Annotated in this window: 58 protein-coding genes (1 of these 58 only partly in view); 32 read left to right on the plus strand and 26 right to left on the minus strand. The window is 39.3% G+C overall.

What is annotated here, in order from left to right; all coding sequences use genetic code 11:
• Positions 1-71: 71 nt before the first annotated feature.
• The 11 genes from JWQ54_RS09505 to JWQ54_RS09555 all read left to right on the plus strand — a co-directional run bounded on the left by JWQ54_RS09505 (position 72) and on the right by JWQ54_RS09555 (position 10,710).
• Complete coding sequence (locus JWQ54_RS09505; RefSeq protein ID WP_299583621.1) at positions 72-242, plus strand: hypothetical protein; 171 nt, start codon at positions 72-74, stop codon at positions 240-242.
• A 7-nt stretch (positions 243-249) separates the two neighbouring features.
• Positions 250-723 carry a hypothetical protein gene (locus JWQ54_RS09510; RefSeq protein WP_299583624.1) on the plus strand — a complete coding sequence of 158 codons (474 nt, stop codon included), beginning with the start codon at positions 250-252 and terminating at the stop codon, positions 721-723.
• A gap of 103 nt (positions 724-826) precedes the next feature.
• A complete protein-coding gene (locus JWQ54_RS09515) occupies positions 827-1,438 on the plus strand; it encodes a fumarylacetoacetate hydrolase family protein (RefSeq protein WP_299583627.1) in 612 nt (203 codons plus the stop codon).
• Positions 1,439-1,597: 159 nt separating this feature from the next.
• On the plus strand, positions 1,598-3,235 hold the full coding sequence (locus JWQ54_RS09520; RefSeq protein ID WP_299583630.1) for a M23 family metallopeptidase: 1,638 nt from the start codon (positions 1,598-1,600) through the stop codon (positions 3,233-3,235).
• Between the two features lies 1 nt (position 3,236).
• Positions 3,237-3,698: a thioredoxin-dependent thiol peroxidase gene (bcp, locus tag JWQ54_RS09525; RefSeq protein ID WP_299583633.1), complete on the plus strand. Its 462-nt coding sequence runs from the start codon at positions 3,237-3,239 to the stop codon at positions 3,696-3,698.
• A gap of 103 nt (positions 3,699-3,801) precedes the next feature.
• The gene (locus JWQ54_RS09530) at positions 3,802-4,356 is read left to right on the plus strand and encodes a sigma-70 family RNA polymerase sigma factor (RefSeq protein ID WP_299583636.1); all 555 of its coding nucleotides are present in this window, start codon (positions 3,802-3,804) and stop codon (positions 4,354-4,356) included.
• Between the two features lie 50 nt (positions 4,357-4,406).
• The gene (locus JWQ54_RS09535) at positions 4,407-5,144 is read left to right on the plus strand and encodes a hypothetical protein (protein WP_299583639.1); all 738 of its coding nucleotides are present in this window, start codon (positions 4,407-4,409) and stop codon (positions 5,142-5,144) included.
• Between the two features lie 9 nt (positions 5,145-5,153).
• Positions 5,154-5,651 (plus strand): hypothetical protein, encoded by a 498-nt coding sequence (locus tag JWQ54_RS09540; protein ID WP_299583642.1) that lies wholly within the window; start codon positions 5,154-5,156, stop codon positions 5,649-5,651.
• Positions 5,652-5,873: 222 nt separating this feature from the next.
• Entirely contained in the window at positions 5,874-7,061 is a 1,188-nt protein-coding gene (locus JWQ54_RS09545) for an aspartate aminotransferase family protein (RefSeq protein WP_299583645.1), read from the plus strand.
• A 355-nt stretch (positions 7,062-7,416) separates the two neighbouring features.
• Entirely contained in the window at positions 7,417-9,702 is a 2,286-nt protein-coding gene (locus JWQ54_RS09550) for a glycosyltransferase (RefSeq protein ID WP_299583647.1), read from the plus strand.
• The gene (locus JWQ54_RS09555; RefSeq protein ID WP_299583651.1) at positions 9,703-10,710 is read left to right on the plus strand and encodes a glycosyltransferase family 4 protein; all 1,008 of its coding nucleotides are present in this window, start codon (positions 9,703-9,705) and stop codon (positions 10,708-10,710) included.
• Positions 10,711-10,729: 19 nt separating this feature from the next.
• On the opposite strand, the gene JWQ54_RS09560 is transcribed toward JWQ54_RS09555, so the two are convergent.
• Both JWQ54_RS09560 and JWQ54_RS09565 read right to left on the minus strand, forming a co-directional pair.
• Positions 10,730-11,161: a hypothetical protein gene (locus JWQ54_RS09560; RefSeq protein ID WP_299583654.1), complete on the minus strand. Its 432-nt coding sequence runs from the start codon at positions 11,159-11,161 to the stop codon at positions 10,730-10,732.
• Between the two features lie 258 nt (positions 11,162-11,419).
• Positions 11,420-12,907 carry a glycoside hydrolase family 130 protein gene (locus JWQ54_RS09565; RefSeq protein WP_299583657.1) on the minus strand — a complete coding sequence of 496 codons (1,488 nt, stop codon included), beginning with the start codon at positions 12,905-12,907 and terminating at the stop codon, positions 11,420-11,422.
• A 188-nt stretch (positions 12,908-13,095) separates the two neighbouring features.
• Here JWQ54_RS09565 and JWQ54_RS09570 point away from each other — a divergent pair, with 188 nt between their 5' ends.
• Both JWQ54_RS09570 and JWQ54_RS09575 read left to right on the plus strand, forming a co-directional pair.
• On the plus strand, positions 13,096-13,773 hold the full coding sequence (locus tag JWQ54_RS09570; RefSeq protein ID WP_299583660.1) for a response regulator transcription factor: 678 nt from the start codon (positions 13,096-13,098) through the stop codon (positions 13,771-13,773).
• 110 nt (positions 13,774-13,883) lie between these two features.
• Entirely contained in the window at positions 13,884-15,221 is a 1,338-nt protein-coding gene (locus JWQ54_RS09575; RefSeq protein WP_299583663.1) for a HAMP domain-containing sensor histidine kinase, read from the plus strand.
• 80 nt (positions 15,222-15,301) lie between these two features.
• On the opposite strand, the gene JWQ54_RS09580 is transcribed toward JWQ54_RS09575, so the two are convergent.
• Together JWQ54_RS09580 and trxA are read right to left on the minus strand one after the other, a co-directional pair.
• On the minus strand, positions 15,302-16,216 hold the full coding sequence (locus JWQ54_RS09580; protein ID WP_299583666.1) for a DUF58 domain-containing protein: 915 nt from the start codon (positions 16,214-16,216) through the stop codon (positions 15,302-15,304).
• Between the two features lie 146 nt (positions 16,217-16,362).
• Positions 16,363-16,683, minus strand: a complete 321-nt coding sequence (trxA, locus tag JWQ54_RS09585; RefSeq protein WP_252787942.1) for a thioredoxin — start codon at positions 16,681-16,683, stop codon at positions 16,363-16,365.
• 322 nt (positions 16,684-17,005) lie between these two features.
• On the opposite strand from trxA, the gene JWQ54_RS09590 reads away from it, so the two are divergent.
• The 3 genes from JWQ54_RS09590 to JWQ54_RS09600 are packed head-to-tail and all read left to right on the plus strand — an operon-like array spanning position 17,006 to position 18,864.
• Positions 17,006-17,713, plus strand: a complete 708-nt coding sequence (locus JWQ54_RS09590; RefSeq protein WP_299583669.1) for an ATP-binding cassette domain-containing protein — start codon at positions 17,006-17,008, stop codon at positions 17,711-17,713.
• Positions 17,714-17,750: 37 nt separating this feature from the next.
• Positions 17,751-18,314, plus strand: coding sequence for an ORF6N domain-containing protein (locus JWQ54_RS09595; RefSeq protein ID WP_299583672.1), 564 nt, complete (start codon positions 17,751-17,753; stop codon positions 18,312-18,314).
• Between the two features lie 40 nt (positions 18,315-18,354).
• Positions 18,355-18,864 (plus strand): hypothetical protein, encoded by a 510-nt coding sequence (locus JWQ54_RS09600; protein ID WP_299583675.1) that lies wholly within the window; start codon positions 18,355-18,357, stop codon positions 18,862-18,864.
• 1 nt (position 18,865) lies between these two features.
• Here JWQ54_RS09600 and JWQ54_RS09605 read toward each other — a convergent pair whose 3' ends face one another.
• A complete protein-coding gene (locus JWQ54_RS09605; protein ID WP_299583678.1) occupies positions 18,866-21,076 on the minus strand; it encodes a tetratricopeptide repeat-containing sensor histidine kinase in 2,211 nt (736 codons plus the stop codon).
• Positions 21,077-21,277: 201 nt separating this feature from the next.
• Entirely contained in the window at positions 21,278-21,532 is a 255-nt protein-coding gene (rpsT, locus tag JWQ54_RS09610) for a 30S ribosomal protein S20 (RefSeq protein WP_299583681.1), read from the minus strand.
• Positions 21,533-21,818: 286 nt separating this feature from the next.
• On the opposite strand from rpsT, the gene JWQ54_RS09615 reads away from it, so the two are divergent.
• A complete protein-coding gene (locus tag JWQ54_RS09615; protein WP_299583684.1) occupies positions 21,819-22,778 on the plus strand; it encodes a zinc dependent phospholipase C family protein in 960 nt (319 codons plus the stop codon).
• Between the two features lie 110 nt (positions 22,779-22,888).
• Here the strand turns inward: JWQ54_RS09615 and JWQ54_RS09620 are convergent, their stop codons facing one another.
• From JWQ54_RS09620 to JWQ54_RS09645, 6 genes are all read right to left on the minus strand, one after another.
• Positions 22,889-23,545 (minus strand): DedA family protein, encoded by a 657-nt coding sequence (locus tag JWQ54_RS09620; RefSeq protein WP_299583687.1) that lies wholly within the window; start codon positions 23,543-23,545, stop codon positions 22,889-22,891.
• A 134-nt stretch (positions 23,546-23,679) separates the two neighbouring features.
• Positions 23,680-24,402: a DUF4397 domain-containing protein gene (locus JWQ54_RS09625; RefSeq protein ID WP_299583690.1), complete on the minus strand. Its 723-nt coding sequence runs from the start codon at positions 24,400-24,402 to the stop codon at positions 23,680-23,682.
• Between the two features lie 11 nt (positions 24,403-24,413).
• Positions 24,414-25,082, minus strand: a complete 669-nt coding sequence (locus JWQ54_RS09630) for a DUF4397 domain-containing protein (protein WP_299583693.1) — start codon at positions 25,080-25,082, stop codon at positions 24,414-24,416.
• 148 nt (positions 25,083-25,230) lie between these two features.
• Positions 25,231-26,355: a DNA polymerase III subunit beta gene (gene dnaN, locus JWQ54_RS09635; protein WP_299583695.1), complete on the minus strand. Its 1,125-nt coding sequence runs from the start codon at positions 26,353-26,355 to the stop codon at positions 25,231-25,233.
• Positions 26,356-26,388: 33 nt separating this feature from the next.
• Positions 26,389-28,794, minus strand: coding sequence for a gliding motility-associated ABC transporter substrate-binding protein GldG (gene gldG / locus JWQ54_RS09640; RefSeq protein ID WP_299583698.1), 2,406 nt, complete (start codon positions 28,792-28,794; stop codon positions 26,389-26,391).
• Between the two features lie 100 nt (positions 28,795-28,894).
• The gene (locus JWQ54_RS09645) at positions 28,895-29,467 is read right to left on the minus strand and encodes a hypothetical protein (protein ID WP_299583701.1); all 573 of its coding nucleotides are present in this window, start codon (positions 29,465-29,467) and stop codon (positions 28,895-28,897) included.
• 164 nt (positions 29,468-29,631) lie between these two features.
• On the opposite strand from JWQ54_RS09645, the gene JWQ54_RS09650 reads away from it, so the two are divergent.
• Positions 29,632-30,273 carry an START domain-containing protein gene (locus JWQ54_RS09650; RefSeq protein ID WP_299583703.1) on the plus strand — a complete coding sequence of 214 codons (642 nt, stop codon included), beginning with the start codon at positions 29,632-29,634 and terminating at the stop codon, positions 30,271-30,273.
• Positions 30,274-30,336: 63 nt separating this feature from the next.
• Here the strand turns inward: JWQ54_RS09650 and JWQ54_RS09655 are convergent, their stop codons facing one another.
• Entirely contained in the window at positions 30,337-30,858 is a 522-nt protein-coding gene (locus JWQ54_RS09655) for a hypothetical protein (RefSeq protein WP_299583706.1), read from the minus strand.
• A 241-nt stretch (positions 30,859-31,099) separates the two neighbouring features.
• Here JWQ54_RS09655 and JWQ54_RS09660 point away from each other — a divergent pair, with 241 nt between their 5' ends.
• Positions 31,100-31,963, plus strand: coding sequence for an alpha/beta hydrolase (locus JWQ54_RS09660; protein ID WP_299583709.1), 864 nt, complete (start codon positions 31,100-31,102; stop codon positions 31,961-31,963).
• A 372-nt stretch (positions 31,964-32,335) separates the two neighbouring features.
• On the opposite strand, the gene JWQ54_RS09665 is transcribed toward JWQ54_RS09660, so the two are convergent.
• The 3 genes from JWQ54_RS09665 to yihA all read right to left on the minus strand — a co-directional run bounded on the left by JWQ54_RS09665 (position 32,336) and on the right by yihA (position 34,120).
• The gene (locus tag JWQ54_RS09665) at positions 32,336-32,848 is read right to left on the minus strand and encodes a hypothetical protein (protein ID WP_299583712.1); all 513 of its coding nucleotides are present in this window, start codon (positions 32,846-32,848) and stop codon (positions 32,336-32,338) included.
• A gap of 220 nt (positions 32,849-33,068) precedes the next feature.
• The gene (locus JWQ54_RS09670) at positions 33,069-33,488 is read right to left on the minus strand and encodes an OsmC family protein (RefSeq protein ID WP_299583715.1); all 420 of its coding nucleotides are present in this window, start codon (positions 33,486-33,488) and stop codon (positions 33,069-33,071) included.
• Between the two features lie 14 nt (positions 33,489-33,502).
• Positions 33,503-34,120 (minus strand): ribosome biogenesis GTP-binding protein YihA/YsxC, encoded by a 618-nt coding sequence (gene yihA / locus JWQ54_RS09675; protein ID WP_299583718.1) that lies wholly within the window; start codon positions 34,118-34,120, stop codon positions 33,503-33,505.
• A gap of 148 nt (positions 34,121-34,268) precedes the next feature.
• Here yihA and JWQ54_RS09680 point away from each other — a divergent pair, with 148 nt between their 5' ends.
• From JWQ54_RS09680 to JWQ54_RS09695, 4 genes are all read left to right on the plus strand, one after another.
• The gene (locus JWQ54_RS09680) at positions 34,269-34,754 is read left to right on the plus strand and encodes a VOC family protein (RefSeq protein WP_299583721.1); all 486 of its coding nucleotides are present in this window, start codon (positions 34,269-34,271) and stop codon (positions 34,752-34,754) included.
• A gap of 333 nt (positions 34,755-35,087) precedes the next feature.
• On the plus strand, positions 35,088-36,614 hold the full coding sequence (locus JWQ54_RS09685; RefSeq protein ID WP_299583723.1) for an amino acid permease: 1,527 nt from the start codon (positions 35,088-35,090) through the stop codon (positions 36,612-36,614).
• Positions 36,615-36,754: 140 nt separating this feature from the next.
• Positions 36,755-37,918 carry an MFS transporter gene (locus JWQ54_RS09690; protein WP_299583726.1) on the plus strand — a complete coding sequence of 388 codons (1,164 nt, stop codon included), beginning with the start codon at positions 36,755-36,757 and terminating at the stop codon, positions 37,916-37,918.
• 12 nt (positions 37,919-37,930) lie between these two features.
• The gene (locus JWQ54_RS09695) at positions 37,931-38,500 is read left to right on the plus strand and encodes a MarC family protein (protein ID WP_299583729.1); all 570 of its coding nucleotides are present in this window, start codon (positions 37,931-37,933) and stop codon (positions 38,498-38,500) included.
• A 45-nt stretch (positions 38,501-38,545) separates the two neighbouring features.
• On the opposite strand, the gene JWQ54_RS09700 is transcribed toward JWQ54_RS09695, so the two are convergent.
• Genes JWQ54_RS09700 through guaA form a run of 4 tightly spaced genes read right to left on the minus strand, consistent with a single transcriptional unit; the run spans position 38,546 to position 42,698 of the window.
• Positions 38,546-38,770: a hypothetical protein gene (locus tag JWQ54_RS09700; RefSeq protein WP_299583731.1), complete on the minus strand. Its 225-nt coding sequence runs from the start codon at positions 38,768-38,770 to the stop codon at positions 38,546-38,548.
• A 10-nt stretch (positions 38,771-38,780) separates the two neighbouring features.
• Positions 38,781-39,968: an RsmB/NOP family class I SAM-dependent RNA methyltransferase gene (locus JWQ54_RS09705; protein ID WP_299583734.1), complete on the minus strand. Its 1,188-nt coding sequence runs from the start codon at positions 39,966-39,968 to the stop codon at positions 38,781-38,783.
• Positions 39,965-41,212 (minus strand): hypothetical protein, encoded by a 1,248-nt coding sequence (locus JWQ54_RS09710; protein WP_299583737.1) that lies wholly within the window; start codon positions 41,210-41,212, stop codon positions 39,965-39,967. The genes JWQ54_RS09705 and JWQ54_RS09710 overlap by 4 nt, the downstream gene beginning before the upstream one ends.
• A complete protein-coding gene (guaA, locus tag JWQ54_RS09715; protein WP_299583740.1) occupies positions 41,169-42,698 on the minus strand; it encodes a glutamine-hydrolyzing GMP synthase in 1,530 nt (509 codons plus the stop codon). The genes JWQ54_RS09710 and guaA overlap by 44 nt, the downstream gene beginning before the upstream one ends.
• Positions 42,699-42,825: 127 nt before the next feature.
• Here guaA and JWQ54_RS09720 point away from each other — a divergent pair, with 127 nt between their 5' ends.
• Complete coding sequence (locus JWQ54_RS09720) at positions 42,826-43,359, plus strand: GNAT family N-acetyltransferase (RefSeq protein ID WP_299583743.1); 534 nt, start codon at positions 42,826-42,828, stop codon at positions 43,357-43,359.
• On the opposite strand, the gene JWQ54_RS09725 is transcribed toward JWQ54_RS09720, so the two are convergent.
• The 4 genes from JWQ54_RS09725 to JWQ54_RS09740 form a co-directional block, all read right to left on the minus strand.
• The gene (locus JWQ54_RS09725; RefSeq protein ID WP_299583746.1) at positions 43,353-43,757 is read right to left on the minus strand and encodes a type II toxin-antitoxin system VapC family toxin; all 405 of its coding nucleotides are present in this window, start codon (positions 43,755-43,757) and stop codon (positions 43,353-43,355) included. The genes JWQ54_RS09720 and JWQ54_RS09725 overlap by 7 nt on opposite strands.
• On the minus strand, positions 43,732-43,917 hold the full coding sequence (locus JWQ54_RS09730; RefSeq protein WP_299583749.1) for a hypothetical protein: 186 nt from the start codon (positions 43,915-43,917) through the stop codon (positions 43,732-43,734). Before JWQ54_RS09730 ends, JWQ54_RS09725 begins: the two co-directional genes overlap by 26 nt.
• A 134-nt stretch (positions 43,918-44,051) precedes the next feature.
• A complete protein-coding gene (locus JWQ54_RS09735) occupies positions 44,052-44,663 on the minus strand; it encodes a porin family protein (RefSeq protein WP_299583752.1) in 612 nt (203 codons plus the stop codon).
• A gap of 101 nt (positions 44,664-44,764) precedes the next feature.
• Positions 44,765-45,157 (minus strand): VOC family protein, encoded by a 393-nt coding sequence (locus JWQ54_RS09740; protein WP_299583754.1) that lies wholly within the window; start codon positions 45,155-45,157, stop codon positions 44,765-44,767.
• 143 nt (positions 45,158-45,300) lie between these two features.
• On the opposite strand from JWQ54_RS09740, the gene JWQ54_RS09745 reads away from it, so the two are divergent.
• Positions 45,301-45,891: a hypothetical protein gene (locus JWQ54_RS09745; protein WP_299583756.1), complete on the plus strand. Its 591-nt coding sequence runs from the start codon at positions 45,301-45,303 to the stop codon at positions 45,889-45,891.
• Between the two features lie 58 nt (positions 45,892-45,949).
• On the opposite strand, the gene JWQ54_RS09750 is transcribed toward JWQ54_RS09745, so the two are convergent.
• Entirely contained in the window at positions 45,950-46,297 is a 348-nt protein-coding gene (locus JWQ54_RS09750) for an MmcQ/YjbR family DNA-binding protein (protein ID WP_299583759.1), read from the minus strand.
• Between the two features lie 174 nt (positions 46,298-46,471).
• On the opposite strand from JWQ54_RS09750, the gene JWQ54_RS09755 reads away from it, so the two are divergent.
• From JWQ54_RS09755 to JWQ54_RS09770, 4 genes are all read left to right on the plus strand, one after another.
• Positions 46,472-47,284 (plus strand): alpha/beta hydrolase, encoded by an 813-nt coding sequence (locus JWQ54_RS09755; RefSeq protein WP_299583761.1) that lies wholly within the window; start codon positions 46,472-46,474, stop codon positions 47,282-47,284.
• Positions 47,285-47,378: 94 nt separating this feature from the next.
• Entirely contained in the window at positions 47,379-48,596 is a 1,218-nt protein-coding gene (locus JWQ54_RS09760) for a BamA/TamA family outer membrane protein (RefSeq protein WP_299583764.1), read from the plus strand.
• 127 nt (positions 48,597-48,723) lie between these two features.
• Positions 48,724-49,080 (plus strand): response regulator, encoded by a 357-nt coding sequence (locus JWQ54_RS09765; protein WP_299583767.1) that lies wholly within the window; start codon positions 48,724-48,726, stop codon positions 49,078-49,080.
• Between the two features lie 982 nt (positions 49,081-50,062).
• Positions 50,063-50,428, plus strand: a complete 366-nt coding sequence (locus JWQ54_RS09770) for a response regulator (RefSeq protein WP_299583770.1) — start codon at positions 50,063-50,065, stop codon at positions 50,426-50,428.
• A gap of 90 nt (positions 50,429-50,518) precedes the next feature.
• Here the strand turns inward: JWQ54_RS09770 and JWQ54_RS09775 are convergent, their stop codons facing one another.
• Complete coding sequence (locus JWQ54_RS09775; protein ID WP_299583773.1) at positions 50,519-51,643, minus strand: hypothetical protein; 1,125 nt, start codon at positions 51,641-51,643, stop codon at positions 50,519-50,521.
• A gap of 218 nt (positions 51,644-51,861) precedes the next feature.
• Here JWQ54_RS09775 and JWQ54_RS09780 point away from each other — a divergent pair, with 218 nt between their 5' ends.
• The 3 genes in view from JWQ54_RS09780 to JWQ54_RS09790 are tightly spaced (at most 40 nt apart) and all read left to right on the plus strand, a layout consistent with a single transcriptional unit that may run on beyond the window.
• A complete protein-coding gene (locus tag JWQ54_RS09780; RefSeq protein ID WP_299583776.1) occupies positions 51,862-54,975 on the plus strand; it encodes a tetratricopeptide repeat protein in 3,114 nt (1,037 codons plus the stop codon).
• Positions 54,976-54,989: 14 nt separating this feature from the next.
• Positions 54,990-56,831 carry a hypothetical protein gene (locus JWQ54_RS09785; protein WP_299583779.1) on the plus strand — a complete coding sequence of 614 codons (1,842 nt, stop codon included), beginning with the start codon at positions 54,990-54,992 and terminating at the stop codon, positions 56,829-56,831.
• Positions 56,832-56,871: 40 nt separating this feature from the next.
• Positions 56,872-57,671 carry the 5' portion of an SPOR domain-containing protein gene (locus JWQ54_RS09790; RefSeq protein ID WP_299583782.1) on the plus strand. 256 nt of this gene lie beyond the right edge of the window, so the window shows 800 of its 1,056 coding nt (coding positions 1-800); the start codon lies at positions 56,872-56,874; its stop codon lies beyond the right edge, outside the window.

Raw genomic sequence — 57,671 nt, forward strand, 5'->3', positions numbered from 1 at the left:
TTTTTTGGATCAGAAGTGGCAGGATTTTAGAATTTCCGGAATTATTCATTTTTTGTGCGACTGATTTAATTATGGATGATGAAATTAAACCGTTGACAGGTTTACCAGAATTGGACTTTTGGAGCCAGTTACCTGCGGAAGTTGAGCAAGCTATAAACGAAGCAAAAGAGGAGCTTAAAAGAGGTGAAGGTATTCCTCACTCTGAAGTTATGGAGGAAATCAAGAGTCGCTTCACTCCCTAAAATTGATATGAAATTTAATCTCGATTTTAACACTGCGTATAATCAATTTTACGTTGTTGATAAATTTTTATACGCTGATGCAGATACCGGCTGCGCGGATTTTTGGACAGATTATGCTTTTGACAATAGATTAGCAGTTAGTTCGGGTGTTTTAGGAATAGGTATTGAGAGTTATGGACATGTTATAGGTCAACTGGAAGTATTGAGTTCAGAGAACCAATCAGTAGACTTAAATCTATATGACCATGTTGTTGAAGGATATATCGAACTTGAATCTGGAACTTTACAAGTATTAGATTGTCCCCATTCTGCAATTGAATTAGAAACATTAGTTCAACCTGGGCCCTATCGTGTTAAAGTATATTCCTCGAATTTGGCAAATACTGATATTGATGAGAATGAGGGTGACGACTATTATAAGATAGAAATTTGGCCAGGCAGCAACAAAGAATTAAAAGTTCTGAAGAAATTCATTCGCTAATAAATCACTGAAATCTTCATATTGTAAATTGTTCAGTCCTTGACCCCGGCTGAAAATTAACAATAAGTGAAAATCTTAGTTCATTTTTTCTAATTTCGGCTTTATGAAGATAATTGCCATAGGTCGCAACTATGCGGAGCATGCTAAGGAGCTTAATAACCCTGTGCCGGGCGTCCCGGTTATATTTATGAAGCCAGAAACTGCGCTGCTGAAAGATAACAAGCCTTTTTACCATCCCGATTTTTCGGAAGATATTCACCATGAGATTGAGATAGTAATAAAGATAAGTAAAGAGGGGAAGCACATCAGCGAGCAATTTGCTCAAAATTATTTTGAAGAAATTGCTTTAGGGGTCGACTTTACCGCCCGAGATATCCAGGCACGTCATAAAGAAAAAGGACTGCCCTGGGAGCTTGCCAAAGCGTTTGATAATTCTGCACCTGTAAGCGCATTTGTGCCTAAAGCGCAATTTGCCGACTTAAAAGATGTTAATTTTAAGCTTGATGTTAACGGAGAAGAAAGGCAGGCAGGTAATACCTCAAATATGCTTTTTTCGTTTGAATATATCATTGCTTTTGTGTCAAAATATATCACCCTAAAAAAAGGGGATCTTATTTTTACCGGCACACCACAAGGTGTAGCCAAAGTAAATGTTGGCGACAGGCTTGAAGGTTATTTGGAAGATGTGAAAATGCTTGATTTTTACGTTAGATAGGGGAAGTCAGTAAAGTCCGAAAGTTAGTAAGGTTCGGGAGTGTGAAAGAAAAATTAAATACCTGGTTGCGATTAAAGAATGATCAAAAAAAATATTGTTTTCCTGTTTATAATTTCCTGCTGGTGTTTTAATCTATTTGCGCAAGGGCCCGTGCAGAACATGCAATATCCGCTAAATTTTTTCCGGTACCCGCTTGATCTGCCGCCGTCAACCGCCGGTTCGTTTGGTGAACTGAGGGGGGCACACTTTCATTCAGGGCTTGATTTTAAAACCAACCAACGCATCGGCTACCCTGTGCATGCCGCTTATGATGGATATGTTTCGCGCTTGCGTGTACAGTTTGGTGGCTTTGGCCATGCTATCTATATAACCCATCCAAATGGGTATACCACCGTTTACGGGCATGTAAAATCGTTTACGCCGGCAATGGAAAAACTTATCCGCGATGAACAATACAGGCAGCAAAGCTATGAGGTTGATTTTAAGCTCGACCCATTACAATTGATGGTTTGCCAGGGTGAAGTTATTGCTATGTCCGGGAATGAAGGGGCATCTGCCGGGCCGCATTTGCATTTTGAGATAAGGGATACCCAAACAGAGGAAACCATTAATCCGCAATTATTTGGTTTAACTATTCCTGATAAGGTGCCGCCCTCTATAACGGCAATTGGCATTTACCATTTGGATGGTAATCCGTTTAGCGAAAACACAAAGCGACAGTTTTTTGCGGTGAGAGGCAGCAATGGCAACTATCATTTAACCAATCCCCAGGTAATAAATTTAAACGGGCAAATAGGCTTTGGTATCAGCACAACTGATATGACCAGCGCATCAGCCAACCACAATGGCATTTACTCGTGCGAACTGAAACTTGATGGTGTAACGGTATACACCTTCGCGGTAGAGCGTTTTGCATTTGACCAAACCCACGCCATTAATGCTTATATTGATTATCCCGAATTGATGAAAACCCACCGCTGGATGCAAAAGTGCTTTATATTGCCCGGCAGCAAGATCTCGCTTTATCCGCAATCAATAAACAGGGGAATAGTTAATTTTAATGATGGCGCCATTCATGATGTTGAATACGTTGTTAAGGATGCAGCCGGGAATACATCAACCTTAACCTTAAAAGTAAAATCGGGCCATACTGAAAGCAGCCTGTCCACAATTAAGGCTGCGGGTAATTTATTTCATTACGATCAGAAAAACGAGTTTGCCAACGATAAGGTTAAAGTGGTCATTATGCCCGGCAACCTTTATGATGATGTGAATTTTACTTACAAAATGTTGCCTAAGCGGCCTGGTGCTTTCTCGGCTACACACAGCATCCATAACCGTTTTACACCGATACATGATAATTATGAGCTTTGGATAAAGCCCGACAGCAATATTGGTAAGTATGCAGATAAAGCAGTGATTGTTAGTACTGATGGTGCCATGGCGGGCGGTACTTACCAGGACGGCTATATTAAAGGACAGCCACATGCATTTGGCGATTTTTTTATTAAGCTGGATACCATACCCCCGGTTGTTGTTCCGATAAATATTAAACCAAATGCTGATCTGTCGGCTGCGAAAAGGATATTTTTCAGGATGAGCGATAACCTGTCAGGCATAAAATCATATGCTGGTAAAATTGATGGCGAGTGGGTTTTAATGGAGTGGGATTATAAAACTAAAATTCTGAGTTATTGCTTTAATACCGATATTGCGGCCGGTAAACATATATTTGAATTAACTGTTACCGATAGTAAAAATAACAGCAAATACTTTACCGCAGCATTTAACAGATAACATGGCAACACTTAAAGAAGGCGATAAAGCCCCCGATTTTACCGCAAAAGATCAAAACGGAAAAACAGTTTCTTTATCAGATTTTAAAGGAAAGAACGTGATCCTTTATTTTTACCCGAAGGATGACACACCGGGCTGCACTGCTGAGGCTTGCAGTTTCAGGGATAATTACCAATCAATGCTTGGCCAGGGTTTTGAAGTTATAGGAGTAAGCACTGATGATGAAAAATCGCATAAAAAGTTCGAAACCAAATACAGCCTGCCATTCCCGCTGATTGCCGATACCGATAAAAGCATCAATGACGCCTACGGCGTTTGGGTTGAAAAAAACATGTATGGCAAAAAATATATGGGTACGGCCCGCAAAACATTTTTGATAAGTACGGATGGTACGATCACTAAAATAATTGATAAGGTTGATACTAAGAATTCATCGCAGCAGGTGCTTGATCTGTTGCAGTAATGGCGATAGGTTTTAAATCAACAGATATTTATATTTGAGAAAAGTATTATTATTGTTCTATAATAATAAGCAGGAAAAAAGGATTTAAGTTTAATTATTATACATGCCAATAGAGGTTGACGACGCAGAGATCTTAAGCAAATTCCAGGATGAGAGAACCAGGAACGAGGCGTTTAACATACTGCTAAAAAAATATCAGCAGAAAATATACTGGCATATCCGCCGAATGGTGATAGATCATGATGATGCCGATGACCTGGTGCAGGATGTTTTTATAAAGATCTGGAAAAACCTGGCCGGTTTTAGGAGCGATGCCCAGCTATATACCTGGATGTACCGGATAGCAACTAATGAATGCATTACTTTTTTGAATAAGAAAAAGCAAAAAAACAATGTATCGATTGATGATGTGGCTTATGAACTGGCGGATACTTTGGCTGATTCAACTTATTTTGATGGCGACAAGGCGCAGCGTAAGTTGCAGGAAGCATTGTTAACCCTGCCCGAAAAGCAAAAGCTTGTGTTTAATATGAAATATTATGACGACATGAAGTATGAAGAAATATCGCAGGTGCTGGGCACAAGTGTAGGGGCTTTAAAGGCATCATTTCACCTCGCAGTGAAAAAAATTGAGACATATTTACTTTCTAAAGATTAATTAAAATAAATTTTAAACCTTTTGACATTTATTCCATCTATAACTAAGATATGAAGAGTGAAATGGAAAATAAAGATTGGCTTAATGAATATAGGTCACTTAAACAGATTAACCCTGCTAATCCGTTTACAGTGCCTGCCGGTTATTTTGACGACCTCGGAGATCGTATTGCAGCACTCAAAAATTTAGACGAATTAAAAAGCAAAGGATCTTTTGGAGATTTTACAGTTCCGGACAATTATTTTGAGGAACTTACCGGTAATATAGAAAGCAGGATAGCGGTTGAAAGTGTATTAAACACTACCGACCCGGGGTTTACAGTGCCTGATGGTTATTTTGATAGCCTGCAGCAGCAGATCAGGAGCCGCATATTGGTTGAAGAAGCTTTGGGGGAGCCTGCTGAACTTTTCACTGTTCCGGAGGGGTATTTTGATAAACTTAATAAAAAAATATTAAATAATACCGTTAACCAAAACGCTGCTAAAAGCAGGGGGATAATAAAAAGATTATATACGTCAACCGCTTTTAAATATGCCACTGCAGCATGTTTTGCATTAGCCTTAGGCGGTGGTATCTTGTTAAGTGAGCTTACAGGTTCGGTTGTTGAACATAAAAGTACTTTTTTGCATAAGGAGTTATCAAATGTTCCGGTAGATGATATTAAAAATTATTTGCAGTTAAATCTTGATCCGTCAGATACACAGCAAACAGTAGTGTCTGAAGATGCAGCTATTGATGATGAGAGCTTAAAAAATGCATTACAGAATGACGTTAATAATGCACAGTAATTAATTTAAATGGGTAAGCTGATCAGAACTGTTTTGGGTATATTAATTATAATGGCCATAAGCTATAACAGCTTTGGCCAGCAGCGTACGCTTGTGCCTGTGCAGCGTTATAATTCTGTCCAAAGGCCCGTTATACGAAGTGCTAAACCAAAAGGTATAAGAAAGATGCAAGCCGTTAAAGAAGGCTTTATAAGTCAGCAGTTAAGCCTTACCCAACAGGAGACGAAAGCGTTTTGGCCATTGTACCGTAAATACAACGAAGAACTTACTGCTGTAAGGATCCTTAAAAGAATAAACAATTCAAGCGCCACGGCTGATGGCACCAAACAGGTTGATTTAGATTTAAAATACGAGTCGCAAATTGTAGACATAAAAAAACATTACAGGGATGAATTTTATAAAATACTGCCTCCCGAAAAAGTAAGTATCCTTTACAAAAGCGAGCGTGAATTTAACGACGAAGTACTTAAGCAACTCACCGAACGTAGTGTTAGAGCGGGGGATTAGTTTTAAGTCGATAGTCAATAGTCCATAGTGTATAGGCTGGATTGATCTGTAAATTTCTTCCTGATAGCAATAAAGACTGACTTTTGACTTAGAACTCAAGACTTGTTTTTTTAAGTCGATAATCCATAGTCGATAGCCTGGATGGCCCGTAAATTTCTTCCTGATAGCAATAAAGACTGACTTTTGACTTAGAACTCAAGACTAAAGACTTATTTTTGCACTATGCCCACTCTCCGACAACTTTTTCTTGCCAATAACGCCCAAACTACTGATTTTCCATTACTACTGGAGTTTGCGCGTGCCGAAGGTATTTATATGTACAATAAGGAAGGGAAGGCTTATATCGACCTGATATCAGGCATTGGAGTAAGCAACCTGGGCCATAGCAATCCTTATGTGGTTAATGCTATAAAAGAGCAGGTGGATAAGTACATGCACCTGATGGTATATGGCGAGTACGTACAAACCCCGCAGGTGCGCTTTGCCGAAAAGCTGGTTTCATTATTGCCGGCTCATTTGCAATCTGTTTATTTTACCAATTCAGGCGCCGAGGCTGTTGAAGGTGCGTTAAAGCTGGCCAAACGATATACCGGCAGGCACGAGGTTATTGCCTGCAATAACTCCTACCATGGCAGCACACACGGCGCATTAAGCGTAATGGGCAACGAAGAGTTTAAACAGGCTTATCGCCCTTTGCTGCCGGGAATTAGGTTTATCCGATTTAATAACCCCGAAGATCTTGAATTGATAACCGATAAAACGGCCTGTGTTATTATTGAAACAGTGCAGGGCGAGGCAGGCATCAGGGCGCCGGATGTAACTTATATGCAGGCATTGCGCAACCGTTGTGATGAAACAGGAACTTTGCTGATACTTGACGAGATCCAGGCCGCTCTTGGGCGCACCGCTAAACTATTTGCCTTTGAACATTTTGGGATAGAGCCGGATATTTTGTTGTTGGCTAAAGCACTGGGTGGGGGAATGCCTGTTGGCGCTTTTATTTCATCAAACAAAATAATGGGTGCTTTAAAGGAAAATCCAATCCTGGGGCATATAACCACTTTTGGCGGGCACCCGGTATGCTGTGCCGCAGGACTTGCAGCACTTGAAGTTTTGCTGAGCGAAAATTTAATTGCCGGCGTTGCTGAAAAAGAAACCTTATTTAAAAAACTATTGATCCATCCCGCAATAAAGGAACTACGCGGCAAGGGACTGATGCTGGCTGCCGAATTTGAAAGCTTCGATCTGAATAAAAAAATTATTGACCGGTGTATTGAAAACGGCGTAATTACCGACTGGTTTTTACATTGCAGCAACTCCATGCGCATAGCGCCGCCATTGATAATTACCAATGAAGAAATTGAAAAAGCTTGCGGGGTAATTTTGGAGGCGATAGAATTTTATTGCTAAAAAAATTTGATAAAGTATATCCTAATCAGCACAGGATTTACTGACAAAATCGTATATTGGCATATATCCTTTCAAAAACTATTGATACAATATAATCCTGGCAATAAATATCAGGATTGGAAACTCTTCCTTTTCTGTAAATGCCAATCGTAATAAGTGGCCAATGTTATTACGTTTCCTAAATTATAGTTATAGTTAAATCGGTATAGTTTATGATAACTATATAAAATAAGCGCGTAAATGGCCATTTCAAGGTCATAAACATGGATTATTGATCATTGTTGCATACTTTTTTGGTCACCGGATTGAACAATTAATTAAAATCAGGGTTATTAAATTACATTGTTAATAGAAAATGAAAATAGCATATATCTCAACTTACCCACCCCGCGAATGCGGAATAGCAACATTTAACCAAAATTTAATGTGCGCCATAAACGCAAATTTTCCCGAAATGAAATCATTGTTGAACGGCGGCTTTGTTGTAGCCTTAAATGATTCTGAAAATATACAGGAATATGAATACCCGGAGGAGGTAAAATATGTTATCAGGCAAAATCATCAAAAGGATTATATCCGCGCAGCTAATTATATAAATACCAGCAATGCTGATGTTTGTATAATGGAGCACGAGTTTGGAATTTATGGCGGCGAAAGCGGCATTTACATCCTGCCCCTGTTAAACAGGCTCGAAAAACCTTTAATATCTATTTTACATACTATTTTAAAAGATCCCAGCTACGTACAGCGCATTATTATCCGCGAAATAGCTGAACAGTCATCAAAAATAATAGTGATGAGCAAACGGGCGGTGGAGTTTTTAACCACCGTTTATGATGTGCCTGCCGATAAGATCCAGATAATTGAACATGGTGTTCCGGATGTTGAAGCATCAGAAGATAATCCTGTTAAAAACTTAACCGTGTTTAAAAACCATAGGGTACTGCTTACTTTTGGTTTAATTAGCCGCAATAAAGGCTTGGAAACTGTTGTAAGGGCATTGCCTAAAATAGTTGAAAACCATCCGGATGTAATGTATGTGGTATTGGGGAATACACACCCGGGGGTAATTAAAAGCTCAGGAGAAGAATACAGGGATCATTTAAAAACGCTGGCCGCACAACTAAATGTATCAAAGCATCTTTGCTTTATAAATAAGTTTGTATCAGAGCAAGAACTGGTAGATTACCTTTCGGCAACGGATATTTATGTGACCCCATATTTAAATGAGGCACAAATAACCAGTGGCACCTTATCATACGCAGTAGGCGCCGGCGCTGCCGTTGTTTCAACCCCTTACTGGCATGCAACCGAACTTTTAGCTAATAACCGGGGGCGTTTGTTTGATTTTAAGAATGCTGATGCACTTGCCGAAAACGTAATTGAACTGTTAGACCAGGAGCGCTTACTGAATGAATTAAAGGAAAACGCTTATGAATATGGCCTGCACTTACGCTGGCCGGTTATAGGTGCCGAATTTATAAAGGCGGCGCAGGAATCATGCACTAACCATGATTTTAGCGACAAAATATTAAAGAACAGCATTGTTGACCCTGAAATAATGCCAAAATTCAGCCTTGCGCATGTATTACGGTTAACTGACGATACCGGGATAGTTCAGCATGCAAAATATGGGATCCCTAATTTGAAAGAAGGTTATTGCCTGGATGATAATGCGCGCGCATTAATTATGGCTTTAATGGCCTATCAGCGCAGTAAAAGCAAGGAAGCATCTGAGCTTTTACCTATCTACCTAAGCTATATTCACTATATGCAAACGGAAGATGGTAACTTCCGCAATTTTTTAAGTTTTGACCGCAGGTACCTTGACGAGGTTGGTTCTGAAGATTCGTTTGGCCGCACCATTTGGGCCTTAGGTTATTTAATAGGATGTTCTTCCAGTAATTCGTACCGTGAATTTGCCAGGGAAATTTTTCACAAATCGTTCCCTCATTTTAAGGCTTTAAAATATTTAAGAGGGATGGCTAATACAATAATTGGTATCAGCCTGTATTTGAAAGTTTTCCCGGGTGATGAAGGCATGCTTAATGAGATGGTTAATTTAACCAAACCATTGATGGAAGCCTTTGAATACCACCAATCGGAAGACTGGCAGTGGTTTGAAGAAAAAATGACCTATGACAATGCTATATTACCGCTGGCGTTGCTGCACTCGTGCGAAATAACCGGGAATGAAAAAGTTAAGCAGGTTGCATTAAAAACCATGGAATTTTTAGATAAGCTTACGCTTGCAAACGGATATTTAAGCCCGGTTGGTAACGATGGCTGGTATCACAAAGAGGGCACTTTCCCTCCGTTTGACCAGCAGGCCATTGAAACCATGGCTATGGTGCTGATGCATTTCCAGGCCTATACTAATTTCCGCAAACCGCAATATATTGAAAAGATGTTTTTATGCTATAAATGGTTCCTGGGTGAAAACACTTTAAGGGCACCACTTTATGACCATGAAACCAAGGGCTGCTGCGATGGATTGCTGCCAACGGGTATAAACCGTAATCAGGGCGCCGAGAGCACGCTTGCCTACTTGATATCGCACCTTACAGTTTTAAAAGCATTTGAGCTTGAATACGAGTATAATAAAATTGGGCAGTATGCGTCGTCGTCATTGTCGTTTTAAATGAAGGTCGCAATATTATCATCCGTTGCCTGGCGCACGCCGCCAAGGCATTATGGCCCGTGGGAACAGGTAACATCAAACATTGCTGAAGGGCTGGTAAAGCTTGGAATAGAGGTTTCGCTATTTGCTACCGGCGATTCTATCACCAAAGGTAAACTCTATTCAGTTTGCTATACCGGTTATGAAGAAGACCGTAACCAGGACACAAAGGTTTTGGAGTGCCTGCACATCAGTAACCTTATGGAGCGGGCAGCAGAGTTTGATATTATCCATAATAATTTTGACTTTTTGCCGCTTACCTATTCCGGTTTAATTAAAACACCGGTTATTACTACCATACATGGCTTTTCATCGCCCAGGATAATCCCGGTTTACAAAAAATATAATTCGGCAGGGCATTATGTGTCCATCAGTAATTCTGACCGCAGCCCTGAGCTGGATTACCTGGCAACCGTTTACAATGGATTGAATGCAGATCTGTTTCAGTTTAATGATACACCCGAAGATTACCTGTTATATTTTGGCAGGATCCATCATGATAAGGGTACTGCCGAAGCAATAGAGATTGCCAAAAAAAGTAAAAGAAAATTGCTGATAGCGGGTTTAATACAGGATAAAAACTATTTTAAAGAAAGAATTGAGCCGCAATTAGGCCCCGATATTGAATATATTGGCAATGCCGAGCCTGCAAAAAGGAATACATTATTGCGAAATGCTTATGCCTTACTGCATCCCATAAATTTTAACGAGCCATTTGGAATGAGCGTGGCCGAAGCCATGCTTTGCGGTACACCGGTAATAGCATTTAATAAAGGTTCGATGCCTGAATTGATAAAACCGGAAAAGACCGGATTTTTAGTTAATAATATTGAGGAAGCTGTGGAAGCTACAAAAAAGGTGAAAAATATAAACCGCCAGAATTGCCGCGAATGGTCCGAATCGCAATTTTCTTGCGATAAGATGGTGGGGGATTATTTTGAGCTTTATAAACGGATCTTAAATAAATAAAACACTGCTGCAACTACTGTTAAGCACTTTTCGCATCCGGATCGGGCGAAACATTAGCCATGTGTGGTTCGATGTTTTCTGTTGATGTGTTTGCCAGATCAGGTTGATGATCATAATTTATTAAAGGCCGCAATTTAGTTTCTGAAGAGCCAGGATATGCATTTTCAATGATTTCTTCCTGGTGATACGGTTGAATTTCTGCTTCACGGGCATAACTATAGCCAAGTCTTTTATTTTCTTCCTCAATAAAAGTAAATAAATCACCCAGGCAAGAATGCACTGCCTGTAAAAATTTATAACTGGTTGATGTGAGACATTTTCCGGTATCATCCGGCCCTTTTCCCGGCTCACAAAAATTAAGCTTGGTAATTATACCATTAATCAGCTCAACCTCAAATTTTCCTTCATTGTGCCAGGTCAAGTTGTTTTTTATTTCCCTAAAATGATCCATTGCCTTAATAATTATTTTTTCATATAATATTTGTAACAAGCATATTATTAACTTAATAACAGCTTATTATTATGTACAATGGCTATGCCAAAATTTTCTTTTTTAATAAAAGTGGCAAATAATATCAAAAGGGCATCTGCTAGCCTGTAAAGTGTTAAAAAGCTACTAAAGGTGTATACTAAATTGGAATTTTGTGCAGTAGTTTTAATAATTGATTTTACTTTTTAGTACATATGTACAAAGGCTAATAAATCAATCTTATATCCCTGCTTTGTCAGTTTCCCTTTTGTCAGATAGCAACTTGGCAATAAGCTCAGTCAGGTCAACTTCCGCAAAGGCGGTCGATGAATCGGATACACCATAGGGTATTATAAGTTTGCCATTATGTACCAGCGCACCACATGAATATAATACGTTTGGTACGTAACCTTCGCGTTCATCACTGTTAGGGATCAGCAGAGGCTCTTTTAAGCGGCCTATTTCAACTTCAGGATCATCCAGCTTAAGCAAGCTGGCGCCAAGCACATACCTGCGCATCGGGCCCACGCCATGTGTTATTATTATCCAGCCATGTTTTGTTTCAATGGGCGAACCGCAATTGCCTATCTGGATAAATTCCCAGGTAAATTTGGGTTGCTGCAGCATTATAGGTTTTTCCCAAATGTTTATTTTATCAGAATACATGATGTAGTTATTACAACCATCTATCCTGGATATCATTGCAAACTTGCCATTTATTTTTCGCGGAAATAGTGCCAGGTTTTTGTTTTGGGCCCCGGCACCATATAATGGCATTATTTTGAAATTATAAAAATCGGTTGTTTGTAATAGTTTTGGCATTATCAGCGAGCCGTCATATGCGGTATAGGTGGCGTAATACACGGTGCTGTCGTCGTCATTTTTAAAATGCACAAATCTTGCATCTTCAATACCTTTGCGCTCATATTCAGAGATTGGGAATATAACCCGGTCAGATATATCGGTATCTAACGAAAAAACAATTTCATAATACGAATCGGCAAGCCATAATACTTTATCGTATTCCAATTTCTTCATATCGCTTTCCTGCAGCTTTTGCGAATCTGAAATTATCCGGCGCAGGTTTGCATATTCAAAATGATGGTCCAGCTTCGACTCCAGCTCATCCAATACATTAATATCAATTTGAGTTATCGCTGCTTTGTCAAAAAAAAGTTTTTTATTATAAACAGCATTTCTAACAATTTCGGCCTCGTCAATATAGCTTCCCGCAGGCAAAACGGTAATATTATTTGCCTGGTCAAGTAAGGCGCGCCTAAAGGTTATGGATGATATATGCCCTTCACCAACGGCCCTGAAACTAATGATAACACGCCTTTGCCCTTCATGCAATTCAGTTTGGTCGGGATCTTCAACTATTGATGGATTAAAAAAAGCAGCTGATTCAATAGAGTATTCATGCGTAAAATAGGAACCGATTAATAGCTTGCGGTATACTGTTAAGGCATCATAATCAATATCAAGCTCGGCAAAAAGAGGTTTTAGTTTGCTGCAATGCCGGTTTAATGCACGTGTTATGTTCCTGTGCCGTCTTGAATACTCCTGTAATAAAGGCGAAACAATGCCAAATGCAACATCTTCGCTAATGCTCATAACTCTTTGAATTACCTCTTTTGCACGATCATTTCCATTAAAAAAGAATCTGGCAATTACACGTTTCGGGTCTGGGTTTATTCTTATTGGCTTACGTTCAATGGAAAGTCTCATAAAAAAAATGGTATTTATACAGTAACGTCAATGCTATTAAATTGATTGGGGCAATTTTACAAACCTTTTATTTAATTTAGGTTATAAATGTTGTAAATGTTAAAATTATGTAAGAGATAATTTTTTTAACTTTTACGTCACTTGCAACCTTTACAACTTAATAAACCAAATTAGTATCTTGCCTGCCCATGAATGTATTAATTGTAGAAGATGAAAAAGGACTGGCGCTTGAAATTGATGAGTTTCTGAGCCATGAAGGCTTTACTATTGAACACGCCCGCACTAAAAGCATAGCGAGTGAAAAAATATTTGTTAACAACTATGATTTTATATTGCTTGACTTGAATTTGCCTGATGGCGATGGCTTCGGCCTGCTGCAAATGCTTAAAGGCTTAAAAGAGCGCGATGATGCGGTAATTATTTTAACTGCCCGCGGTGCGGTGGATGATAAAGTGCACGGCCTTGAACAGGGAGCCGACGATTACCTTGCAAAACCATTTTCATTAAATGAGCTATTAGCCCGCATGCATGCCATAACCAGGCGCAAGCATAAGCTTGAAAGCAATGATATAACGGTTAAGGAATTTAAAATGAATATACAAAATCGTACTGTGCACTATAATACAGAGCGGATAAACTTAACTAAAAAAGAATTTGAAATATTTAATTACCTGGTATTAAACAAAAACCGGGTAATATCGCGCACAAATTTAACCGAACACGTTTGGGGCGATGTGCTTGAAATTAATTCAGATTCGAACTTTGTTGATGTGCATGTAAAAAACCTCAGGAAAAAGCTATCCCAATTTGAACCGATAGAATGGTTTGAAACGGTAAGGAGCATTGGGTATAGGGTTAATATTTAAGGAGCGGTTGATTGAGTTGATTAAGAGAGTAGTTGATTGGGTTAATAAAGAATTGGAAAATAACTTAATCAACTTAATCAACCCAATCTAACTTAATCAACTTAACACACATGAAACTACAAATAAAACTGGCTTTATATAATACCTTAACAAAGCTGGCTATTATTGTATTTACAGGGTTGCTTATTTTGTTCTCGCTTGAGAAGATCACTTATGCACATTTATCAACAAGGCTTGAAAACAAAAAGGATGTATTTATAAGAAACCTTTCATCAAAAGAAATTAGCCAGATATTAAGTCAGCAGCAAAGTTTTACCAATTATAATATTTTAAAAGAGGAATATATATTTCTTAAATTAATTCCCTACCAACCCAACAGAGACTCTACAGAAAGCTTTACTACCCAGCGCCGAACCTTTGAGAAAAGTACAGATAGTTACCTTATTTTAACTTATCGCTTTAATTTCGAAAACCATAGCTACCTGCTGGAAATAGGGGATACCCTTGATACTGTAATACAGTTAAAGCAAACCATTAAGCAGTTTACGCTGCTGATGTTAGTAGTTGCATTATTGCTTACACTGGTTATCGACTTAATTTTTACCAAGTACCTGCTGGCGCCGTTCTATCGCATTATTGACAGGAAACTGGTCAAGGTAAATGATCCTATGAACTTTGATTACGAAAAGGTTGAGACCAGCACACAGGATTTTAGGCTGCTTGATGACAGCATAAGCACCCTGATGAAAAAAATAGCCGACCTGTTTATACTGGAGAAACAATTTATTGCTAATGTATCACATGAGTTGCTTACACCTATTTCCATCATAAGTTCGAGGCTGGAAAATATACTATCGCATGAAGAGTTAAAGGAGGATAGCGAGAACAAAATATTTGCCTCACTAAAAACTTTAAACAGGTTAAAATCAATTATAAACAGCTTGCTTTTGATATCGAAGGTTGAAAATAACCAATTTAATAAAAACGACAAGATCTACATTGCTGATATTGTAGCTGAGGTTTTCAAGGAACTTGAAGACAGGCTGGAGGACAGAAAAATTACTTTCAGCAACAATGTAAAGCATACGTACTCAATATGGGGTAATCATAGCTTAATGCATACCGTATTGTTTAATATTATAAACAATTCAATTAAATATAACCGGGAGCAGGGCAGCATTGTAATTACAGACCACTTCAATTATGAAGGATATATGCTTGAAATTGCAGATACCGGAACAGGAATGAGTGAGCAGCAAATTGAGAAAGCCTTTAACCGCTTTGAAAAACTGGATACCGACGAAAAGGAAAGCTATGGGTTAGGCCTTGCCATTGTAAAAAGTATAGCTACGTTTCACGACATAAAAATCCAGATAAAATCAGTGAGAAACGAGGGGACTGCAATTAAACTTATTTTTAATCAACACAACTTCACTAAATCTTCATAATTGCTGTGTTACTTTGGGATGTGGAGTTTTAGTTCCTTTGTTACCCCTATAAAGCTGTTTCTTAAAAGGAACAGCTTTTTTTATATCATTTTGTTCCGCTTAATAAGGTATGATTTTAGTACGTTATTATAGCCGTCTTCAATATAAGCATCAACAATATCAATATGGTATTGTGCACATTTTAACTCAAGCTGGTGGCGGTAGTATGCCAATGACGAGATATAAGAATCCCTTATTTTATTTGGATGCACCCGTACCTGTTCGCCGCTTTCTATATCAATAAATTGATGCGGGCGGTTATCAAAATTAAAATCAATCTCTTTTTTCTTGTCGTTAACATTAAAAATAACCACTTCGTGCTTGTTATATTTTAAATGCTGGATGGCTGCAAACAGTGATTGCATTTTTTCTGGGTTCAAGCTATTTTCGAGCATGTCGCTAAACAAAATGATCATCGAGCGCTGATGGATTTGCCCGGCAACCTGGTGCAGCACTTGTGTAATGTTTGTAGCTGTATTTATTTTAGGGTTATTATATGCTTTTTCAAGTTCGGCATACAAATAAAACAGGTGCGATGTGGTTGATTTTACCGGGGTTATTATATCGGCTTTGTCACTAAACAAGCATAAACCAAATGCATCCCGCTGTTTTTTAAACAGGTACATAAGTGATGCTATTGCATAGATAGAAAATTGCAGCTTGTTTATCCCTTTATCAGGGAAATTCATGGATGACGATGTATCCAGCAAAAGGTAGCAGCGAAGATTAGTTTCTTCTTCAAACTGTTTTACAAACAACTTATCGGTACGGGCAAGAAGCTTCCAGTCGATATTTTTTACCGATTCGCCATTGTTATAGAGGCGGTGTTCGGCAAACTCTACCGAAAAGCCATGAAAAGGGCTTTGATGTAAGCCGGTAATAAAACCTTCGACAACCTGGCGAGCCAGCAGCTCGAGGTTGGCTAATTGTCTTATATGCTGGTCATTACTTAACATATTATATGATTACACCGATTATAAAAAAGATTTCACCGATTTATAAGAATGGTTATACTGATTATAAAAACATTGATTTATAAAACAATTGCACCGATCAGATTTTTCTAATCGGTGCAATCATCCTATAATCAGTGTAATCCTGTTTAAACTAATTGCTTAGCTAATTTATCAGTTAAAACAGATTTTGGAACAGCGCCAATTTGTTTATCAACGATCTCGCCGTTTTTAAAGAATAATAGAGCTGGTATATTGCGGATCCCAAATTTTACTGAGATACCGGGATTATGGTCGACATTAACTTTTCCTACAACCGCCTTGCCTTCATACTCTTTTGCAATTTCTTCAACTACAGGACCTACCATACGACAAGGTCCGCACCATTCTGCCCAAAAATCAATTAATACTGGTTTGTCAGATTTAAGGACGAGTTCGTCAAAGTTTGCATCAGTTATTTCTAAAGCCATGATTTCTAAAATTTATTTTTTTGTTTTACAAATATATACTATTCAAATAGCTTGCCGCAAATGTATACGTGACAATATGACAATTAAATTATTGCCGGCCTGCCTAAATGTATTGTTTGAATTTGGGTTGACAATAGGATGAGTTTTTGATTGCATTTGGATGATGATGTACTGCTTTTTTGTCTGATTGAAATTTGTTTGGGCCATGATTTTAGGGTTTAAAAGATGCTTGATTTCTTAAAATCCGAAATCGAAAACCTGAATTTCAAAATATCTCACATCGCACATCACACATCTCATATCTAAAACATACATTTGAAACATGAGCATTGTTGTTGAATCATTAACAAAAGTTTATGGGGCGCAAAAGGCGCTTGATGGTATTAGCTTTAGCGCCAGACCGGGTGTATTAGGCTTTTTGGGGCCTAACGGCGCAGGCAAATCAACCACCATGAAAATACTTACCGGGTTTATTCCGCAAACAGCGGGTAAGGCATCGGTATGTGGGTTTGATGTTGAAACACACGCAATAGATGTAAAACGCAATATAGGCTACCTGCCTGAAAGCAATCCGCTATACCTGGATATGTATGTGAAAGAATCACTGGGATTTATTGCAGGCATCCATCAATTGAAATCGCCCCAGAAACGAATTGCTGAAATTATAGAACAAACCGGGTTGGGCCCTGAACAGCATAAGAAAGTAGGACAGCTCTCAAAGGGTTATCGCCAGCGTGTGGGCCTTGCACAAGCCATATTGCATGATCCTGAAGTGCTGATCCTGGATGAGCCCACATCAGGACTTGATCCTAACCAGCTGATAGGTATCCGCCAGCTGATCCTTGATCTTGGTAAAACAAAAACCGTGATCCTGTCAACCCATATTATGCAGGAGGTGGAGGCTGTTTGCAGCCAGGTTATCATCATAAATAAAGGAAAGATAGTAGCCAATGATACCCTTGGAGGATTGCGGGATAAAAATAAAGGTAAAATGCTGGAGAACATATTTATCGGGCTGACGAATGTGTAGTTAATGTTTAATTTTATTGGGAAAACCTTATCAAAAAATGATTGCAATACAAAGTATACAAAATAGAATTTATGAGATTCGTGGTGAAAGGGTAATGCTGGATATGGATTTAGCGGCACTTTATGAAGTAGAAACCAGGATACTTAATCAATCCGTAAAACGGAACATTAAACGGTTTCCGGAGGATTTTATGTTTCAATTATCAACTGCTGAATGGCAAAATATGTCATCACAAAATGTGACGACTTATCCCGGAAATAATCCATCATCACAATTTGTGATGATGGATTTACCCAAAAATCGGGCAGGAAAATATTTGCCTTATGCTTTCACCGAACAAGGAGTTGCCATGTTAAGCGGCATACTAAATAGCGATACTGCTATAAATATGAACATTGCAATTATGCGGGCTTTTGTAGCAATAAGGAGGCTTACTTTAAATCAAATGGATTTGAAAGAACAGTTACAAGAAATAAAGGAAAGGTTGGGTGAGCATGATGTACAACTAAACCAAATTTATGACGCAATGGAAAATCTAATGGACGAAAAAATAGCCCAGAAAAAGTGGGATGATAGGGAAAGAATAGGATTTAAGAAATAATTTTAGAATGGAATCAGTGTTTAGTTTAAAGAAAAAAATATTGAAATCAAGTTGTCTTTTTGTTCTATTGATTTGTTGGTCTGCATTGGTAAAAGCCCAGGATGAGCCTCTTAAAAAAGCCATTAGCCTGGGTGCAGAATTGGGCATTCCTAATGCCAGTGTTTACAGCATAGGGGTAGGGATATCTGGCAAAGCCGAATTTCCTGTTTCAAGCAAGGTTGCTATAACGGCAACAGCAGCTTATTCAGCTTTTTTCTATAAAAGTAATTTGTTCAACAATTCTAAAACATTAACATCGGCGCGGTTTATACCGTTAAAGGCCGGAGTTAAATATTATCTGAATCCGGGTGTTTATTTTGAGGGCGAGCTTGGAACAGCTATTGAAACTAATTATTTAAAGCAGGATCTTTTTGCGTTTTCACTGGGACCGGGGTTTATTATCCCTATAAAAGGAAAATATGGCATTGATTTTGGTTTGAGGTATGAAAAATGGTCAAACCACCAGGTGCAGCAAACCGCAATAAGATTTGCCCACAGGTTTGGCTGGTAAATTAAGCTACTTCCAGGTGGGTTTCAGTAAGTGTGCCCATCGGAACTGTAAACGAAAACTTGGTGCCCTGGCCTTGTATGCTGGTAACCCAGATCTTTCCGCTGCATTTTTCAACAAGGTCTTTGCAAAACAGCATCCCCATGCCTGTTCCCGATTCATTATTTGTACCGGCATTGCTGTTAACCTTGCTTTTAAATAATTTGCCAAGCTGATCATCGCTCATGCCCATACCAGTATCTTTTACAGAGATAATGTAATTATGATCATCCTGCTGTACGGCTGTAATTTCAATGGTATCGTTTTGTTTTGAAAATTTTATTGCATTGGTAATTAAATTACGGATAACAATACGGATGGAATTTGGATCGGCGGAAGCAACAACTTCCGGCGGAACGTTGTCAATCAGGTCAATGCCTTTTAATTTAGCCTGCTCGCCATAACTCTCCGTTTCATAGGCAACTATATCTTTAACATAAAAGCTTTTTGCCGAGTTCTCAAAATTATCCATCTGGCTGTTTATCCAGAATAAAAGGGTGTCTAAAAAGTCGGAAGTGTATTCAAGCTTTTTTAACACAGTAGGGATCATATCAAGCATTTGCTCGTGCGAGATGGTTTCATCCTGCAGTAAGCTGAATAAGCCCCTCAGTGTACTTAATGGTGCCCTCAGATCATGTGCCAGTACTGATATCAATCTATCCTTTAAAATATTCAGGTTATTTAATTTTTGAGCCTGGTCATCAAGGTCGGTTTTTTGCTGCAATACTTCCCGGTTCTTATCCTCAAGCATTGCGTTTACCTTTTGCTGCTTACGTTTTTGCCTGTAGTAAACAACTGAAACGGCAAGCATCGCTGCTATAATGGTTAAAAAAACAGTATTTATTAACCGTTGCTGTTTTATCCTTTGATTGTATGATTCATCCTTTTCTCTATGCTGTTGTGCAAGTTGCCGTTCTTTTGATGCAAAATTAAGCTCAAGATTATATGATGTAAGCTTTTGAATGCTTTCATTATTATTGAGGCTGTCTTTTAAGGTATTATACCGTTTTAGCATTTCATATGCATCACTGTATCTGCCTAAGCCGGCCAAAGTTTTATTCAACTGCAAAGCAGCATTTGAGCGCACGACCAAATTGCGTAAGGTAGCCGCTAATTGCTGGCCCTGTGTAGCATATATATAAGCATTTTTAAAATCTTTTTGCAGGTTATATATGGTGGCCATGCCTATTAAAGCGTATGCCTGGTTATAAACTATTTTGTACTTGCTTGCAATTTGTAATGAGGTATCAAGATAGCTTTTTGCCAGGGCAAAGTGGCTTTTATGCGCGTAGCATAAACCCAGATCAGTGTAAACGGAGCTCATCCCATCCTTATCATCCTGCTTTTTGGCAATTTTAATTGCTTTGGTCAGATGGGTGATAGCTCTGTCATATTCCTTATGGGCTATAAGTACTTCCCCAATATTTTGATTGATGATGCCAACGCCGGTAACATTGTTTGTGCCTTTAAACAGGTTAAGTGCTTTTTTATAGTAGTCCAGCGCTTTTGGATAAACCTCCATGCCCTGTAATACTACACCTATATCATTATAGATAGCGCCGGAAGCATTATTGTCGTTATTCTTTAGCGTTATATACAACGCTTTGTAATAATAATCAAGGGCAGTTGAGTTTTGCCCTTCACTAAAATAAACAATACCTATGTTTTTATAAATATCGGCAGTTTCGTTATCGTTTTTTAATTGTTTATTTACATCTAATGCTAAATTCAGATAATAAAGAGCGGTCTCGTACTTAGCCAGCAAATTATCCATACGGCCATAAAGCTTGTAACAATTGCTAAGACCTTTTAAATCATTTATACTTTTATAAATTACAATTGCCTCATCAAAATCCTGCTGACCCTGCTGGAATTTTCCTTTAAAGAAATTTGCATGGCCAGTTAGCACCAGGCCGTTTGCTATACCTGTTTTGTAATTGATCTTACGGGATTGTTCAATGCTTTTGCGCCCATAAAACAGGGTACTATCCGGGTTAGATTCAAAGTAGTTTGCAGCAAGTGTATTTAACCTGTTTATGTTTACAGTATCGGGTACTGCCTGTTTGTTTGCTGACGAAGCAATTAAAGTTTTTAAACTATCCACCCTGCCCCTGTCTATAGTGGCAAACCCCGAAATTGAGATGAATAATAAAGATAAGGTTAAATAAATCCTCAATGTTGCTGGTTTTAGTTATGGTATAATTTTGCCATCAGTAGCTGTTATACAATCATTTATACGGAGGAGGGGGACTGTTTTGTTTTGTTTATTTTTAAATAAGTTAAATTAATTTAAAAGGGTGTGGCTCAAAATTATTGTCAATAAAAAAGCCTGTCTCCGGGTATGGAAACAGGCTTTTTAATAAATATATCTGATACCTTATTTTAAGGTATTAACAAATTTTGTAAGCTTTGACTTGTTATTTGAAGCCTTATTTTTATGAATAACATTCTTTTTAGCCAAACGATCAAGCATTGATATAACTTTAACTAATAGCAGACTTGCATCAGCTTTAGTAGTTGTGCCTCTTAATTTTTTTATGGCGTTCCTGGTGGTTTTAGCCTGATACCTGTTACGTAAGCGCTTCGCAGCGTTTGAACGGATCCTTTTTAATGATGATTTATGATTTGCCATTGTATAGCTTTGTTATTCTTTTCTTTTATTTTAAGGACTGCAAATATAGGATGATTATTTATAAAATCAAATACCTTTTTTTATTTTTTGAAGATGTTTTAAGGTTGGAATGTTTTAAGGTTGAAAAGTTGTGATGTTCAGCGGGAAATATGGGCCAGCCAAGTTGAGTTTAATAGTAAATTCCTTATGTAACTTTCTACTTCAAAATTCTGGTAATTCTAAAATTCTGCGAATTCTGATTCAGACAAAAAAATTCCATCGTGCAACAATACATTTATATTTGGACATGAAACAATTCTGCAGGCTGACTATTGGATCAATTCTTCTCCTTACATTCTCCTCCTGGGGTTTCTTCGCCCATTACCGCATAGGCAGGCTGGCAGTTTTTACCTTGCCCAAAGCTATGGCAGGTTTTTATAAAAGCAATATTGAATACCTAACCGAACATGCCATTAGTGCTGATAAACGGCGCTATGTAGATTCTACTGAGGCTCCCCATCATTTTTTAAATGCCGACCACTATGGTAAAGATCCTTTTAAACGCATCCCCCATAACTGGTATGATGCTGCTTCAAAATATACTGCCGATACGCTTGATAAGTATGGCACCGTTCCATGGACCATTCAATATAACTATTACAGGCTGGTTAAGGCGTTTAAAGCACATGATACTACTGCAATATTAAATACATCAGCCAATTTGGGGCATTATATTGCCGATGCGCATGTGCCCCTGCATCTAACCCAAAACTATAATGGGCAGTTAACCAATCAAACCGGGATCCATGCCTTGTGGGAAAGCAGGCTGCCGGAGCTGTATAGCAATCGTTACAATTATTATGCTGGCAAAGCCCGGTATATTGAAAACCCGTTAACTGAGGCTTTTAAAATATGCCGCAGCTCATTTAAAAGCGTTGATACGGTACTGCGTTTTGAACGAATACTTAACAAAACTTTCCCTGCCGATAAAAAGTATACTATGGTACTGCACGGACAAAAAGAGATAAAGGATTATTCTCTTGAGTATGCCGCAGCTTATCACAAAATGCTGAAAGGTATGGTTGAACGAAGAATGCGGTCGGCTATACTCGAAATTGGCAGTTACTGGTATTCAGCGTGGGTTGATGCCGGGCAGCCTGATCTGAATAAACTCGTTAAACAACCAATGGGTTATGCTGAAAGGGTTAAAATTCAAAAAGAAGAAGCTTTGTATAAAAGCGGAAAAGTAGTAGTTTTAACTAAATAAGTGTTATGATCAGAAAAGCAGCAAGTGTTATAATCAGAAAAGCAGCCAGCCTTAAAAAGATAAAAATTATTGAGTGATACCGCGGCAGGAAAGCAAAAAAGAATTTGGAATTATTGCAACTTAGCTTTCTTGGTACTGCTACCTTTTATTGCCGCATAAATTGGCGGGATAATTGAAATTAAAATAATTGCAACGCCTATCATTGCGAAGTTAGCCTTAAAAAAGGGGACTGTTCCAAGCTCATATCCTGCAAACAGAAAAAGAATGATCCATGCTGCACCACCTATAACATTATATAAGCTGTAGCGTACAAACGGCATTTTACCCACACCTGCCACAAAAGGGGCAATGGTACGTATAATGGGCATAAAGCGGCTAAATATTACTGCTTTACCGCCATGCTTATCAAAAAAAGCTTTGGTTTGCAGATAATAATCAAGCTTTAAGATCTTATTTTTTTCTTTAAATACTTTGGGGCCTAAATAATTACCCAAAAGATAATTAACGGTATTGCCGGTAAAGGCTGCAATTATTAATATAATTCCCAGCAAAAAAACATTTAAACCTGTAGCGCCACCTGCTATTAATGCACCCGCGGCAAATAATAAAGAATCCCCCGGCAAAAAGGGAGTAACCACAAAACCTGTTTCGGCAAAAATTATGACAAATAATATCAGGTAGGTTAAAGCATGGTACTGGCTTATTATATCGGCCAGGTGCTTATCAATATGTAATATAAAATCAATCAGACTTTTAACTATTTCCAATGCTTTAAAGTTTTGGAGCGAATTTATGAAAATTTAGTTGATTGAGTTAATTAAGTTGGATTGAGTTGATTAAGTTAATTAAAAAAATGACAACTTAATCTAACTTAATCAACAACTCAATCAATCAACTTATTTTAGCGGTTAGTTATAATAGCGGTGTTAAATGCTGCAGAATCAACACGGTTGGTATAACCATAAGAATATAAGGTGTACAGCCTGCCATCCTGGATCGATACATTTTTAAGTGTTTGTAATATGGTTGCTGAGCCTGTGGTGTTTAGCTGGAAATCATAATTGCCGTTTGGTAACTCAATATAGTCTGAGTATTTTGGATATAATATCTTGTTAAAGGCCTTTACGCCGTTTGCGTAAACATCAATGCCGCCTGCACCCGTTGGCGAAGCATTAACAAAGCGTACTTTACCCCTGCCCACTGCAGGTAAGCTTGCGGTATCAACTGTAAAAATTGTAGTAAGCGTTTTATTTGCAACGTTACCCGTAATAAACAGGCTATAAGTTGTCCCCCTGGTCAAAATATCCGACCTTGAAGCTAATAAACTTCCGCCGCCGCCAGGTTGATGCACCCTTATTAAGTACGGCGTATCAAGGGCAGGTACAAAAAAATATCCCTGGTTTATATTAAAGGAAAAGGGAGTGGTGTTTGATATAATAAAGTTTATATATAGATCAACCGGGAAGGCGTCCGGGCTTAAATTTAAAACCTCGTATCTAATATTTAGGCCCTGGGCGTTTGAAATGGGTGCTTTGCCGCAAGATGATATTATTGAAGCAACCCATACCCCGGCAATACATACAAATAGCCAGCCCGATATTTTCCACTTATTTTTAAAGATCATATATTTTACCATTAGTAATTTAGGGTGTAACCAACATTAAATTTTGAGCTTCCGGTACCATTTAAAAGACCGTGCGAAAATATAGTATATACATGGTTCTGGTCCATGTTAAAAGAGGTGTCCTTTAACATGGTTTTTGTTCCGGCTTTATAAACTTTTACGTCTCTCAAACCATTTCCTACTAGTAAAAACTTTGACTGCGTTTTAAAAGCGCTTGCGGTAAACCTAATTGTGTCGCCTACTGTAACATCCAGGCTCCCGGCATCAGGTGCAGCATTTACAAATCCTAACGAAACCAAATTAGAATCAGGATTCAATACCTCTGTTGTTCTAAAAGCTTGCCGGGCGGTATTTCCTGTAATATAAAGGGAGTAATTGATCCCATTCTTAAGTGTATCGGGCCAGCTGAATAATATATCCGGACTGCCGTCTTTCTTAAATTGAAAATTTTGCAGGCCCAGGGGTGCTGCTATATAAAGAATTGAACCTCCGGGTACTAAGCTTGAACCGTTGTTAAGCCTTGTGCCATTTAAAAAGAAGTTTATTGTATTTGATGATGCATTTATAATCTTAAACCTGCCATCAGTGTTTACCGGCGGAAAAACATTATCGTTGTTTTTGCAGGAAATCAATCCCGCTAAAGCAGCAATAAAAACAAAAAAAGTTAACCTGGTATTCATACAGTAAATGCTATTATAACTGCTTATAATAAGTTTTGTTATCAGGGCGAATAAAAAAGTCCGGTTTTTATGCCGGACCTAAATTTGGATTTATAATTTAAGATATTCAAGAATAAAATAAATTCACGTTAAAATAATGCCAGCAGCATTATGCATAGCTGTTAAGCATTACCGGCATAACCAGCATCAGTACATCCTCGTTCTCGTCGCCGCCTTGTGGTAATAAAATACCAGCACGGTTAGGGGTCGACATTTCAAGGGTAACTTCCTCACAAGTTAAATTCTTCAGCATTTCTATCAGGAAACGGGCATTAAAACCTATCTCCATATCCTCGCCTTCATACTGGCAGCTTAAGCGCTCATGGGCCTCGTTTGCAAAATCAATATCTTCTGATGAGATATTAAGCTCGCTGCCGTTTATTTTAAGCCTTACCTGGTGGGTGGTTTTATTTGCATAAATAGCTACCCTGCTTAGCGAGCCTAAAAACGCCTGCCTGTCAATACTTAATTTATTAGGATTGTTCAATGGAATAACAGCTTCATAATCAGGATAGCGTTCGTCAATTAAACGGCAAACCAGGTTAATGTTGCCAAACTTAAAGAAGGCGCTGGTGCTGTTATATTCAACCGCTACATTCACATCATCAGATGGTAACGACGATTTTAAAAGCGTTAACGCTTTTTTAGGTAATATAAATGAAGTTGTGCTTGCAGCCTTTGCATCCTTACGGCGGTAACGTACCAGCTTGTGGGCATCGGTAGCTACAAAAGTTAAATGCTGGGTTGATAGCTGGCAGTAAACGCCTGTCATAGCAGGGCGCAGCTCATCATTACTTACCGCAAAAATTGTTTTGTTTATTGCTTCGGCCAAAACAGATGCAGGCAGGTTTACTGATGATGCGTTTTCAACAACGGGGATCTTTGGAAAATCCTCGCCGTTTTCACCGTTTAGCTTATATTTTCCGTCGCCGGCGTTTATTTCAATGGCAAAAGTAGTATCGTCAACCGAAAAATTTACAGGTTGCTCTGGCAGCGACTTTAAGGTTTCCAATAAAATGCGCGATGGTATAGCAATCCGGCCATTCTCTTTAGCTTCAACCGTTAATGAGGTGGTCATGCTGGTTTGCAGGTCGGTTGCCGAAATAGTTAAGTTTCCATCTTTTATCTCGAACAAAAAGTTTTCAAGTATGGGCAATACAGTACTATTGCTCAAGGCCCCGCTTACCGCCTGTAGTTGCTTGAGTAATGTTGATGTAGAAACAATAAATCTCATATAATTGGAATTAATCTATCAAAAGTAAAAAATTTAATGTGCATACTTTCTTCTGCGCACATAATGTTGAAAAATAGCAAATATTACCAACAAACCCAAGGGCAAAGCAGTATTTATAACCTGCCAGTATAACTTTTCGCCCCTTATGCGGGCCCTGCTAAGCAGGCGGATCTTAATTTCCTTGTTCCGCAAGGCTATCAATCCCGAGTCGTCGGTCATATAATCTGCAATATTCAATAAAAGATTTTTATTGCCGAAATTTCGCTGCATATAATGATCGTATCCAAGCGGGTAGGGCGAGCCATCAACGCCTACCTGGTTTTTAAATACGTCGCCGTCACTTATCACTATCATTTTTGTGGGGATGCTTTGTGGCAGTATGGGTACATTTTCATTTAAACCATCGGGCATTGGCCTGTTTTGAAAATCAGACTTGAATTTCCCTTCCAGCAGTACGGCAACAATTTTTGGTGTGCTTTGAAAATCTTTAGGGGTGGGTTCCTGCTCAAGCGCCTGCAGGGATAAGATATGCGGGGCATTTAATTTTTTATTATAGGGTGATGTTGTAAGCAGGACGGTTTTTTCAACGTTTTTAACAGCGATGGTATCAATGGTGCTTGCAAATTCGCTCCGGATGGCATCAAGGTTTTTTACTATCGGATTTTTTGATTCAGCGATAAAAAGAGGGTAGTACAGCCATGGCAGCATCTGGATTTGTGCCTGCCCACCAACGTTACCGGTACTAACCGGGATCTGTGCACAGCTCATATCGGCAATCAGGTCGTAATTTATGCGTACCCCGTAAGTAAACAGCTGATCGTCAATGTCCAGTTGTTTGGAGAACGACATCTGTTCGCCGCCATGCCCTCTCAAGCTGTCAAGCTCTGCGCTTACCTGGTCAATGGTCCACAACACCCTGCCGCCACGCATTATATACTGGTCTATCTTAAATTTTTCAATCTCGCTGAATTTTGCATCAGGCTTGGGGATCACCAGCAGCCTCATCTTCATTAAAACACTAAGCGGAATGGTTTTAAGATCAATCCTGCCAACATTATACCCGTCTGATAATGATTTCATGGCATCATTTAACTGCAGGTCGGTAAGTTCGTGGTGGCCTTCGGTAAAGCCAATTATAGGTTTGCCGCCGCTGGTAACCTTTTTTATGGCTGATGAAAAAGCGTATTCAAGGTTTTGAATGGAGTTATTTGCCACTTCTTCGTCTGATAGCCCTATGCGGGTCTGCAATAAATTAACCGCAACCTCCTTGTCTTCAAACTGTACCAGCGCTTCCGGGAATATCAGCATTTGCGAAACACCGTTATCAGTTCTTGCAGCACGATTTTCGCCCACAATTCCCCTGGTTTCAAGTGAATCATAAGCCTTTTTTTGCTCGTCATCTGCAAGATTCTTTATCGCAGCCATCGGATCAACAAAATCAAATTGTACGCGGTCATTACTATAGGCCCGCAGGTCAATAAGCATATCGCGGGTTGCCCTTTGCAACCTTTTTAAATCGGCAGGAAAATTATTGCCCTGTAAATAAACAGTAACCTTAACCGGGCCTTTAAGCCTTTTCATAATATCCCTTGTTACCGGTGTTATGGTAAAACGTTTCTCTTTAGTAAAATCAAAACGGGTAAATGTTAGGTTTGATAGTATGCCCAAAGCTACCAGGAAAATCAATGAGGTAATCAGGATCTTGTCTTTCAGCGGTTTTTGCCTTTGCCTGTTTAACACAAAAAGGGTTAAGCATATAAATAAGCAGGTAAGGATAATGAAATAAGCCAGATCGCGGGTATCCAGAACTCCCCGGCTAACAGATTGGTAATGCTCTGTAATGCCCAGGTATTGCAGGCTCAGGCTTTGCAGGGACAGCATCTGGCTCAGCGAATCAAATCCGCTATAAAAAAAGAAACAAAGAAATACGGCAATGGTAAAAGCAATTACCTGGTTTTTGCTTACTGACGATGCAAATAAACCAATGGCTGCGAAACTTGCCCCTAACAAAAACAGGCCAATATATGAGCCAATTACCCCGCCCGTATCTATATTGCCCTGTGGTGTACCCAATTGATAAACCGAATAGTAATAAACCAGCGTGGGCACTAAGGCAAACAGCACCTGCAGCACACAGGCAAGGTATTTGCCTAAAACAATTTGCCAGTCGGCCAGGGGGCGGGTGAGGAGTAGCTCAAAGGTTCCTTCCTTACGTTCTTCGGCCAATGACCGCATGGTTATTGCGGGGATTAAGAACATAAACAGGTAAGGGACAGTGCTAAAAAGGCTGTCGAGCGTAGCATAGCCGTAATCCAAAATGCCTGACTCCGGGAACACCCACAAAAACAGGCCCAACACTAATAAAAACACGCCAATAGTAACATATGCTACCAGAGAACTGAGGTAAGAAGTAATTTCTTTTTTGAGGATGCTAAGCACTTGTATGTTCAGTGATGAATGCCGAAATTACATAATAATGTGTTAAAGCAAAACGGTAATATGCAGTTTTATTGTGAGTGATAAATCAAAGGATCGGAATTTATTTGGTGTCTTTTTTCTTTTTATCGGCCGGAAATGTTGGCCCGAAACGATAGGCCAGGCGTAAAGCTGCCTGGTTGTTATTACCGCTGCTTTGAACCCGGCTTTCAAATCTTAACCCAACGTCAATTGTGCTTTTGTGTTTGTTTGTAGGGGCCGAAAAGCCAATAGCGGGCGAGTATATAAAGGCAGATGATGATCTGGTATAATCGCTGTTAATATTCTGGGAGAAGCCGGCATCCCCTTCAAAATATGCTATTCTGGTAAAATAATACCTGGCGCCTAATTCAACCGGTATAAATTTCTCAGCACTTAAATTTAACGGCCCATTATAATCTAACCTAACTAAATACTCCGTAAAACCTACTGTTGCTGTTAAATTAAATTTAGGAGAAACTACAGGTATTTCCAGCTTAACAGAAGCCCCGATAACTGAACCATAGTAACTGGAAAGGTTACCTGTTGTTAATCCATATTCGCCACCAATACTAACGTGGGGCTTCATGGTAACCTGTGCAAAAGCACCTAACGAACAAATTATAGAGATAACTAAGAAAGGTAAAACTTTTTTCATATTTAAAATAGCCTTGTAAAGCTATAAACATAAATAGATTTATAAACTTTTATTTAAAGATGCTTTAATTAAAGACTAATTACCTGTACAATGTCATAAAGCATCTTTGTTGCGATAGAAAGCGGATGGATACATAAATTTGATTTTATTATAACTATTTGTTAATGTATAGGATCGCTATCATATTGCTTCTTCTTTTAAAAATAACCAATGTTTCAGCACAAACAGAGTGGAAGCTTAAAAATGAAAAAAACGGAATAAAAGTTTACACCAGTGAAGTAACCGGCTCGAAATTTAAGGCAATTAAAGTTGATTGTGAGCTGCGGGCAACCTTATCGCAAATTGTTAAAGTACTTCTTGATATAAAAGGCTGCCCCGAATGGCTTTATCATACCAAATTATGCGTGCTTATAAAACAGGTTTCCCCATCTGAACTATATTACTATTCTGAAATAAGTATTCCCTGGCCTGCCCAAAACCGTGATTTTGTAGCACACCTGAAGGTTTATCAAAACGCAGAAACCAAAGTGGTAACCATTCATGGCCCTGCAGTGCCCGGTTTTGTGCCCGTAAAGGATGGCATTGTGCGGGTACAATCATCAAAAGGTTTATGGATTATTACGCCTTTAACAAATAATAGGATAAAGGTGGTATATACATTACAGCTTGATCCCGGTGGCAACATCCCGGCCTGGCTGGTAAATCTTTTCGCAGCCGAAGGCCCAATGAAAAGCTTCCAGGGTTTACTGCTACAACTTAAAAAACCTGCTTACCAGAACGCGGAGCTGGAGTTTATTAAGGATTGATCGTGCCGATTTAAAAACAAAATGACCGGGAATTACCCCGGCCTTTATAATTATTTATCCTAATTAAAACCTGTATGCCAGCCTTAATGCTACCTGGTTTATAGTGCCATTATGCGACCATCCTTCATAACGAGCGCCTATGTCAACGCTGTCAACCCAGGTGTAGCCAATACCGGGAGCATAAGCAATAGCGTTCCCGCCGCCACTTTCTGTTGAAAATACAACGCCTCCCTGGGCTTCACCATAAAAGCCACCACTAACGTAGTATTTAATACCTGCTTTTACCGGGACAAAGCCTTCACCTGATTTATCTATACCAAATGCTTTTAATATATCTCTGTAATCGCTTTTATATATGAAATTTGTATACCCGGCTGAAACTGTAATGAAAACCGCACCAGCAATAGGATAGTCATATTTTAAGGATGCACCTAATGCTACAGAAGAAATGTCTGCTGTAAGTGCACCAAAAGGAACGCCGGCTTCAAAACCTACACTAAATTTGCCGCTATTTGGTGTTGTTTGCGCTAAAGCTGAAACGACAGTTAAGCCTAAAATGGCCAATGAGAATAGGATTTTTTTCATTTTAAATTGATAATGTTTAAGTTACACAAAGCAGCAAGCCTGGATTGCAATTGTGTTTATTGACACATGTAGCCGGGCGTTTGTTACAAGCCAGCAAAAATAGTGGAAATTTTATCACCGGATTAATAAAGGGTAAATAAAAATAATGTAAGTCTTTAGTTCCAAGTCAAAAGTCAGTCTTTATTGCTATCAGGAAGAAATTTACAGATCAATCCAGGCTATGGACTATCGACTTAAAAAAATGTTTTTCACCCCCTTATTTTGGCATATATGCACCCGTTTTGTTTATGATTCAGATGGTACATTTATCCTGATAAATTTAAGCATGGAAAAAGTAAATTCAAAAGACGGAACTGTTATAACTTATAACCGGGCAGGTGCGGGGCACCCGCTTATAATGGTTGACGGTGCTTTTTGCAGCAGTATAATGGGACCGTCAATTGAAGGCGTTCCCCTGTTTGCGCAACATTTTGATGTGATAAGTTATGACAGGCGTGGAAGGAATGAAAGCGGCGATACAAAGCCTTATGCGGTAGAACGGGAAATAGAAGACCTTGATGCATTAATCAATGTGACTGGTGGGGCGGCTTATGTTTTTGGTCATTCATCTGGCGCTGCCCTTGCGCTTTCTGCAACGGCGGCCGGTCTTAACATTACCAAACTTGCCTTGTATGAACCGCCTTACTATACCGGGAATGATAAAATAATACCGGCAGATGCAGAGGAGCAACTAAAAACCATGATAGCGGCAGACAAACGGAGCGATGCGGTAAAATTCTTTCTGAAGGATCTTATAGGTATCCCGGCAATAGTTGTTTTTATTATGCGGCTTTTACCTGTATGGAAAAAGCTAAAGGCTATAGCCCATACAACGCCGTATGATATTGCCATTTTGGATAACTTTAGGTTCCCTTTTGAAAAAGCGGCATCTATAAAAATACCTGTATTGCTTTCGGGCGGTGATAAAAGCCAGGTTATGTTGCAGCATAGCGTTCAAAAACTGGCAGAAGTGATGCCTAACAGCACACTTAAAATACTGAAAGGACAAGATCATTCCGCATCAATGAAGGTGATTGCACCCGTTGTGATAGAATTTTTAAAATAGTGAGATAAGTGCCTGTTAACATATCTACCTAAAACTCAATATTACTGTTTTGCCCAAAATGCTCTCCAGCAAGCCTGTTATAACTATTGAGCTGATAAGGATAAACAGGATGCGGTTGCCAAAGCGGCTTGCTATTCGGGGATGAGATTAGAGGTTAGTGACCAGAGGTTAAGTATTTTAGCTCGAGGGCAAGTAAACAGAAAGGAAAACTAATCTTTAACCGATCTCTAACCTCCGATCACTAATCTCTCTCAATAATATATACAAATAAAAAGAGCAGATGTTAATCTGCTCTATATTTAAAATTAAATTATGTTGTAGTTGCGGCAAATTAGATGTCCTTAAAACCCTACAACATTTAAAACCAATAAATTATTTAAAATAGTAAGCCAAACGTAATGCTACCTGGCCAATTGTACCATCATGCGACCAGCCTTCGTACCGAATGCCTGCTTCAAAGCCACTATCAAAAGTATAACCAATGCCCGGTGCATAAAGAAATGCTGTTCCGCCGCCGCTTTCTGTTGAAAATGCTGCACCTATCTGTCCTTCTCCAAAAAATCCCTCTCCGTTAAAATAGTATTTTAATCCTGCCTTTACTGGTATAAAACCATTGGATGATTTAAAGCCGGCATTTTTAAACTCACTTTTTACAAGCAGGGCAGTATAACCGGCAGATATGGTAAAAAAGGTGCTTGTTGCTATTGGCAAATCATATTTAATTGAACCGCCAATGCCAAAATTGTAAAAATCACTTGCACTACCCGTTGGTATACCCGCATCAACACCAATACTAAATTTACCGCTTTCTGATTTGCTTGTTTGTGCAAAACTGCTATATGCTGTTACTCCCAGCACCAATAGCGCTAATAGAACTTTTTTCATAAATAAAGGGTTTAAATTGGTTAATAATATTATCAATATATAAAATTAATAATAATTATTATTAAACCTGATTATCAATGATATATAAACAAAAAGAGCAGATATTATTCTGCTCTTTTAATAAGTTGATTATAGTGATCAGAGGTTAAAGATTAGTTAGGAAACAATTAAAAATTTAACATTACAACCTTTAACTAATCTCTACCTCTGTCTCTAGTCTCTACTCGTAAGAGACATTCAAAGTAATAGGCACACTCAACGCCTTTGAAACAATGCAGTTTGCTTTTGCACCTTCGGCGATTGTTTTAAATTGTTCTTCGCTTACGCCTTCAATTATTGCTCCTGTTAAGTTCAAAATAATACCGGTAATAGAAAGGGCCTGCATATCCAGGTCTAAAACCGCATCGGTGCTTAAATCATTAGGGGTAAAGCCTGCCTGGCTTAGGGCCGCACCTACGGCCATAGTGAAACAGCCTGCATGTGCTGCTGCAATCAACTCTTCCGGGTTTGTGCCAACTCCGTCCTGGAAACGGGTTTTAAATGAATACTGTGTGTTGTTTAGTGTGGTACTTTGGGTGGTAATTTCTCCCTTACCTTCGGTTAAAGTGCCATTCCAATGGGCATGTGCTGTACGTTTCATAGTGTCAGTTTTTGTTAAAAGTTTATTTCAGGTATTGTAAATTGCTGGTTTATCTGGCTGATGAAAGCTAAAACCTCATCATGCCCAAGCTGTGTTTCGGCAGATGTTAAAAAATGTTTCGGCACTTCCTCAAAAGTAGCTAAAAGGGCCTTGCGGAACTTAGCGATATTCTGATCTGTTTTTATTGATGATTGTTTATCGGCCTTGGTAAATGCCAATACAAACGACAAGCCTTTTTCGCCAAGCCAGTTACAAAATTCAATGTCTATTTTTTGAGGTTCAAGGCGACTGTCAATCAATACCAGTACGCATTGCAGGCTTTCGCGCTTATCTAAATAGGTATGTATAAACTTGCTCCAGTCGGCTTTTTTGCTTTTTGATGCTCTTGCATAACCATAGCCCGGCAGATCGACAATATACCAGCTATCGTTTATCAGGAAATGGTTTATCAACTGTGTTTTACCGGGTGTTTGCGAGGTTTTTGCCAAGCCCTTTTTGCCGGCCAGCATATTTATTAATGATGACTTACCTACGTTTGACCGCCCGATAAAAGCATACTCCGCCTTTACCGGAGGCGGCAGCTTGGAGATCTGGGTGTTGCTGCAAATAAATTCGGCTGATTTTACGATCATACAACAAAGGTAGCTTTTTTAGATTTGAGATGGGAGATATGAGATATGAGACAGGAATAAATTATCTTTATAGAAATTGATTTTACAATCATTAAACAAAAGAAGATCAGAATTGTCTGTAAATTTGATGTTTAAACATTTAATTAAAATGGAAGATTATAAAATACCTGCCCAAACCCGCATAGGCCATGTGCATTTAAAGGTAAGTGATCTGCAAAAGTCATTGGATTTTTATAGCGGCCTGTTGGGCTTCGAAAAGATGATGATGTATGGCGATCAGGCTGCGTTTATATCTGCAGGTGGGTATCATCATCATATAGGTTTAAATACCTGGCAAAGTAAAGGCGCGCCGCCTGCACCTGAATATGCTCCGGGTTTATTCCATACGGCTATTTTGTATCCCGAACGGAAAGACCTTGCGGTTATATTACAACGGATAATAGATGCCAAATACCCTATAACGGGGGCATCAGATCATGGTGTATCAGAGGCTATTTATTTGGATGACCCTGATGGTAACGGCGTTGAGCTGTACTGGGACAAGCCCCGTGAGCTTTGGCCGCATGATGAAAACGGTGAGCTTACCATGTTTACTAAACGGCTGGATATTGAAGGGTTGCTGGCTGTTGTTTGAACCATGATTGCTATGATTTCTAAACCTGGCAACCTTTAAATGGAGGAAGTAATAAAGCATGACCAAGGTTTCATTACTGGTAAAATTGCAAACAGGGATTGAAATGATGTTAAGAGAGAATTAGAAAGCTTATATTGTTAGGATTGAATTTCCATCAACAATCATGGTCAAAAATAGGTTGCTGAACGGTTAACAAACAAGCCTGATCCCCCACTTTATTCTGAAATAATCACCTCTTCCATTGTTACATTCGGCACTTTACGTTTTCAATAAATTTAAGTACGTTTGGGGAAACTGATTTCGAGTAATTAAACTGATCTTACTATTTAAAAAATGAAGTTATTTGTAAAAAAATCTCTGGAACAATTGATGGCCACGCCGGAAGAAGGAGGGTCAACCCTTAAACGGACGCTGGGCGCAGGCAATTTAGTTGCTTTGGGTATTGGAGCCATTATTGGCGCAGGCCTTTTTGTTAGAACGGCTGCCGCCGCAGGAGGCTTTGCCGGACCTGCCGTAACCATTTCATTTATTATTGCAGCAATTGGTTGCGCTTTTGCGGGCTTGTGCTATGCCGAGTTTGCCTCAATTATTCCTATTGCGGGTAGTGCTTATACTTACGCATATGCCACCATGGGCGAAATTGTAGCCTGGATAATTGGATGGGCACTAATATTGGAGTACGCCCTTGGCGCGGCCACAGTATCAATAAGCTGGAGTGAATACGCAAATAACCTGCTCGGGCATCGAATACCGTACGAGTGGTGCCACTCACCTATGGAGTCCGCTCTGGATGCAAGTGGCATTAGCCATCATGGCGTTATTAATTTACCTGCATTAGTTATTTTGCTTTTATTGTCATTGTTATTGATAAAAGGTACACAGGAGTCAGCAACTGTAAATACTATTATTGTAATTATAAAAGTTTCTATTGTTCTGGTATTTATCGCAATAGGCTGGCAGTTTATCAACCCTGCCAATCATACGCCTTATATGATTCCCGACAATGCACCTGCGGCAAAATTGCCTGATGGTACGCTATATTCCTACACCGATTTTTTCAGGCATGGCTGGGGCGGCGTAATCAGGGGTGCCGGCATCGTGTTCTTTGCATTTATTGGTTTTGATGCCGTTTCAACTGCTGCACAGGAAGCAAAAAATCCTAAAAAAGATATGCCGGTTGGAATTTTGGGCTCATTGGTTATTTGCACCGTTCTTTACATCCTGTTTTCATGGGTGCTAACAGGTGTTGCTCCCTACCAGGATTTTATGCACGCAGGTAAAGAAGCATCGGTAGCTTATGCTATCAGTACTTATATGCAGCATTACGCATGGCTGTCTACCCTGGTAACCGTTGCTATATTGATGGGTTTTTCATCAGTGATACTGGTAATGCTTTTAGGGCAATCAAGGGTTTTCTATACCATGTCAACCGACGGTTTGCTGCCAAAAATATTCTCTGACCTGCATCCAAAATACAGCACACCTTATAAAAGCAATTTGATATTATTTGTTTTTGTTGGATTATTCGCAGCGTTTTTACCTGAAAGTGTTGCCGGTGACCTTACTTCAATCGGTACCTTGTTTGCATTTGTGGTTGTGTGCATTGGCGTAATGATCCTTCGCAAAAAACAACCTGATCTGATCAGGCCATTTAAAACACCGTTAGTCCCCCTTGTACCTATATTGGGTATTATTGTTTGCGGAGGTATGATAGTTAGCTTACCCCACGAAACTCAATTAAGCGCGTTAGGATGGATGGTGCTTGGTTTAATAATCTATTTCACCTACAGCAAAAACAACAGCAAACTTGGCAGCGCAGCCGATATATTGCCAAAAGCTTCTGACTTTGAAAAAAAATAATTTGAATTAAACGGATCTTTAAGTGTAATACTTATAGTCCTGATTCGTTGAATAATTTAACCATAGTATTGAAAGGGTTCTGATTTATCAGAACCTTTTTTGTTACCTTGAAGTTTTAATACATATCTCTCAGCTGATTAATGAAAGCCGATAAAAATCTTTGGATCTTAGTATTTGTCTGCATCATTAATTCCCTGGGTTTTGGCATTATTGTGCCGGTTCTTTATACTTACGGTAAAACCTTCGGACTAACGGGGACAACTCTTGGTATATTAACTGCCTCGTTTTCAATTGCCCAGTTTTTTGCCACCCCGGTTCTGGGCTCACTTTCTGATAAATGGGGCCGCAAGCCGTTACTGGTGATCAGCCTTGCAGGTACCTGTATTTCTTTTTTGATGTTTGCAGAAGCCCGCAGCTTACTTGTTCTTTTCGCTGCGCGCATCCTGGATGGCTTAACAGGCGGCAACGTATCCGTAGCCCAGGCAATGGTAGCCGATACTGCAACCCCGCAAAACAGGGCCAGGCGTTTTGGCATCTTAGGATCGTCATTAGCTTTCGGGTATGTGATAGGGCCATTTGTGGGCGGTGTGTTTACAAACCTTAGTCCGCAGGCGCCTTTCTTTTTTGCTGCATGCATCTCATTAATAGGTACGCTCTGCGCCATGTTTTTTCTGAAGGAAACCAATCATACCAATAAAAAAACAAGGGCAAACCATAACGACAAGTTCAAATTTATTACCCTGGTAACCACCTTAAAACGGCAAACAATTGGCACAGCAGTTTTTATTGGGTTTTTGCTTACCATGGCCCAATTTACCATGGTTATTGGCTTTCAAACCTTTAGTGTAGATGTTTTAAAAATTACACCAACGCAGATAGGGTTGTTTTTAGCAGGATTTGGTTTATGCGGCATAATTATGCAGCTGTGTGTGCCGCTGTTTACAAAACTGTTTTCCTCAAAGTCGGTTATATTACTATTTTCAACTATTTTATGCTTTGGGGCAATGCTGCTGTCGGGCTTTACTTCGTCATTTATGCCATATGCCATTTGCATGTGTATTTATGCCCTGTTCAACGGACTGCGGAACCCCATGCTCAACGCCATCATTGCCGATAATGCGGATAAATCCGAACAGGGCAAAATATTGGGCATAAACCAGTCATACGCATCAATAGGGCAAACCATCGGCCCGTTAACTGCCGGGCTGGTTACAGTTATTTCCATTCATAGTGTTTTCTTCTTATCTTCATTTTATATTTTAGTTGCGTTTATATTGAGTTTCCGGTTAAAAAGAAAAGAATAAAATCCTAAGTCTATGCATCCACTAATTTTCAGAGAGATCCTGTCGGTAACCATGATCCTGTTTGCCATCATTGACATCCTGGGCGCTATCCCCGTAATTATCCAGGTACGCCAGCGGGTAGGGCATATCGAATCAGAAAAGGCAAGCCTTGCCGTACTGGTTTTAATGGTTGTTTTTTTGTTTGTTGGCGATGAGCTGCTTGGGGTGATCGGCCTGGATATTTCCTCATTTGCGATAGCAGGTTCACTGGTGATATTTATTATAGCTATGGAAATGGTATTAGGTGTTGACTTTTTTAAAGAAGAGATCCCGCAATCAGCATCCATAGTACCCCTTGCATTCCCGCTTATAGCAGGCGCCGGTACCATGACCACGCTGCTCTCACTAAAATCGCAATATCAAACCCAAAACATCATTGTAGGCATAGTAATAAATACCTTGTTTGTTTATCTCGTCCTCAAAAATGTCAAATGGATTGAAAGACTATTGGGCCCGGTAGGTTTAAGTATCCTGAGAAAATCTTTTGGAATAATTTTGTTGGCTATCGCGATAAAATTGTTTAGGAGTAATACGCATTTGTAATTTGAAGATGAGTTGATTTGGAGATTTGAAAATGAGCCCATAACCTCATTTAAATGTAAATGATGAAAGATAAGAATCGACCTCTTCTTTTATCAACAAGTAAGCGGGATGATGTTGATCTCTTAATGATTTTAGATAGGCTCCAACTAACGATCCGATTTCCCCACCAGTTGATCCGCTGCTAATTTGTACTTTAATTTCGTCAATCACATAGTCATACTTAGGATCTAAATTGTTCTCGACAATTTTTAATATTTCGGTATAATCCATGTTACGTCGTCTATTCAAGAGTGTACGCTTTAAATGTCGGCGCAACCAACCTCGCCACAAACATAGTATCCGCCTTCCCCTCATATCCCTTTAATACCTTGCTTTCCTCTAATTTTAACCCCAACTCCTTCACAATAAAATCAACCACATCCTCATTTTCTGCCTTAAAAGCCGAGCACGTAATATAAATAAGCGGCTTGCCTGGCTTTAGGTATTTAACCACGTTGCGTACTATGCTTTGCTGCAGTTTCTGAAAAAATTCAATATTGTAAGTCTCAAACTGGCTGATCATCTCCGGTGTTCTTCCCCAGGTGCCTGAACCGCTGCATGGGGCATCGAGGATAATGCCGGCAAACTCATAGTCATGCAATATCAGGTCGTTGTTTTGGGTAAGATCGAGCAGCTTTTTCTGGTATTTGGTGAGGCCCGCCTGCTGGAAGCGTTCATCCAAATTAGCTAATATAGATTCGCGGATATCTGATACCACGAGTTTTAAGTTTGGTTCAAGATCATGCAACAACAGAGATTTACCGCCTGACGCGGCACATGCATCCCACCAGGCATCCCACTTATTGGGCTTAAAAAATTGAGCGGTTTGCTGTGATGAAAAGTCCTGCACCTCAAACCAATGCAGGTTAGGGAAGATAGCCTCCAGGCGCGTTCCGTTTGGCAGGGAGATGCAATTGTTGCCCTCATCTTTAAAAACTATGTCGGCGGCTGCCAGTGCCACTTTTACCTGTGTTTCATAGCCTTTATGTACGCGGATAAACAGATCGGGCTGGATAAAAAATGATCTTAAAAAAGCTTCTTTATTAATTCCTGCGGATAACTGGCTGGTCCACGGGAACACATCATCCAAACTAAAATCCGGATGTGCTGTTTTTACCATTGCAAGTTTCTCAGCCATAGTAAAACCTATGCAAACTGCCCACTCGGGTTTAAAATGCTGCAGGAATGAGTTTAGCTGTGTATTGCATAAAAACTCGGCAACAAACAGCCGTTCATCGGCGGGTATATTGGGGAGCGCCCTGCCCAGGCGGAAATAATTATATAACAACCGGCTGGCAATGCGCCTGTCGGTTGAGCCCATTTGTTTATTTTGACGATAGAAGCCTGGTAAAAATTTACTTAGGGGCGTTTCTGCCGGATACTCATCCAAAATACGCTGAAACGTTTTAAGCTGATTTATTGCCTTCATTCTACCTTTTTCAATTCAAAATTACTGTATTTATAAATGTTTATATGCGTATTTATCCAGCCAAGGCCCACTTTTTTCTGAAAATGGAAATTATTGTGTAGCCCCTCATAATCTTTGCCCGACAAATTTTTAAGATCGCCATTGGCCAGCAGCTGCCCTAAGTACAAGCCCTCATCAAAACCTTTAAAAGCATAAGCAGTGGGTTCGGCATTATACTCACTTCTGTAATCAGTTATAAAGGTAACTGTATTTGCTGCTTTGTAATCTATCCGGTCTGAAGATGTAATATGTGTATTGAGTCGCTGTAGCAGGTCTGCCTTTAAAAAGGATAAATTTACCCAGTTGGGGTGGCCAAAAACGGTAACCTGGTAAACCTTGCTTAAGGTATCCAAAGCCCGCAGGGTAACGTTCAAAAAGTGCTGGTTAGTTGCGGGTATTATAAAAACATTTTCGCTTGTTGATGAAAGCTGGGGCATAAGCGAATTTAGCTGACCATGAATAACCGTTAAATAAATAACCTGTGTATGCTTTTTGCTTAAGCTGTCAATAGCTTTTTTAAACGAGGTAATGTAATCGTTTTCTTCACTATAGCCCGATTTAAGGACAAATACCTTTTTAGGTTTTATCTTATCGTAAACATATTTTGCAGCCCCCCAGGCATGGTATTCAAGGGGAGGCATCATGGTAACTAATCCCTGGCTTTTAATGCTTGCCGGTGATGCCGGTGATAACGGCGAAATTATTGGTTGGCCGGCATTAGGATAAGCACCTGTAAAAGCCTTTATATCATCAGGGAATACAGGGCCCACAATAAGGTCGCTGCTGCGTACAGCCGGATTCAAGCCAAGGCTGTGTGCCTGTGCATTTTCGCCCTTCGAGTCAAAAACCTGCAGCTTGTAGTTATATCCCTGGCCGGTAAGCGAATCAAGCGCCAGTTTAAACCCCCTGTAGTAATCAAGCGAAATATCAGCTTCTTTTAAGGTAACCGAAGTATACGGAGAGCCGGGACGCAAATGATCCAAACCAAAAGGCAGCAGCAAAGCAATAGTTGATACTTTTGATGTTGCCTTAATTCCGTTTTGCGGCTCGGTTTTAACTGCGGCTTTTCCGGGTTCATTTTTTTTAGGCTGTACAGCTACGGGTCGCACCTTTGGTGAACATGCCGCAGCTATAAGCGCAATAAATAAAAACGTTAACCACTTATTCCCACTCAATTGTGGCCGGTGGTTTTGAACTGATATCATATACTACGCGGTTTATACCCTTTACATTGTTAATGATCTCGTTACTGATCTTAGCCAGCAGGTCATAAGGCAGGTGACACCAATCGGCCGTCATTCCGTCTAATGATTCAACGGCGCGCAGGCAGATCACGTTCTCGTAAGTTCGTTCATCTCCCATAACACCTACCGACTGTACCGGCAAAAATATAGAACCGGCCTGCCAAACTTTATCATAAACACCGCCAGCCTTCAAATTGTTGATATAAATCGCATCTGCCTCCTGTAAAATAGCAACTTTCTCTGGTGTAACCTCACCTAAGATCCTGATAGCCAGCCCCGGACCCGGGAATGGATGGCGACCTAAAATATTCGGATCTATGCCCAATGCCTTGCCAACACGCCTAACTTCGTCTTTAAACAGGGTATTTAGCGGTTCAACAACCTTTAGTTTCATAAAATCCGGCAGTCCGCCAACGTTATGGTGCGATTTGATAGTAGCTGATGGTCCTTTTACTGATACTGATTCAATAACATCAGGATAAATAGTACCCTGGCCAAGCCATTTTACATCCTGTACCTCATGTGCGGCATCATCAAAAACCTCGATGAATACCCTGCCAATAGCTTTACGTTTTTTCTCAGGATCGGTTAAACCAGCCAGCGCATCATAAAAACGCTGTTTGGCATCAATTCCTTTTATATTTAAGCCCATGTGCTGGTACGAATCCAGTACAGATTGGTACTCGTCTTTACGCAGCAAACCATTATCGACAAATATGCAATGCAGGTTTTTGCCGATGGCATGGTGCAGCAACACCGCCGCAACCGATGAATCTACACCTCCTGAAAGACCGAGCACAACTTTATCATTGCCAAGCTTTTCTTTAAGAGCAGCTATGGTAGTTTCTACAAATGAATCAGGCGTCCAGTCTTGTTTACAACCGCAAATATCAACCAAAAAATTAAACAGCAATTGCTTACCGTCTGAGCTATGGGTTACCTCGGGGTGAAACTGGATGCCGTAAGTTTGTGTGCCGGTAACCTGGTATGCAGCAACCTTTACGGTATCAGTACTGGCGATCACTTCAAAGTTTTGGCCAACAATGGCGATCGTATCTGCGTGCGACATCCATACCTGCGAACCCGGTAATATCATGCGGAAAAGCGGGTTGGTATCATTAATATATTGCAGGTTGGCACGGCCATATTCGCGGGTGCTCGAAGGCAATACCTCGCCGCCATGAAAATGGGCCATATATTGCGCCCCATAACAAACGCCTAAAATAGGCAGCGTACCATGAAATTTTTCAAAATCAAAAGTCGGCGGGTTTTCCTGCCGTACAGAATATGGACTTCCCGAAAGGATAATACCTTTTACACTGCTGTCAACTTCTGGAAAATGATTAAAGGGGTGGATCTCGCAGTAAATGTTGAGCTCCCTGACACGGCGCGCAATGAGTTGGGTGAACTGCGAGCCAAAGTCAAGAATGAGGATTTTTTCTTGCATGGGCAAAGATAGGATTTTGACGGGAGATTTGAGATATGAGATGTGAGAAATTTTGGATTTTGGATTTCGGATTTTTTGAAGTTGAAAGTAGTAAATTTGCAGATCTACCAGTAGTAAATCTTACCCGATGCCAGTAACTACCCGTCTTGCCAATTTAAAAGACATCCCGCAACTCAATGAATTGATAGCCGTTTCCGTCCGCGGATTGAGCGCGGAATATTATACCCCAAACCAAATTGAAAGTGCCATTAAATATATTTTTGGTGTTGATACGCAACTGATAATTGACGGTACTTATTACATAGCCGAAACAGATGGAACAATAGTTGGTTGCGGTGGATGGAGCAAGCGCAATACCCTTTATGGCGGCGATCAGCATAAAGGAATTGAGGACCCGTTGTTAGACCCTAAACATGATGCTGCAAGGATCAGGGCGTTTTTTGTACACCCGGATTATGCAAGGCAGGGGATGGGCAGACAGATCATTAATGTTTGTGAGGCAGCAGCAGTAAGTGCTGGTTTTACCAACTTTGAACTTGGCGCTACTTTGCCAGGCGTTCCGTTATATACGGTTATGGGTTATACGGCTATTGAAAGGATAGATGCGCTCTTGCCGGATGGTGAAGTTTTGGGAATTGTGAAGATGAAGAAGGATTATTGATCCGATTTAGGATCAGCAAGTTTAGCACTTTGCAGATATGTAATTAATTTTAACTTATCTATCTTTTTAAAATCACTATCTGCAGTAATTAATGGCATGTCGAATATAATTGACGAAGCGGCAATGACGGCATCGGCTAATTTTAAACGATATTTTTTCCTTAACTCAATGTATTTTTCTTTAATAAGCTTGTTCATTTGAATAATTGAACAATCGCTTAAAAGCTCGGTAATTTGTTTTTCCTGCCTTTCAGTAATGCCTTTAAAACTTATCAGTTCGAGCTCAGTAATAAATGAAATATAGATATTTTTGCCTTGCAAAACTTCTTCTAACGTATCACTTCCATCCAGCAGATATAAAATTATATTAGTATCAACTAATATCTCTTTCCCATTCATCTCTCAATTCTTTTTGAATAGTAAGTGGATCCTGTTTCAAATTCATGATTCCATTATACTTTTTTGCATTAAAGCCGCCTGTAGATTTTTCTTTATAAAGAATCTTTTCTATAGCTTCAATATCCTTTTTAGTGGCGCCTTTTTTTAATACCAGTACCATAATTCATTTTTTATTAAAACAAATTTAATGAAAATATAAGGTGATTGCTATTCTTAAATCTATATTCAAAAAAAATCAGGACCCAGTTGTAGGGACCTGATTATATTTAACTGAAAAAATAAAATTATTCCTGCTTAAAAATTAAACCCAATATTAACGCTGGATACGCTATTTCTTATAGCTGAACCTTCATTATTTTTAACTAAATCGGTGGCGGCGCCTTGGCCGTTAAGCTCTATAAAAAATTTGGCTCTATCCGAAATCGGAAATTTAATACCTATCCCTACGTCAAGGCCAATATCAGCAGTGTTAAAAAACTCTTTCAAATCTGTGCTGGTAGCAGTCTCTTTTGCATTTAGTAAAATACCAACATAAGGGCCAAAGTTTAAATACCAGTTCCTTGTGTGTCCAAAATGCCAGTTTGCCATTACCGGGATCGTCAGGTAATCCAACTTATAATCTGTAGTAATAGCCCCGCTGCCATCATCAATAAAACCGTTGCTCCAGCCTTTTTGATCATAAATTAATTTCCCTTTAATGCTCCACCGGTCACTAAAATAATAATCAGCTGAAACGCCTAAGTTAATCCCGCTTCTGTAATCGCTGTTGGTTTGGCCGTTGCCTGTAGTTACCGTTGCCGCGTTATAGCCAACGTTAATCCCAAATTCTGTAGTGCCTTTTGTTTGTGAAAATGCTGTTGTATAAATACCTAATACAACAAGAAGTGTAGTAAAAAATTTTTGCATAATTGTGATTTTTTAAGTTGCGCAAATGTAATCACTTATATGCTTTTAAGAAATATATATCGCAAACGCTATCTCAAGGCAATACTATAATCAAAAAATGTTTATTTGGCTTGCGGCACCGAGTGCAAAGCTACCCTGTTACCTTCAGGATCCATAAAAACTGCCATATGCCCGTATTCTGGCGTAATTTCTGTTTTTGGAATAACTATGGTACCGCCGGCCGCTTCTATTTTATCCAGGATGTTTTGTACGTCGGGATTTGCGTTAAGATACACCAGCGGACCGCTATCTGCCGATGGTTTATAAAAATCGCCGCTTTTGCAAATGGCGCCGCCTATATTCATTGGACTTTCAGTTGGAAACATCCGCATTTGCAATTGTGGCATATCCATGGGGATCATTTTAATATCAAAAATTTCTTCATAGAATTTTTGAGCACGGTCAATGTCGGTCGATGGGATTTCGAACCAGCTAATGGCATTTTTAAAGATCATATGATTAGATTTAAGCTATAAATTTAAACTATTTTATGAATTTGTAAATCTTTAACAATTTATTAATTGAATCATTTACGCTATTATAGAATAGCTATGAATTAATTACGTTAAGGTTCTATATTTGAACAAGAAGATCAGCTATGCTAAAAAGAACACTTTTATCGATATTTATTGTTTTGGGGTGCTTCACAGCAAACGCACAATCTGCCGATTCTGTTTACAGTAAATATTTAGATTTTAACCTCGCCCGTTTCCAGGGTGAGAATGATAAAATAGTAGAGCTTGGTGAAAGCTTATTGCCTGTTGCTGATAAATTACCTGAAAAGGCCAGGATAAACTTTTATTTTTCGATAGGTAAAGTTTATGAGGATAACAATACGCCTGAAAAAGCACTCATTTATTACAACAAAGTAGTAGCGGCAGTGCCCGATTATTACGTAGTGCACAGGGGACTAGGCTATATATATCTTGAGCAGGCAAAGGAGATCAGGAATAAATTATATGCATCGTCAGATCCGGCTGTTACAAAAAAGCTAACCGATGATTATAACACAGCTGCCCGGAAAGCTTTACCCCATCTTGAAAAGGCCCAGGCCTGCGACCCAAGCGATGAAACACTTGATGAGATAAAATCGCTTTATAAAAACATGAAAGACACCGAGGGACTGAATACTTTGGATAGCCGGTTAAAAGAATTAAGTAAGCATTGTATTGATATTTTGGAGGATTAGTAGTGAAGTAAATGGCTAAAGGTAAAGGATTAAGAGTGCTGTAATTAATAACTCAATGCTACACTCCAATCCCTTTCCTGACTTTCGCTGGCAATTTCTCAGCAATCAATTTGTACGATTGCTTTAAATAAAACTCCCATTCCTGCCGGGTTAGCCTGCTGATGTCGTCAATATGCACCCATTTATAGCGCGCAACATATTCCTGCGGAGAAAAACCCTCCTTTGAGATGATAGCCTCAAAATCCTCTGCAGGTACCTTAAATGATGCTGAAACCGGCACACTATCCGGCGAGGTGAACAGGAATGATTTTCCGCCCACATTAAAGCATAAGTGTGAGCCAAGTTTTATGTCTTCGGTTACCCCGGCAAACTGCTTGCAAAGTGTTTGGAGATCTTCTATTGTCATGGTATGTAGTTGAATAGGTTGATTGAGTTGAATTAAGTTGATTAGGTTAACAATCTGCAATTTTTTTTAACGTTAATAGTCAATAATAAACCTAATCTATTAAAATTAAAAGATATAACTCAATCAACCCCTCACTTAATCCAACTCAATCAACCCTACACAACTTACCACAACATGAAGAAATGCTTAACCGCCATAGCCACATTGAGCTTCCTGCTATTTTTAAATGCGCACCTGTTTGCTCAGCCCGCTCCGGAAGGTAATTATTATACCTCGTTTGATAGTACAAAAATTTACTACGAGGTAAAGGGTGATGGTTATCCGGTGATATTGATCCATGGTTTTTCGGGCACGGGGCAGGGTTGGAAAAACTGCGCCGTTTATAATGATCTATTGAATGCGGGCTATAAAGTTATTCTGATAGATCAGCGGGGTAACGGGCGGTCAGACAAGCCGCACACGGATGCCGGTTACTCAAATGATGCCGAGGCCAAAGATATTATGGGTCTTGCCACTTATCTTAAATTAAAAAATTATGATGCTGTAGGTTACTCGCGCGGCTCTATCATTGCATCGCGGCTTTTAGTTTTAGATAAACGCCTGCATAAGGCGGTTATGGGCGGCATGGGTGATGCCTATACCAACCCCGACTGGCCCCGCAGGATCCATGCTTATAAGGCTTTAATGGGCGATACCACATTACATGATGTTGATGATATGGTAAAGTATATCCGCTCACAGCATTTTGATGAGCTTGCACTTGCCTATCAGCAAAAATGGCAGCCATCAACCAGCAAAAAAGAGCTGGCAGCCGTGCGCAGGCCTGTGTTAATTATCCGTGGCAGCGACGATAAAGAAAACGGCTCAGAAATAGGTTTAAATAAACTTATCCCACATTCGGACTTAAATTATGTTCCCGGAAATCATAATACTGCCATCAGGAACACCGAATTTTCTGAATCTGTGACCAGCTTTCTAAAAGACTAAATTTTACTAAATAGGGCAAGTGCGGCAATAGCTGTAAATCAGTTTATTATACTGGCTACAAAACAATTTTTTTTATTTTTTCTTTTAATAGAATATGGATAAATTTTTTACAACCATTTTTTATTGTTTACTGCCTTGCCTTATCTTTGCACAAACGCCTACAGATACAGCTAATGTAAAGGTGGATACTACAGGGCAAAGAGACCTTATTGATATTGGTTCAGCTATTTTAAAGTTAAAACCAAGGCCTTATAACCCGGAAAAAAAGCAGGTATATTTTTCTATTTTACCCATATCATCATCGCTGCCTGGTGGCTCTAAGGCAATTGTAACATCTACAACGGCCGGTTTTTATTTAGGCAACCGAAAAACCACTTACCTGTCAAGCGTAACTTTTGCGCCATACTTTAACTTAAAAGGAAGGTATGGCTTGCCTCTGCATTCAAGTATATGGATGCCTGATAATACATATAATGTGCAGGGCGATACCCGCTTTTTAGTTTACCCGCAATATACCTGGGGGCAGGGAGGCAAGCGTGCCGAGGGTGATAAACTTTTGGTGGATTTTAACTATATCAGATTTTACCAAAGTGTGCTTAAACGGATAAAGCCCTATTTTTATGTGGGCATAGGGTATAATCTTGATTATTATTTTAACATCAATACAAGAAACAGCCACTCTGCGGTTACGCTAAAAGATTTTACAGGATACCAGTATGGCACAACGGAAGGAAATTCTTTTTCATCGGGACTTACCGTAAATGCAGTGTACGATACCAGGCAAAATTCCATCAATCCTATTCCGGGTGTATATGCCAGTTTTATTTACAGGCACAATGCCGGACTACTGGGAAGCGACAATAACGCACAATCGGTGTATATTGATTTTCGCAAATACATAGCCTTAGGTAAAAGCGGCAGGAAGAAAAATATACTTGCGATGTGGAGTTATTACTGGACTGCTATCTCAGACGGAACGCCCTTTTTAAGCTTACCAGGCATAGGAAATGACCCCTATCAACGGTCGGGGCGCGGAATTGAACAAAATCGTTACAGGGGAGAAAATTTACTTTATTTTGAGGCAGAATATCGCCGTGATATTACCGATAACGGACTGTTTGGTTTCGTAGTATTTACAAATTTTAATTCGGCCAGTGAGCCAAATACGCATCGTTTTGCCTATGTAAACCCTGCAGCCGGTGGCGGTCTCCGTATAAAATTCAATAAAAGATCTGATACCAATGTTGCCCTTGACTATGGTTTTAGTAAAGGTTATAGCGGTCTGATAATAGGACTTGGAGAGGCTTTTTAAGTAAAAATTTTAATATTATAGTAATATATTAATTATTAATACAAAATATAGATTATATTTACTCAGTAAGTTTTAGCCGATCCATAGTTTTTATTTGCATCCATACTTTTTTAATTTTTAACGTTACATGGGAAAGCGGATTTTAGTATTGGATGATAACCAGGATATCCTGGATATAGTGCAAGAAACTCTAATGTATGAGGATTTTGAGGTGCAAAGCACTTCACGGAGTGACGCAGTTGTATCTTTGGCTGAAACGTTTATACCCGATTTGGTTATATTGGATTATCGCGTTGCCGGTTTAAATGGAGGCGAACTGTGTATGCAATTTAAATCACACCCCCGTTTTAAAAATATTCCTGTAATTATCTATTCAGCCTATATTAACAATAACAGCGAGTTATATGCTTATGGCTGCGATGCAATTATCAATAAACCCTTTGATTTAACCGAACTGGTAGAAAAAGTTAACAGTTTATTATAAATAAAGCCACTCCTTATTCATATTATTGCCTGTTGTTATTTTTTTAAAGATATATAATTATTGTACGGTTTTTGTTGTTTTTTTAGCGAAAAGATTGCCCCAAATAATGCTTTAATATGTTATCGCCATCAAATAATTACAGTAAACCTATGCGCAATAAGAAGAGATTATATTTTTGTCCAAAATGTAAAAAAAAACTGACCGAGAGAATTAGCAGAGGCATACTGGTCAAAACATTTTTATTTTGGCTTCCTATAAAAAGCTACTTTTGTTATTACTGCAAACGCAAACGTTACTTTTTTCATTAATTTTGTTTAAATTTCATTAATACTGTTTAAATTTTGCTTGTTTCCATAAGTCATTATTGCTTTATATATTCTATTTTTATCCGATATAAATAGTTCATAATTTTGGCGAAAAGAAAATTTAAATCAGAAGATTACAACTGTCTTAAATGTGGCAGTCCGTTTCATTTTCAGGTACGCAGAGGCTGGTTTATGAAAAGATTATCATATTTTTTTCCGCTAAAAAAACTCTTTTGCGCTAAATGCAAAAAAGCCTCGTACGTGTTTATAAAAAAGGAAACAACTGTTGAGGTATAAAATTCACCGCATATTATTCTCCTTATTTTAACTATCGCTTTAATAAAATTCCTTTAAATAGAAAATATGTCTATTTTTTGAACAATAGTTTAGAAATGTGAACATAAATATCAAATTATATTAATAATCCACTACATTTTAGTACAATATATAAAAGCCAAATTATTTAGTTATAAACAGCTTAATGCAATAAATAAAGGTTTTTTTGCGCGATTATTCAAAAGTGCATATAATGTTAATAAAATCCGGCGGTATTGGTTAAAAAGATGGTATAGTAATTGTACTTAATACAATTAACATTGTATTTACTTATACAATAATATTAAACAGGCTTAAATATAATGCCTTTATATGAGTAAACTATTTAGTAATAATTTAAGATGAGACGGATATTAGCGGTGGATGACGATAAGGATATATTGGATGTTTTGCAATATATTCTTGAAGATTCGGGGTATGAAGTAGAGACACTTTCCGACGGGCGATTTTTGTTTGAAAAAATAAACGCACATATGCCCGATTTAATTTTGCTTGATATAATGCTTGGCAGTTTGGATGGACGGGATCTTTGCAAAGCAGTTAAGGCTACAGATGCAACCCATGATATACCTGTTATACTAATATCTGCCAGTCATAGCGTGGCCGGTTCAATGAATCAAAAAGGCGCTCCGGATGCGTTTATAGCCAAACCCTTTGATATTGATGATCTGCTGACGGCTGTAAAAGGACAATTAGCAGCCGCATAAGTAAGTTTGCAGTTGCCGGTTTGCGGTTGGCAGTTAAAAGCCAAATCAAAACCATATATTGTTAACCCCATTAACAAAACTGCTCACTGCCTACTGCTTCACCCCCAGTTCCTTCAGTTCCTTGTCAATCCGCTCATTCCATTTTTGCTGTTCAGTAGTATTTGTGCCGTGGTGGGTTTCATCATCATATTGCTTCTGCAGATTATTCATTTCCCTGTAAGCATCCAGGTATTCCTCATTTATTGGCCCATTGTAATTTTCCGTGGTAAGTGTCCTTGCTTTAATTGTCTGCTTAAAATGTTCAGCTGCTATTTTTACTATATCAAAATGTCTTTGCTCGTGGTTTAAGGTGTAATTATTCCTGCTGCCTTCCTTTGCCCAGCTGGCGCTTTTTGGTAAACAAGCTTTAATACCAAGGTGCAGATTAATTATGCCATTAACAATTTCGGCATGTTCGACATAACCAAGGGTAGGAAATACCTCTGCCTCATATTTACTATTTGGTACTTTCGATTGAAAATCAGCCCAGGTTAAAGGCCGCTTAACGTTATAGTAAATGCTGTCGCCTTCGGGCTTTTCAGTATAATCAGTAAACATAACTTTAACGCCACGGGCCAGTTTAATATTAGTTTCTGCCTGTTGGTTCATCCAGGTATTTATATATAACAGCCCGTTTGTTAATACGTGCCGCAACGTTGGTTCTATATCCCGGGTTTGCCCCGCATCCCTATTATAAACCGCCTTGCCATTATAATCTGCAAGGTGCAGCATATCATCCTCTCCCTTATCAAGGGCAAAAGAAAATATCACATCTATGCGCCCCTCCACTATGTTGCCTGCCTGAGCTGTTTCACTTATGTTTATCTTTTTCAGGCTGATAATTACCGGGCGCAGTGCAGTATTTCGGGGGATGCTGTTATTAATAAACTGCTTAATAGCAAGGAATGTTCCACCTTTTAAATCAACAGGATACGCTTTAGATTGTATGCCTTTAATATTTATGATAGGCATAAGTAGTGCAATTGCATGGCGATTTTCACGTTCATCGATTACTTTAGCTATATAAAATTCTTTAGGCGTTATCGGCAGCCGCTCATCAGCTAAAACAATATTATCAATTTGTTTTGGCGAGGATTGAAAACCGGAAAATGCGATGAAAACAAATAATAAAATACAGTTATAAGAAATTTTGAGAGTATAATTTAAACTGGTCATTATCAAATATAACGCTATTCAGGCTATGGTATTATTTGTCCCATATAAACAGCCGGGGTATGCTATCCTCCGTTCTTAACACCTTGTAAAGTTTTCCACACCTATACCATGTAATATTTACTATCCGTTAAAAACAATGTTCTCCACACTATGTGAATTACTATTGTGGAATACCTTTTTAGGTTTCGCTATTTTCGCGAATCGTTAGTTTGCTCCTTATGATAAAACTTAAATACGTTTCTTTTCTTGTACCTATATTTTTTGTTTTAACAACACGCGCTCAGCAAAACCTGTCTTTTGACATTTACCGCACCTATCATGCCGCTATCGAGCTGTTTGGTAAAGGTAAGTATGTTGCTGCATCCGAACAATTTCGCCTGGTTGAAACCTCGAGGGTTAAAACAAGCACACAGCCTAAGTTTGAATCGGAGTTATCTTTAATAAAAGAAAACTCGCAGTATTATGAAGCGTTATGCGCTCTTGAACTGGGAAATGACGATGCCGAGAGCATGTTCCTGCGTTTTATAAAGGAACATCCGGAAAACCCGCTAACAAAACTGGCTTACTTTCAGATAGGACGCTCTTATTCAAGGCAGGAAAAATATACCGATGCCCTGCGATGGTTTGATAAGGTGCAGGCCAATGAATTAAGCGGAAGGCAAAACACTGAGTATAAGTTCCGCAAGGGTTATGCCTATTTTGCTACCAACGATTATAAGAACGCCCAGCAGCTTTTCAGCGAGGTAAAAAATACGCATTCGCCATTTACTGATGATGCAATTTATTACTTTGCTTATATAGCTTATTTGAATAAGGATTATCATTTGGCGCTGGTAAACTTTGAGCGCCTTAAAAATTCTAAAAAGTACGAAAATAGCTATCCTTATTATATAAGCGCTGTATATTTCTTAGATAAGCGTTATGATGATGTGCTCAATTATGCGGTGCCAATTATCAAAAACACCCATCAGCAGCACGAAACTGAAATGCTGCGCATAATTGCAGCATCGTACTTTGCTAAAGCCGATTATGATAATGCGGCAAAATATTACGGGCGTTTTGAGGAAGAGGACCAGGGCCATACTCAAAATACACAGGATAGTTACCAGATGGGCTATACCTATTTTAAGGTCGGCAATTTTGGAAAAGCGGCAAGTGAGCTTGAAAAGCTTCAACAGCAAAATGACGTTTTTAGTCAGAACGGTAATTATACGCTTGGGAATGTTTTCCTGAAAATGAATAACAAGCAAAGTGCACGCAGCGCCTTTTTTGCAGCGTCGAGACTTAATTTTGATAAACAATTACAGGAAGATGCTTTGTACGAGTATGCTAAGTTATCATACGAGCTTGATTTTAACACTCAGGCGCTTGATGCTACCAGGCTGTACCTGAAAAATTATCCTAACTCAACCCGCAATAACGAAGTTAAAACACTGCTGGGCGAAGAATTACTTAACTCACATAATTATAAAGAGGCTGTTGAAATACTGGAGCCCATTCCTAATAAATCTGCCAGTGCGCAGGCTGCCTACCAAAAAGTTACTTACTATCGCGGCCTTGAATTCTATAACGAACGTGCTTTTGAGAACGGAATAGGTATTTTTCTGCGCTCGTTAAAATACCCGGTTGATAATAAAATTGAAGTGATGACCACCTATTGGATGGCTGAAGCTATGTACGAGGTGCGGAAATATGGTGAATCTGTTGATAATTTTGAAAAATTTCTTGCTTTTGACGGGGCCAGTGAAACCGGTGTATATAATTACGCAAATTATGCCCTGGCCTATGCAGCCTTTGGCGATGAACAGTACAAAAAGGCAGCCACCTATTTTCAGAAATTTTTACAGGGTGAAGAAAAGGATCCAAATACAATAAACGATGCTGTAACCCGCCTGGGCGACAGTTATTTTGTAATGAAGAATTATAGCAAAGCGCTTGAATATTATAACCAGATAATTGAAAAGCATACTGCAGGCCAGGATTACGCATTATTTCAGCGTGGTATGATCCAGGGTTTACAGAATGCCCCGGATGCCAAGATCAGCACATTAACCAATGTGCTTAACACCTTCCCTAACTCGGATTATGCCGACGATGCATCATTTGAAATTGCGTACACTTATTTTTTGAAAAATGAAGGCGACAAGGCAAAAAGTGATCTGCAGGCTATGATCAAAAAATACCCAACCAGCAGCTATGTATCCCGTGCCCTGGTTACTATTGGGCTTATTGACTACAATGCAGACAATGACTCCCTGGCTGTTGAATCGTTTAAAACGGTTATAAAGGATTACTCATCAACCGAAGAAGCCAAGCTGGCGCTTAAACAGGTTGAGAAGATCTATACCGACAAAGGTGATGCGCAAACCTTTATCAATTATGCAGCAACAACGCCTATTGCCAATTATACAGCAGCCGACCAGGAAAGTATTATGATAACCGCCGCCAATAACTTATACGTAAAGGGCGACTGGCAAGGAACGATTGGGGCAGTGAATGCTTATTATGATAAGTTCCCAACCAAACCAATTTATGAAAAACAGGCAAGATTTATCCGGGCGCAAAGTTTGGTTAACTTGAAAAGGCTTGATGAAGCCGTTGTTGATTATAATGTTATACTTAACGACTGGACAAGTCCCTATACTGAGCAGTCGTTAATAAGCATGGCCAAGCTGTATATGAACCAGAAGAAATATAACGAGGCCATCTCTTATCTTAAAAAACTGGAAACAAATTCAGAATACAAAGCAGATTATACCTGGGCCATAAATAACCTGCTGGTTTGCTATGCACAGATGGAAATGCCTGATGACGCCCTAAACTATGTTAAGCTGGTGCGCAGCAACGAAAAAACTGCCCAGGAAGATAAATTTAAAACAGGCCTTTACGCTGGTCAGGCTTACCTTCAAAAGGGTGATACTACCAATGCGATAACTGAATTTAATTATACGCTTACTAACACCAAAACCGTTGCAGCTGCCGAGGCAAAATACAACATTGCTGAAATTGAGTTTGAGAAAGGCAAGTATAAGGCATCGCAAAAAACCTGTTTCGAGCTGGTGAAGGATCTTCCCAATTATGATTACTGGGTAACCAAGACCTTTATTTTACTGGCCGATAATTATGAGGCGCTTAAGGATGTGTTCCAGGCTAAGGCAACCCTGCAAAGTGTTATTGATAACTACAAGGGCGACGACGACATATTACCAACAGCCAAACAAAAGCTTGATCAGCTCTCTGGTGGAAAAGCAGATCAGAAACCGGCCGGAACAGAGGAAAAGAAACCGGACGAAAAGAAACCAGAGGAAAAGAAACAGGATAACAAAGAATAAAAATGAGACAAGCAATGAAATTTAAATATATATACACGCTGCTTACCTTAATAATAGCTTTATACTTTGTTCCTGCAAATGCACAAACAAAGCACAAGGCTAAGAAACCGGCAGCAAAAACAGTTGTAAAGCCTAAAGCAAAACCAGTTGTGAAAAAAACTGCCAAACCAGCATCGCCACAGCAAAAAGGTGCCGCAGGTTTAGGTGATGCTGCCACTAAGGTTCCTATAGATACTACCAAAAAAGGGGGCAAAGGGAACGATGCTATCCAGGGCAATTTATCTGAAGAGATTGTAGTTACCACAGCTTACAAGCCGGTACTGGCCGATGCCGTTAAGATCCGCCGTAACCCCGACCTTGAAGATAAAACCCCGTTTAAAGCGCCTTTAACTTATATCCCCATTGATAAAAGACTGGAGCTTAACACGAGCATTAAGCGTCTTGATGCTATGAAACGGCCGGCAGAGCGAGATTCTGTGCCAACCAATAATTATGTAAAAGCCGGGCTTGGCAGCTTAAAAACAACCTACGGCGAAGCCTATTTTGCCAATGGCCGCGATGAAGCTTTGCAGGTTGGCGGATGGCTTAAACATTTTGCACAAAACGGCAACATGTACAAGCAAAACACAGCCAAAGAAGAAGTTGGCGTGTTTGGTAAAAGCGTTGGTGAAGAGAATAATATAAGTGGCCGCATAACTTATAACTACAACAGTAATTATTTTTACGGGTTCGACAGGTATAATGCGCCTGCTCTTTTACAGGTAGATAAACAACACTTCAGTACCATAGGTGCCGAAGGCGAGCTCGCCAAAAACTATAAAGATGTTGAAAATGATTTTACCTACGCCCTTAAATTAAAAGGTTACTCATTTAGCAACGCTTACCAGGCAAAGGAAAATAACCTGGTATTATCGGGCTTTTTTAATCAAACCATTAAACAATTTTATGCGGGACTGGCTGCCTCGCTTGATCTGAGCACGCAAAAGGATAGCCTTTACGATCACAACAATAGCCTCATCAGGCTTAACCCTTATATAAAATTTCAGGGTGATAATTATAAAATTGATGCAGGCGTTAACATTGTTGATCAGTTTGGTTATAAATCGGCTTTCTATATATTCCCGGCGGCAAGGGCTGAGCTGCAGGTTATCCCCAAATATGTACGCGTATTTGTTGAAGCTAAAGGCGATGTAAACAAATCATCGCTGCGTGATTTTGCGATGTTCAATCCTTTCATCGGCCAAAACATCGACTTAAGAAACTCTATTGACCAACTGGATCTTGCTGCGGGTTTGAAAGGCACTATTGCACCGGGCCTGGGCTTTAAAGCTACTATTTTCCGTAACGAGGTTAAAAACATGCCGCTGTTTGTGAGCGATTTTGATTTTACAAAAGGATACAACAGGTTTAAAGTTATTTATGATGAAGGAAGATCGCGCGTGAGCGGGTTTACCGGCGAGCTGGATTACAAGGTGTCGGAAGATGTAGATATTTTCGGCAGGGTTGAATTTAAAGATTACCAAATGGCAACCGTTAGCGAGGCTTGGAATCTGCCTAAATTTTTATTTAAAGGCGGCACCGTATTTAATATAAGTGATAAGATCACCGTATCAGGTACATTACTGATCCGTGGTTCGGTAACTGATCCGCATCTGATCCAAACAACGCCAACTACAACAAGACTGGCGTCACTTGATTCGTTTGCTGATTTGAGCGGAGCCGTTGATTATAAAGCAACCAGCAGGTTTTCGGTTTTTGTACACGTAAATAACATTTTAAACAGCGCCAGCCAAACCTGGTTATATTATCCGGATTACGGATTTAATATATTTGGAGGTGTTGGATATAGTTTTTAAGCTTTTTTGATATTTTATAATAAACCGTACTTTTAGCGAAATGAATTTAGCCGACTATTTAAGCGAATTATTGGAGCAGTATGAGGAAGTGAGCATACCCGGCCTTGGCTACTTTGTGCGTGAGCGTGTAAACGGATATTATAATGATAACGAATCAAGGTTTTATCCGCCATATCACAGGGTAAAATTTGTGCCCCAGCCTAAAGATGATGATGCCTTTGCACAATATGTTGCCGATAAAAAAAATATATCACTGGCATCATCCAAATATTTTGCTGAAAAATTTGTAAGCAAATTAAGGGAACAAGCGTTAACAAGCAAGTATCTTTTTGCCGATCTGGGTCTGTTTTATACAGATAAAGACCAGCTTGTTTTTAAGCCTAATGATAAAATACCGGATGACCCTGCATTTTACGGCTATCCCCCGGTAAACATTTATAAACAAGGGCAAACATTAAACCATCAATCTTCAAACCCTGAACATGCCGACTCTACACCGGCCCCGGTGTTAATTACCAAGCCGATGCAGGCGCAGGAACATGAGCATGATCAGTATTTTGAAGAAGAAACGGGAAGAAAGAAAAAAGTAAACATTTGGCTTATTATATTAATTGCGGTTACCGCTATTGCATTGACTGTTTTTGGGGCATACAAATTTTACCCTGAAGCATTTGATAAGCTGGGTGCAACATATAACCGGATAACCGGAAAAGCCGATACCAATGTACCTGTTTACAGGCATGAGGTAAATGCTGATACCGTTAAAAAAATTGTACCGGCGCCGGCTAAAGATACAGCCATAAAAAAAGCCCCGCTTGCCACTACTCCTCCGGTAGTAGC

Origin of the sequence: Mucilaginibacter sp. (genome assembly GCF_028288225.1) — a bacterium.
GTDB lineage: Bacteria > Bacteroidota > Bacteroidia > Sphingobacteriales > Sphingobacteriaceae > Mucilaginibacter.

Coding starts and splice junctions, on each gene's coding strand:
- JWQ54_RS09505 (WP_299583621.1), top strand. CDS start 72: ATGGATGATGAAATTAAACCGTTGACAGGTTTACCAGAATTGGACTTT.
- JWQ54_RS09510 (WP_299583624.1), top strand. CDS start 250: ATGAAATTTAATCTCGATTTTAACACTGCGTATAATCAATTTTACGTT.
- JWQ54_RS09515 (WP_299583627.1), top strand. CDS start 827: ATGAAGATAATTGCCATAGGTCGCAACTATGCGGAGCATGCTAAGGAG.
- JWQ54_RS09520 (WP_299583630.1), top strand. CDS start 1,598: ATGCAATATCCGCTAAATTTTTTCCGGTACCCGCTTGATCTGCCGCCG.
- bcp (WP_299583633.1), top strand. CDS start 3,237: ATGGCAACACTTAAAGAAGGCGATAAAGCCCCCGATTTTACCGCAAAA.
- JWQ54_RS09530 (WP_299583636.1), top strand. CDS start 3,802: ATGCCAATAGAGGTTGACGACGCAGAGATCTTAAGCAAATTCCAGGAT.
- JWQ54_RS09535 (WP_299583639.1), top strand. CDS start 4,407: ATGAAGAGTGAAATGGAAAATAAAGATTGGCTTAATGAATATAGGTCA.
- JWQ54_RS09540 (WP_299583642.1), top strand. CDS start 5,154: ATGGGTAAGCTGATCAGAACTGTTTTGGGTATATTAATTATAATGGCC.
- JWQ54_RS09545 (WP_299583645.1), top strand. CDS start 5,874: ATGCCCACTCTCCGACAACTTTTTCTTGCCAATAACGCCCAAACTACT.
- JWQ54_RS09550 (WP_299583647.1), top strand. CDS start 7,417: ATGAAAATAGCATATATCTCAACTTACCCACCCCGCGAATGCGGAATA.
- JWQ54_RS09555 (WP_299583651.1), top strand. CDS start 9,703: ATGAAGGTCGCAATATTATCATCCGTTGCCTGGCGCACGCCGCCAAGG.
- JWQ54_RS09560 (WP_299583654.1), bottom strand. CDS start 11,161: ATGGATCATTTTAGGGAAATAAAAAACAACTTGACCTGGCACAATGAA.
- JWQ54_RS09565 (WP_299583657.1), bottom strand. CDS start 12,907: ATGAGACTTTCCATTGAACGTAAGCCAATAAGAATAAACCCAGACCCG.
- JWQ54_RS09570 (WP_299583660.1), top strand. CDS start 13,096: ATGAATGTATTAATTGTAGAAGATGAAAAAGGACTGGCGCTTGAAATT.
- JWQ54_RS09575 (WP_299583663.1), top strand. CDS start 13,884: ATGAAACTACAAATAAAACTGGCTTTATATAATACCTTAACAAAGCTG.
- JWQ54_RS09580 (WP_299583666.1), bottom strand. CDS start 16,216: ATGTTAAGTAATGACCAGCATATAAGACAATTAGCCAACCTCGAGCTG.
- trxA (WP_252787942.1), bottom strand. CDS start 16,683: ATGGCTTTAGAAATAACTGATGCAAACTTTGACGAACTCGTCCTTAAA.
- JWQ54_RS09590 (WP_299583669.1), top strand. CDS start 17,006: ATGAGCATTGTTGTTGAATCATTAACAAAAGTTTATGGGGCGCAAAAG.
- JWQ54_RS09595 (WP_299583672.1), top strand. CDS start 17,751: ATGATTGCAATACAAAGTATACAAAATAGAATTTATGAGATTCGTGGT.
- rpsT (WP_299583681.1), bottom strand. CDS start 21,532: ATGGCAAATCATAAATCATCATTAAAAAGGATCCGTTCAAACGCTGCG.
- JWQ54_RS09615 (WP_299583684.1), top strand. CDS start 21,819: ATGAAACAATTCTGCAGGCTGACTATTGGATCAATTCTTCTCCTTACA.
- JWQ54_RS09625 (WP_299583690.1), bottom strand. CDS start 24,402: ATGATCTTTAAAAATAAGTGGAAAATATCGGGCTGGCTATTTGTATGT.
- JWQ54_RS09630 (WP_299583693.1), bottom strand. CDS start 25,082: ATGAATACCAGGTTAACTTTTTTTGTTTTTATTGCTGCTTTAGCGGGA.
- dnaN (WP_299583695.1), bottom strand. CDS start 26,355: ATGAGATTTATTGTTTCTACATCAACATTACTCAAGCAACTACAGGCG.
- JWQ54_RS09645 (WP_299583701.1), bottom strand. CDS start 29,467: ATGAAAAAAGTTTTACCTTTCTTAGTTATCTCTATAATTTGTTCGTTA.
- JWQ54_RS09650 (WP_299583703.1), top strand. CDS start 29,632: ATGTATAGGATCGCTATCATATTGCTTCTTCTTTTAAAAATAACCAAT.
- JWQ54_RS09655 (WP_299583706.1), bottom strand. CDS start 30,858: ATGAAAAAAATCCTATTCTCATTGGCCATTTTAGGCTTAACTGTCGTT.
- JWQ54_RS09660 (WP_299583709.1), top strand. CDS start 31,100: ATGTTTTTCACCCCCTTATTTTGGCATATATGCACCCGTTTTGTTTAT.
- JWQ54_RS09665 (WP_299583712.1), bottom strand. CDS start 32,848: ATGAAAAAAGTTCTATTAGCGCTATTGGTGCTGGGAGTAACAGCATAT.
- JWQ54_RS09670 (WP_299583715.1), bottom strand. CDS start 33,488: ATGAAACGTACAGCACATGCCCATTGGAATGGCACTTTAACCGAAGGT.
- yihA (WP_299583718.1), bottom strand. CDS start 34,120: ATGATCGTAAAATCAGCCGAATTTATTTGCAGCAACACCCAGATCTCC.
- JWQ54_RS09680 (WP_299583721.1), top strand. CDS start 34,269: ATGGAAGATTATAAAATACCTGCCCAAACCCGCATAGGCCATGTGCAT.
- JWQ54_RS09685 (WP_299583723.1), top strand. CDS start 35,088: ATGAAGTTATTTGTAAAAAAATCTCTGGAACAATTGATGGCCACGCCG.
- JWQ54_RS09690 (WP_299583726.1), top strand. CDS start 36,755: ATGAAAGCCGATAAAAATCTTTGGATCTTAGTATTTGTCTGCATCATT.
- JWQ54_RS09695 (WP_299583729.1), top strand. CDS start 37,931: ATGCATCCACTAATTTTCAGAGAGATCCTGTCGGTAACCATGATCCTG.
- JWQ54_RS09700 (WP_299583731.1), bottom strand. CDS start 38,770: ATGGATTATACCGAAATATTAAAAATTGTCGAGAACAATTTAGATCCT.
- JWQ54_RS09705 (WP_299583734.1), bottom strand. CDS start 39,968: ATGAAGGCAATAAATCAGCTTAAAACGTTTCAGCGTATTTTGGATGAG.
- JWQ54_RS09710 (WP_299583737.1), bottom strand. CDS start 41,212: ATGATATCAGTTCAAAACCACCGGCCACAATTGAGTGGGAATAAGTGG.
- guaA (WP_299583740.1), bottom strand. CDS start 42,698: ATGCAAGAAAAAATCCTCATTCTTGACTTTGGCTCGCAGTTCACCCAA.
- JWQ54_RS09720 (WP_299583743.1), top strand. CDS start 42,826: ATGCCAGTAACTACCCGTCTTGCCAATTTAAAAGACATCCCGCAACTC.
- JWQ54_RS09725 (WP_299583746.1), bottom strand. CDS start 43,757: ATGAATGGGAAAGAGATATTAGTTGATACTAATATAATTTTATATCTG.
- JWQ54_RS09730 (WP_299583749.1), bottom strand. CDS start 43,917: ATGGTACTGGTATTAAAAAAAGGCGCCACTAAAAAGGATATTGAAGCT.
- JWQ54_RS09735 (WP_299583752.1), bottom strand. CDS start 44,663: ATGCAAAAATTTTTTACTACACTTCTTGTTGTATTAGGTATTTATACA.
- JWQ54_RS09740 (WP_299583754.1), bottom strand. CDS start 45,157: ATGATCTTTAAAAATGCCATTAGCTGGTTCGAAATCCCATCGACCGAC.
- JWQ54_RS09745 (WP_299583756.1), top strand. CDS start 45,301: ATGCTAAAAAGAACACTTTTATCGATATTTATTGTTTTGGGGTGCTTC.
- JWQ54_RS09750 (WP_299583759.1), bottom strand. CDS start 46,297: ATGACAATAGAAGATCTCCAAACACTTTGCAAGCAGTTTGCCGGGGTA.
- JWQ54_RS09755 (WP_299583761.1), top strand. CDS start 46,472: ATGAAGAAATGCTTAACCGCCATAGCCACATTGAGCTTCCTGCTATTT.
- JWQ54_RS09760 (WP_299583764.1), top strand. CDS start 47,379: ATGGATAAATTTTTTACAACCATTTTTTATTGTTTACTGCCTTGCCTT.
- JWQ54_RS09765 (WP_299583767.1), top strand. CDS start 48,724: ATGGGAAAGCGGATTTTAGTATTGGATGATAACCAGGATATCCTGGAT.
- JWQ54_RS09770 (WP_299583770.1), top strand. CDS start 50,063: ATGAGACGGATATTAGCGGTGGATGACGATAAGGATATATTGGATGTT.
- JWQ54_RS09775 (WP_299583773.1), bottom strand. CDS start 51,643: ATGACCAGTTTAAATTATACTCTCAAAATTTCTTATAACTGTATTTTA.
- JWQ54_RS09780 (WP_299583776.1), top strand. CDS start 51,862: ATGATAAAACTTAAATACGTTTCTTTTCTTGTACCTATATTTTTTGTT.
- JWQ54_RS09785 (WP_299583779.1), top strand. CDS start 54,990: ATGAAATTTAAATATATATACACGCTGCTTACCTTAATAATAGCTTTA.